This window comes from Bacillus sp. DNRA2 (assembly GCF_012843265.1).
Taxonomy (GTDB): Bacteria; Bacillota; Bacilli; order Bacillales; family Cytobacillaceae; genus Bacillus_BU.
This window is the reverse complement of record NZ_JABAIT010000024.1, coordinates 1-57,671: the sequence shown is the minus strand read 5'-3', so window position 1 is coordinate 57,671 and position 57,671 is coordinate 1. Positions and strand designations below refer to the sequence as shown.

The 57,671-nt window shown below is 40.8% G+C and carries 52 protein-coding genes, 21 tRNA genes, 1 riboswitch and 1 other annotated feature (1 of these 75 running past the window's edge); of the genes, 15 read left to right on the top strand and 58 right to left on the bottom strand.

Annotated elements, in window-relative coordinates; genetic code table 11:
- The 12 genes from leuS to HHO41_RS17910 all read right to left on the bottom strand — a co-directional run.
- Positions 1-1,278, bottom strand: partial view of a leucine--tRNA ligase gene (gene leuS / locus HHO41_RS17970; RefSeq protein ID WP_169101216.1) — the 5' portion only. Its footprint begins 1,137 nt before the window's first position; only the first 1,278 of its 2,415 coding nucleotides appear in the window; the start codon lies at positions 1,276-1,278; the stop codon falls past the left edge of the window.
- 82 nt (positions 1,279-1,360) lie between these two features.
- Positions 1,361-1,580 (bottom strand) — a binding site (T-box leader).
- Positions 1,581-1,724: 144 nt separating this feature from the next.
- Positions 1,725-2,915, bottom strand: a complete 1,191-nt coding sequence (locus tag HHO41_RS17965; RefSeq protein WP_169101205.1) for an MDR family MFS transporter — start codon at positions 2,913-2,915, stop codon at positions 1,725-1,727.
- Positions 2,916-3,151: 236 nt separating this feature from the next.
- Positions 3,152-4,597, bottom strand: coding sequence for an ammonia-forming cytochrome c nitrite reductase subunit c552 (locus tag HHO41_RS17960; protein ID WP_169101203.1), 1,446 nt, complete (start codon positions 4,595-4,597; stop codon positions 3,152-3,154).
- Positions 4,590-5,114 (bottom strand): cytochrome c3 family protein, encoded by a 525-nt coding sequence (locus tag HHO41_RS17955; RefSeq protein WP_169101201.1) that lies wholly within the window; start codon positions 5,112-5,114, stop codon positions 4,590-4,592. The genes HHO41_RS17960 and HHO41_RS17955 overlap by 8 nt, the downstream gene beginning before the upstream one ends.
- Positions 5,115-5,177: 63 nt before the next feature.
- Positions 5,178-5,681: a TlpA family protein disulfide reductase gene (locus HHO41_RS17950; RefSeq protein ID WP_169101199.1), complete on the bottom strand. Its 504-nt coding sequence runs from the start codon at positions 5,679-5,681 to the stop codon at positions 5,178-5,180.
- Between the two features lie 15 nt (positions 5,682-5,696).
- A complete protein-coding gene (locus HHO41_RS17945) occupies positions 5,697-6,044 on the bottom strand; it encodes a hypothetical protein (protein ID WP_169101197.1) in 348 nt (115 codons plus the stop codon).
- Complete coding sequence (locus HHO41_RS17940; protein ID WP_169101194.1) at positions 6,041-6,406, bottom strand: hypothetical protein; 366 nt, start codon at positions 6,404-6,406, stop codon at positions 6,041-6,043. The genes HHO41_RS17945 and HHO41_RS17940 overlap by 4 nt, the downstream gene beginning before the upstream one ends.
- A gap of 53 nt (positions 6,407-6,459) precedes the next feature.
- Complete coding sequence (locus HHO41_RS17935) at positions 6,460-6,930, bottom strand: cytochrome c-type biogenesis protein CcmH (RefSeq protein ID WP_169101192.1); 471 nt, start codon at positions 6,928-6,930, stop codon at positions 6,460-6,462.
- Between the two features lie 5 nt (positions 6,931-6,935).
- Positions 6,936-8,915, bottom strand: a complete 1,980-nt coding sequence (locus HHO41_RS17930) for a heme lyase CcmF/NrfE family subunit (RefSeq protein WP_169101190.1) — start codon at positions 8,913-8,915, stop codon at positions 6,936-6,938.
- Positions 8,916-9,019: 104 nt separating this feature from the next.
- Positions 9,020-9,997 (bottom strand): hypothetical protein, encoded by a 978-nt coding sequence (locus HHO41_RS17925; protein WP_169101188.1) that lies wholly within the window; start codon positions 9,995-9,997, stop codon positions 9,020-9,022.
- 452 nt (positions 9,998-10,449) lie between these two features.
- Entirely contained in the window at positions 10,450-10,629 is a 180-nt protein-coding gene (locus HHO41_RS17915) for a glycogen biosynthesis protein GlgD (protein WP_169101184.1), read from the bottom strand.
- A gap of 8 nt (positions 10,630-10,637) precedes the next feature.
- Complete coding sequence (locus HHO41_RS17910; protein WP_169101182.1) at positions 10,638-10,910, bottom strand: YtzC family protein; 273 nt, start codon at positions 10,908-10,910, stop codon at positions 10,638-10,640.
- A 363-nt stretch (positions 10,911-11,273) separates the two neighbouring features.
- Here HHO41_RS17910 and mnmL point away from each other — a divergent pair, with 363 nt between their 5' ends.
- Together mnmL and mnmM are read left to right on the top strand one after the other, a co-directional pair.
- Positions 11,274-12,221: a tRNA modification radical SAM protein MnmL/YtqA gene (gene mnmL / locus HHO41_RS17905; RefSeq protein ID WP_169101180.1), complete on the top strand. Its 948-nt coding sequence runs from the start codon at positions 11,274-11,276 to the stop codon at positions 12,219-12,221.
- 20 nt (positions 12,222-12,241) lie between these two features.
- A complete protein-coding gene (gene mnmM / locus HHO41_RS17900; protein WP_169101178.1) occupies positions 12,242-12,814 on the top strand; it encodes a tRNA 5-(aminomethyl)-2-thiouridylate-methyltransferase MnmM in 573 nt (190 codons plus the stop codon).
- A 54-nt stretch (positions 12,815-12,868) separates the two neighbouring features.
- On the opposite strand, the gene HHO41_RS17895 is transcribed toward mnmM, so the two are convergent.
- Together HHO41_RS17895 and HHO41_RS17890 are read right to left on the bottom strand one after the other, a co-directional pair.
- Positions 12,869-13,960, bottom strand: coding sequence for a tetraprenyl-beta-curcumene synthase family protein (locus tag HHO41_RS17895; protein ID WP_169101223.1), 1,092 nt, complete (start codon positions 13,958-13,960; stop codon positions 12,869-12,871).
- On the bottom strand, positions 13,935-14,783 hold the full coding sequence (locus HHO41_RS17890) for an alpha/beta hydrolase (RefSeq protein ID WP_169101176.1): 849 nt from the start codon (positions 14,781-14,783) through the stop codon (positions 13,935-13,937). Before HHO41_RS17890 ends, HHO41_RS17895 begins: the two co-directional genes overlap by 26 nt.
- A 145-nt stretch (positions 14,784-14,928) precedes the next feature.
- Between HHO41_RS17890 and HHO41_RS17885 the strand changes: the two genes are divergently transcribed.
- Positions 14,929-15,441, top strand: a complete 513-nt coding sequence (locus HHO41_RS17885) for a gamma carbonic anhydrase (protein ID WP_169101174.1) — start codon at positions 14,929-14,931, stop codon at positions 15,439-15,441.
- A gap of 458 nt (positions 15,442-15,899) precedes the next feature.
- On the opposite strand, the gene asnB is transcribed toward HHO41_RS17885, so the two are convergent.
- Together asnB and metK are read right to left on the bottom strand one after the other, a co-directional pair.
- A complete protein-coding gene (gene asnB, locus HHO41_RS17880; protein WP_169101172.1) occupies positions 15,900-17,795 on the bottom strand; it encodes an asparagine synthase (glutamine-hydrolyzing) in 1,896 nt (631 codons plus the stop codon).
- Between the two features lie 219 nt (positions 17,796-18,014).
- Positions 18,015-19,214 (bottom strand): methionine adenosyltransferase, encoded by a 1,200-nt coding sequence (gene metK, locus HHO41_RS17875; RefSeq protein WP_169101170.1) that lies wholly within the window; start codon positions 19,212-19,214, stop codon positions 18,015-18,017.
- 232 nt (positions 19,215-19,446) lie between these two features.
- A riboswitch (SAM riboswitch) is annotated at positions 19,447-19,582 on the bottom strand.
- A 323-nt stretch (positions 19,583-19,905) separates the two neighbouring features.
- Between metK and pckA the strand changes: the two genes are divergently transcribed.
- Positions 19,906-21,495, top strand: a complete 1,590-nt coding sequence (gene pckA, locus HHO41_RS17870) for a phosphoenolpyruvate carboxykinase (ATP) (RefSeq protein ID WP_169101168.1) — start codon at positions 19,906-19,908, stop codon at positions 21,493-21,495.
- Positions 21,496-21,823: 328 nt separating this feature from the next.
- On the opposite strand, the gene HHO41_RS17865 is transcribed toward pckA, so the two are convergent.
- The 5 genes from HHO41_RS17865 to HHO41_RS17845 form a co-directional block, all read right to left on the bottom strand.
- Positions 21,824-22,066 carry a hypothetical protein gene (locus HHO41_RS17865; RefSeq protein ID WP_169101166.1) on the bottom strand — a complete coding sequence of 81 codons (243 nt, stop codon included), beginning with the start codon at positions 22,064-22,066 and terminating at the stop codon, positions 21,824-21,826.
- A gap of 15 nt (positions 22,067-22,081) precedes the next feature.
- On the bottom strand, positions 22,082-25,789 hold the full coding sequence (locus HHO41_RS17860) for an RHS repeat-associated core domain-containing protein (protein ID WP_169101164.1): 3,708 nt from the start codon (positions 25,787-25,789) through the stop codon (positions 22,082-22,084).
- A 43-nt stretch (positions 25,790-25,832) separates the two neighbouring features.
- Positions 25,833-27,644: a DNRLRE domain-containing protein gene (locus tag HHO41_RS17855; RefSeq protein ID WP_169101162.1), complete on the bottom strand. Its 1,812-nt coding sequence runs from the start codon at positions 27,642-27,644 to the stop codon at positions 25,833-25,835.
- Between the two features lie 137 nt (positions 27,645-27,781).
- Positions 27,782-28,024: a DUF2584 domain-containing protein gene (locus HHO41_RS17850; protein ID WP_169101160.1), complete on the bottom strand. Its 243-nt coding sequence runs from the start codon at positions 28,022-28,024 to the stop codon at positions 27,782-27,784.
- Positions 28,025-28,063: 39 nt separating this feature from the next.
- The gene (locus tag HHO41_RS17845; protein ID WP_169101158.1) at positions 28,064-28,852 is read right to left on the bottom strand and encodes an alpha/beta hydrolase family protein; all 789 of its coding nucleotides are present in this window, start codon (positions 28,850-28,852) and stop codon (positions 28,064-28,066) included.
- Between the two features lie 445 nt (positions 28,853-29,297).
- Between HHO41_RS17845 and HHO41_RS17840 the strand changes: the two genes are divergently transcribed.
- The 3 genes from HHO41_RS17840 to HHO41_RS17830 are packed head-to-tail and all read left to right on the top strand — an operon-like array spanning position 29,298 to position 31,897.
- Positions 29,298-30,308 carry an ABC transporter substrate-binding protein gene (locus HHO41_RS17840; protein ID WP_169101156.1) on the top strand — a complete coding sequence of 337 codons (1,011 nt, stop codon included), beginning with the start codon at positions 29,298-29,300 and terminating at the stop codon, positions 30,306-30,308.
- 25 nt (positions 30,309-30,333) lie between these two features.
- Positions 30,334-31,110 (top strand): ABC transporter ATP-binding protein, encoded by a 777-nt coding sequence (locus tag HHO41_RS17835; RefSeq protein WP_169101154.1) that lies wholly within the window; start codon positions 30,334-30,336, stop codon positions 31,108-31,110.
- Entirely contained in the window at positions 31,091-31,897 is an 807-nt protein-coding gene (locus HHO41_RS17830; RefSeq protein WP_169101152.1) for an ABC transporter permease, read from the top strand. The genes HHO41_RS17835 and HHO41_RS17830 overlap by 20 nt, the downstream gene beginning before the upstream one ends.
- A 102-nt stretch (positions 31,898-31,999) precedes the next feature.
- Here the strand turns inward: HHO41_RS17830 and ytkD are convergent, their stop codons facing one another.
- Both ytkD and HHO41_RS17820 read right to left on the bottom strand, forming a co-directional pair.
- Positions 32,000-32,488 (bottom strand): RNA deprotection pyrophosphohydrolase, encoded by a 489-nt coding sequence (gene ytkD / locus HHO41_RS17825; RefSeq protein WP_169101150.1) that lies wholly within the window; start codon positions 32,486-32,488, stop codon positions 32,000-32,002.
- Positions 32,489-32,557: 69 nt separating this feature from the next.
- Entirely contained in the window at positions 32,558-32,890 is a 333-nt protein-coding gene (locus tag HHO41_RS17820) for a hydrolase (RefSeq protein WP_169101148.1), read from the bottom strand.
- Between the two features lie 247 nt (positions 32,891-33,137).
- On the opposite strand from HHO41_RS17820, the gene HHO41_RS17815 reads away from it, so the two are divergent.
- Positions 33,138-33,398 (top strand): DUF6154 family protein, encoded by a 261-nt coding sequence (locus HHO41_RS17815; RefSeq protein WP_169101146.1) that lies wholly within the window; start codon positions 33,138-33,140, stop codon positions 33,396-33,398.
- Positions 33,399-33,455: 57 nt separating this feature from the next.
- On the opposite strand, the gene HHO41_RS17810 is transcribed toward HHO41_RS17815, so the two are convergent.
- Positions 33,456-33,893 carry a Dps family protein gene (locus tag HHO41_RS17810; protein ID WP_169101143.1) on the bottom strand — a complete coding sequence of 146 codons (438 nt, stop codon included), beginning with the start codon at positions 33,891-33,893 and terminating at the stop codon, positions 33,456-33,458.
- 127 nt (positions 33,894-34,020) lie between these two features.
- Here HHO41_RS17810 and ytzI point away from each other — a divergent pair, with 127 nt between their 5' ends.
- Positions 34,021-34,185: a YtzI protein gene (gene ytzI, locus HHO41_RS17805; RefSeq protein WP_169101141.1), complete on the top strand. Its 165-nt coding sequence runs from the start codon at positions 34,021-34,023 to the stop codon at positions 34,183-34,185.
- Positions 34,186-34,462: 277 nt separating this feature from the next.
- Here ytzI and HHO41_RS17800 read toward each other — a convergent pair whose 3' ends face one another.
- Positions 34,463-34,936 carry an S-ribosylhomocysteine lyase gene (locus tag HHO41_RS17800; RefSeq protein WP_169101139.1) on the bottom strand — a complete coding sequence of 158 codons (474 nt, stop codon included), beginning with the start codon at positions 34,934-34,936 and terminating at the stop codon, positions 34,463-34,465.
- Positions 34,937-35,051: 115 nt separating this feature from the next.
- On the opposite strand from HHO41_RS17800, the gene yidD reads away from it, so the two are divergent.
- Positions 35,052-35,303: a membrane protein insertion efficiency factor YidD gene (yidD, locus tag HHO41_RS17795; RefSeq protein WP_169101137.1), complete on the top strand. Its 252-nt coding sequence runs from the start codon at positions 35,052-35,054 to the stop codon at positions 35,301-35,303.
- A 3-nt stretch (positions 35,304-35,306) separates the two neighbouring features.
- Here yidD and HHO41_RS17790 read toward each other — a convergent pair whose 3' ends face one another.
- Positions 35,307-35,876 (bottom strand): beta-class carbonic anhydrase, encoded by a 570-nt coding sequence (locus HHO41_RS17790; protein ID WP_169101135.1) that lies wholly within the window; start codon positions 35,874-35,876, stop codon positions 35,307-35,309.
- 245 nt (positions 35,877-36,121) lie between these two features.
- Here HHO41_RS17790 and HHO41_RS17785 point away from each other — a divergent pair, with 245 nt between their 5' ends.
- Positions 36,122-37,090, top strand: coding sequence for a metal ABC transporter solute-binding protein, Zn/Mn family (locus HHO41_RS17785; protein ID WP_169101133.1), 969 nt, complete (start codon positions 36,122-36,124; stop codon positions 37,088-37,090).
- A gap of 138 nt (positions 37,091-37,228) precedes the next feature.
- Positions 37,229-37,396: a DUF1540 domain-containing protein gene (locus HHO41_RS17780; protein ID WP_169101123.1), complete on the top strand. Its 168-nt coding sequence runs from the start codon at positions 37,229-37,231 to the stop codon at positions 37,394-37,396.
- A gap of 64 nt (positions 37,397-37,460) precedes the next feature.
- Here HHO41_RS17780 and menC read toward each other — a convergent pair whose 3' ends face one another.
- From menC to HHO41_RS17750, 6 genes are all read right to left on the bottom strand, one after another.
- Complete coding sequence (gene menC, locus HHO41_RS17775; RefSeq protein ID WP_169101121.1) at positions 37,461-38,573, bottom strand: o-succinylbenzoate synthase; 1,113 nt, start codon at positions 38,571-38,573, stop codon at positions 37,461-37,463.
- Complete coding sequence (locus HHO41_RS17770) at positions 38,570-40,081, bottom strand: o-succinylbenzoate--CoA ligase (protein ID WP_348981317.1); 1,512 nt, start codon at positions 40,079-40,081, stop codon at positions 38,570-38,572. The genes menC and HHO41_RS17770 overlap by 4 nt, the downstream gene beginning before the upstream one ends.
- Before the next feature lie 379 nt (positions 40,082-40,460).
- Positions 40,461-41,279: a 1,4-dihydroxy-2-naphthoyl-CoA synthase gene (gene menB, locus HHO41_RS17765; protein ID WP_169101119.1), complete on the bottom strand. Its 819-nt coding sequence runs from the start codon at positions 41,277-41,279 to the stop codon at positions 40,461-40,463.
- Positions 41,280-42,125: a 2-succinyl-6-hydroxy-2,4-cyclohexadiene-1-carboxylate synthase gene (menH, locus tag HHO41_RS17760; RefSeq protein WP_248278524.1), complete on the bottom strand. Its 846-nt coding sequence runs from the start codon at positions 42,123-42,125 to the stop codon at positions 41,280-41,282.
- A complete protein-coding gene (gene menD, locus HHO41_RS17755; RefSeq protein ID WP_169101117.1) occupies positions 42,101-43,855 on the bottom strand; it encodes a 2-succinyl-5-enolpyruvyl-6-hydroxy-3-cyclohexene-1-carboxylic-acid synthase in 1,755 nt (584 codons plus the stop codon). Before menD ends, menH begins: the two co-directional genes overlap by 25 nt.
- 2 nt (positions 43,856-43,857) lie before the next feature.
- Complete coding sequence (locus HHO41_RS17750) at positions 43,858-45,258, bottom strand: isochorismate synthase (RefSeq protein ID WP_169101217.1); 1,401 nt, start codon at positions 45,256-45,258, stop codon at positions 43,858-43,860.
- A 404-nt stretch (positions 45,259-45,662) separates the two neighbouring features.
- On the opposite strand from HHO41_RS17750, the gene HHO41_RS17745 reads away from it, so the two are divergent.
- Complete coding sequence (locus HHO41_RS17745) at positions 45,663-46,598, top strand: 1,4-dihydroxy-2-naphthoate polyprenyltransferase (protein ID WP_169101115.1); 936 nt, start codon at positions 45,663-45,665, stop codon at positions 46,596-46,598.
- 67 nt (positions 46,599-46,665) lie between these two features.
- On the opposite strand, the gene HHO41_RS17740 is transcribed toward HHO41_RS17745, so the two are convergent.
- From HHO41_RS17740 to glgB, 5 genes are read right to left on the bottom strand one after another with little or no spacing between them, the layout of a single operon-like run.
- Positions 46,666-49,062: a glycogen/starch/alpha-glucan phosphorylase gene (locus HHO41_RS17740; protein ID WP_169101113.1), complete on the bottom strand. Its 2,397-nt coding sequence runs from the start codon at positions 49,060-49,062 to the stop codon at positions 46,666-46,668.
- Positions 49,052-50,506 carry a glycogen synthase GlgA gene (glgA, locus tag HHO41_RS17735; RefSeq protein WP_169101111.1) on the bottom strand — a complete coding sequence of 485 codons (1,455 nt, stop codon included), beginning with the start codon at positions 50,504-50,506 and terminating at the stop codon, positions 49,052-49,054. Before glgA ends, HHO41_RS17740 begins: the two co-directional genes overlap by 11 nt.
- The gene (locus HHO41_RS17730) at positions 50,503-51,525 is read right to left on the bottom strand and encodes a GlgC family sugar phosphate nucleotidyltransferase (RefSeq protein ID WP_169101109.1); all 1,023 of its coding nucleotides are present in this window, start codon (positions 51,523-51,525) and stop codon (positions 50,503-50,505) included. Before HHO41_RS17730 ends, glgA begins: the two co-directional genes overlap by 4 nt.
- A 56-nt stretch (positions 51,526-51,581) precedes the next feature.
- On the bottom strand, positions 51,582-52,760 hold the full coding sequence (locus HHO41_RS17725; protein ID WP_169101107.1) for a glucose-1-phosphate adenylyltransferase: 1,179 nt from the start codon (positions 52,758-52,760) through the stop codon (positions 51,582-51,584).
- The gene (glgB, locus tag HHO41_RS17720) at positions 52,702-54,648 is read right to left on the bottom strand and encodes a 1,4-alpha-glucan branching protein GlgB (protein WP_169101105.1); all 1,947 of its coding nucleotides are present in this window, start codon (positions 54,646-54,648) and stop codon (positions 52,702-52,704) included. Before glgB ends, HHO41_RS17725 begins: the two co-directional genes overlap by 59 nt.
- Positions 54,649-54,858: 210 nt before the next feature.
- Between glgB and HHO41_RS17715 the strand changes: the two genes are divergently transcribed.
- Together HHO41_RS17715 and HHO41_RS17710 are read left to right on the top strand one after the other, a co-directional pair.
- Positions 54,859-55,050 (top strand): hypothetical protein, encoded by a 192-nt coding sequence (locus tag HHO41_RS17715; RefSeq protein ID WP_169101103.1) that lies wholly within the window; start codon positions 54,859-54,861, stop codon positions 55,048-55,050.
- Between the two features lie 120 nt (positions 55,051-55,170).
- Positions 55,171-55,314, top strand: a complete 144-nt coding sequence (locus HHO41_RS17710) for a hypothetical protein (protein WP_169101101.1) — start codon at positions 55,171-55,173, stop codon at positions 55,312-55,314.
- 431 nt (positions 55,315-55,745) lie between these two features.
- On the opposite strand, the gene HHO41_RS17705 is transcribed toward HHO41_RS17710, so the two are convergent.
- The 21 genes from HHO41_RS17705 to HHO41_RS17605 form a co-directional block, all read right to left on the bottom strand.
- A tRNA-Glu gene (locus HHO41_RS17705) sits at positions 55,746-55,817 on the bottom strand.
- A gap of 8 nt (positions 55,818-55,825) precedes the next feature.
- Positions 55,826-55,916 (bottom strand) — tRNA-Ser (locus HHO41_RS17700).
- Positions 55,917-55,923: 7 nt separating this feature from the next.
- Positions 55,924-55,998, bottom strand: a tRNA-Asn gene (locus HHO41_RS17695).
- A 23-nt stretch (positions 55,999-56,021) separates the two neighbouring features.
- Positions 56,022-56,095 (bottom strand) — tRNA-Ile (locus HHO41_RS17690).
- A gap of 5 nt (positions 56,096-56,100) precedes the next feature.
- Positions 56,101-56,174, bottom strand: a tRNA-Gly gene (locus HHO41_RS17685).
- Positions 56,175-56,185: 11 nt separating this feature from the next.
- A tRNA-His gene (locus HHO41_RS17680) sits at positions 56,186-56,261 on the bottom strand.
- Between the two features lie 33 nt (positions 56,262-56,294).
- Positions 56,295-56,367, bottom strand: a tRNA-Phe gene (locus tag HHO41_RS17675).
- A 5-nt stretch (positions 56,368-56,372) separates the two neighbouring features.
- Positions 56,373-56,449 (bottom strand) — tRNA-Asp (locus HHO41_RS17670).
- A 7-nt stretch (positions 56,450-56,456) separates the two neighbouring features.
- A tRNA-Met gene (locus HHO41_RS17665) sits at positions 56,457-56,530 on the bottom strand.
- A gap of 34 nt (positions 56,531-56,564) precedes the next feature.
- Positions 56,565-56,657 (bottom strand) — tRNA-Ser (locus HHO41_RS17660).
- A gap of 16 nt (positions 56,658-56,673) precedes the next feature.
- Positions 56,674-56,750, bottom strand: a tRNA-Ile gene (locus HHO41_RS17655).
- A 14-nt stretch (positions 56,751-56,764) separates the two neighbouring features.
- Positions 56,765-56,841, bottom strand: a tRNA-Met gene (locus HHO41_RS17650).
- 23 nt (positions 56,842-56,864) lie between these two features.
- Positions 56,865-56,940: transfer RNA gene (locus HHO41_RS17645), tRNA-Ala, on the bottom strand.
- A gap of 15 nt (positions 56,941-56,955) precedes the next feature.
- Positions 56,956-57,032 (bottom strand) — tRNA-Pro (locus HHO41_RS17640).
- Positions 57,033-57,047: 15 nt separating this feature from the next.
- A tRNA-Arg gene (locus HHO41_RS17635) sits at positions 57,048-57,124 on the bottom strand.
- A gap of 10 nt (positions 57,125-57,134) precedes the next feature.
- A tRNA-Leu gene (locus HHO41_RS17630) sits at positions 57,135-57,223 on the bottom strand.
- A gap of 8 nt (positions 57,224-57,231) precedes the next feature.
- Positions 57,232-57,306: transfer RNA gene (locus HHO41_RS17625), tRNA-Gly, on the bottom strand.
- A gap of 10 nt (positions 57,307-57,316) precedes the next feature.
- Positions 57,317-57,401, bottom strand: a tRNA-Leu gene (locus tag HHO41_RS17620).
- A 12-nt stretch (positions 57,402-57,413) separates the two neighbouring features.
- Positions 57,414-57,489 (bottom strand) — tRNA-Lys (locus HHO41_RS17615).
- Between the two features lie 7 nt (positions 57,490-57,496).
- Positions 57,497-57,572: transfer RNA gene (locus HHO41_RS17610), tRNA-Thr, on the bottom strand.
- Between the two features lies 1 nt (position 57,573).
- A tRNA-Val gene (locus tag HHO41_RS17605) sits at positions 57,574-57,649 on the bottom strand.
- Between the last annotated feature and the right edge of the window lie 22 nt (positions 57,650-57,671).

The window sequence follows — 57,671 nt, the reverse complement described above, 5'->3', positions numbered from 1 at the left end:
TGGTTCACCCCAATAACGCTGACGGCTGAATAACCAGTCACGTAAGCGGTAAGTTACCTTTTTCGTACCAATTTCTTTTTCCTCTAACCAGGCAATCATTGCGGTAATTCCGTCAACTTTGTTCATTCCATCCAAAAAGCCGGAATTAACGTGCGGACCATCAGCTGTGAACGCTTCTTTCGTTACATCACCACCAGCCAATACTTCAACAATTGGCAGTTCAAATACTTTTGCAAATTCATAGTCGCGCTCATCGTGTGCCGGAACGGCCATAATCGCACCGCTACCATAGCTCATTAACACATAATCAGCAATCCAGATTGGCATTTTCGCATCATTCACCGGGTTAACCGCATAAGCACCAGTAAACACGCCTGTTTTTTCTTTTGCTAAGTCAGTACGTTCCAAGTCGCTCTTGCTCTTAATTTTATCCAAATAAGCCTCAACGGCTTCACGTTGCTCAACTGTTGTGATTTCACTTACTAACGGATGCTCTGGAGCAAGGACGCAGTAAGTTGCCCCAAATAACGTATCCGGGCGAGTCGTAAACACAGTAAAGTTTTTCTCATGACCAGCAATACCAAAAGTTACTTCCGCACCTTCAGAACGACCGATCCAGTTGCGTTGCATTTCTTTAATGCTCTCTGGCCAATCTACTTCTTCAAGATCTTCTAAAAGGCGGTCGGCATAGGCAGTAATACGAAGCATCCATTGCTTCATTGGACGACGTTCAACTGGGTGACCACCGCGCTCACTCTTACCGTCAATGACCTCTTCATTTGCTAAAACGGTTCCTAGTGCTGGGCACCAGTTTACGGCAACCTCATCAATATAAGCTAAGCCACGCTTATATAATTGTAAGAAAATCCATTGTGTCCATTTATAATAGTTAGGGTCAGTCGTATTCACTTCACGATCCCAGTCATAGGAAAATCCTAGCGCCTTGATTTGGCGACGGAAATTATCAATATTTTGCTTAGTGAATTCTGCTGGGTCGTTACCTGTATCGAGCGCATATTGTTCAGCTGGTAAACCGAACGCATCCCAGCCCATTGGATGTAAGACGTTATAGCCTTGCATCCGCTTTAGTCTTGATAGGATGTCAGTGGCTGTATAGCCTTCTGGATGTCCAACGTGCAAGCCTGCTCCTGATGGATAAGGGAACATGTCTAGCGCGTAAAATTTGCGTTTGCCTTTTTCTTCACTTGTTCGGAACGTTTTGTTGTTTTCCCAATACGTTTGCCATTTTTTTTCAATCTCCTGATGATTGAAGCTCATCGGTCTTTCCTCCTAATTTCTATATGTATAGTTTTTTTATTTTTCTTACTGTATAAAATTACAAAAAAACCCCTCATCCCAAAACAGGGACGAGAGGTCTGATTATATCTCCCGCGGTACCACCCACATTAGTGTATACACACTCACTTCATACATCCTTAACGCGGAAAACGGCAGGCACTACTAGTCTTTCACACCTGCGACTCAAAGGCGAGTTCATGGAGGGCCTGGTTGACTTGCACCGAACGTCAACTCTCTAAAACAGGCTTACTGACATTACTACTCCTTGTCCATGTCGATTATCAAACTATAACGCTATTGTATAAAATTTCCCCTTTACATGCAAGTCACATCAAGCAAGCACTTTAAAAGGTACTACTTATAGTATGCTGGGCGTCACAATCGGTGCAGCTAACTTTCTTTATTTTTTCAAAATAACATCCTTATTACGATGCTTTCATTGAGATATTATTCTTGTTAGTTATTTTTCGATCAAAGCTGAAAGTGGTAATGAGCGATAGTAAAAATAACCCGATCATCACGATAAATAGTGTCTGCATATTGTAAAAATCAACGAGCATTCCGCCGATGATTGGTCCAAGCATTCTACCACCTGTTGCGGCGCTATTAGCGATTCCTTGATAAAATCCTTCCTTACCAACTGGTGCCAATTTATCGGCAATCGTCGGGACAGCAGGCCAAACGAGCATTTCACCAATTGTCATGATGACCATGCCGATAGCAAACCCGGCAAAGCTCTGAGCAAGTGAGGCTACTAAAAAGGCCACGGCAAAAATGATCGTGCCGATGACAATTTGCGACTTAACTGTTTTCGCAAAGCTTATCACCAGTCTGTTCAAAAATGGCTGCCCTAATACGATTAACGCGCCATTTATCGTCCAGAGATAGCTATATTCTCGTAAACTGATTCCTAATTCTTGGGTGTACGGTGCAACGGTTGCCTGCCATTGACTGTAGCCAATCCAACAAAGCATGTAACCTATGCATAGAATGAATAACGCAGTGAGCTGAGCGTTAACTTTGCGAACCTTAGAAGCGGTCTGTTCCTTTGCCACATTGACCGCCTCAGGACGATTGATGCCTTTATAGCCAAAGAATGCAATGATTAGAAAAATAGCATACAAAATGGCGTTGGCTATGAAAATCCACTGAAATGAAATCGCAGCGACGATTCCACCTAAGCTTGAGCCAATCGCTACCCCTAAATTCGAGGCCACATAGATGGCGTTAAAGGCGCGGCGACCACCTTCCTTCCAAACCGTTCCGGCCATCGCATACATTGACGGAAACACAATTCCCGTTCCTAGACCAATAATCGTTAAAAAAATGACATAAGCTGGCCAACCATTCCAGCATGACAATCCAATCAGGGCGAGCAAGGTTATCACAATTCCTAATAAGATTGATCGATATCCTCCGAATTTGTCAAACAGGCGGCCACCTAACAAATTGCCAATTACGCTAGCACCTGAATTAAGCATCAAAACAACTCCGGCAATCGTCAGCGATTTTCCTAAATGTTCATGAATGTAAATTGAATTCAACGGCCATAGAAATGAAGCGCCGGTCACATTGACCGCCATTCCAATGACCAATAGCCAAACTGCGCGAGGCATAGCAAATTTCTCCTTCATATGAAAAGCGCAAGCACAAAATATGCTTACGCTCGACCATTATATTTTTATATTAAAATAATATTATTCCTTTTCCAGCAGCTTGGCAATACATTTTCCCACCGTCATAATCTTCAGTTTACAAGTGATTTTCCCCATTGACATTGTGATAATAATTCGTCACAATTTAGACAAAGAAAACACCAGGTAACTGCCATTACCCAGTGTTTCTAATTTTATTATTTTTTTGGTGCAGCAGGTGCTGCTGGAGGCTGTTGAGCTGGGAAGTAAAGATTAATCGCATGATCTTTCTTCTTCATATTGTCTGTCTCACCGAAGACAGCCTCTTTTGCCTTTTCAATTTCTCCATCTAATTCCGCAAGGCTTACACCTTTTTTCACTAACTCTTCAGTTGCAATCTTAATTGCTTTATTTGACTCAGTAATAGATGTTTTTAATGAATCCATAGATCCTTGAGGATTGTGGAATCCTGCAGAGTTTTCAGCTGCAATGATATCCCAGAACCATTGACCTTTACGAACATGATTTTGAGCTTCTTTGATTTTGTCTGCGCTAACGCCAGAAATAATCATTTTGTTTACATAGTAATGTGCTTCTGTTGAAACATCTTGTGCTTCATGTAAAGCAGATACGTTTGTTTCTTGAATTTCTTCCACTGTTTTTCTTAATTCTTCTAGGTCGCGGTTAGTATGGCATGTTCCGCAAGAAGTATCCATCGTCTTAAGTGGTGAAGTCCAGTAGTGTGAGCTAATTTTCTTTTTGCCGTCAACACGCTCATATGGCATATGACAATCTGCGCAAGTTACACCAGCTTTACCATGTGGACCTGACATGTGTGTTTCAAACTCAGGATGCTGTGATTTTAATGTTGGTGTACCAGAAACGTTATGAATCCAGTCTTTTTCAAAGCCTTCTGCTTTTGCGGTAGTTTCATAGTATTCATACATATCTTCAGGTTTGAAACCGTCATCCCATGGATACGTTACTTCACTTGTTTTCGCGTCGAAGTAGTACTCTACGTGGCATTGACCACATACATAGTTACGCATGTCGTTCTTTGTAGCTTTTGACAAGTCATAACCTGCTGCATCCATTGCTTTAACAAAGCTTGGACGAGTAACACGTAAATCCATTGTTTCAGGGTCATGACAGTCTGAACATCCGATTGGTGAGTGACCCATGCTCTCAGCTTTAGGCCAAATTTCACTATTAAAGTTAGCTCCCCAATAGCTCTCGCCCATTTCTTCGATCATGTGTGGAACAGCTGTAGATTTACATGTTAAACATGAACCTACTGATTTATCAGTAATACGAGCGATTGCACGAATATCTTCGTTGGCATAAATGTGGCCACGCTCTTCATTATATTCAGTCGCAAATCCATATCCATTAAATAGGATTGGTAATAATGGTTCTTTATCCTCTTCAAACTTGCTTCGTTTTTCAGACCCACCGTATTTTGTATCTTCCATTTTTTCATTCTTTTTGTAGCTGTCGTATTGAAGCGGGAATAAATCCTTAAATGCTTCATTGCTAATTTCATCTTTTGATAAGCCCGTCTTCAACTCTTTGGCATTTTTTGTCTGTTCAGCGTCAGAGCAGCCGGCAATTAGCATCACAATAGCGACTAAGGCTAAATAAATCCAATGATGTTTCCTAGCCATTGTCCACAGAACCTCCCTTATTTTCTAATAACTCTCCCGATTTTGGTGCTTTGTAGAAATCTTCTGTTTTAAAGCCTTTTCCATGCGGTACAGATTGGTGACATTTTGTACAGCTTTCCTTTGCATCATGAGAAACATTATCTAAAGTGCTACTATGGCAGCTTACACAGTTGTGATTGATTGCTTCCTGTGAGCTTTTTGTTGGATGCAATACTTCAGGAATGTCTTTTTCACCTAATGAATTAAAATAGACATGTCCTAAACCTGATTTCGCTTTGAATGTATATTTGCTTACTAACGAATCGTGTGGTAAATGACAATCACCACATGCTAGTTCAGCATGAGTAGAATCAACGAAAGAATCGTGTACGTTGTTCATAATATGACAACTCTGACAAAAATCCGGAGAATCCGTATACGCAAGTGTTTTCACCGTTACCACCGACGCGATGATCCCAACAAACAAACCAATTACAAGCAGTAAGCGTTTATCTATTGCCAGCAACTTTTTCAACATGTTTTTCACCTCCCCAGCAAATTAAAAATATCTATTAAAACACTAAACGTGCTCTAACCACAGTTATTGAAGCTTCTTAATCAACTCGATTAATTTCTTTTTCGTTGTCGGTCCTGAGAACCGCTCAACTATGATTCCTTTTTCATCAATAATGATTGTTTCCGGTTGTCCTACAACATTGTAGCTTTTCGCCGCTTCTTCTTTTGTGTCAAGCAGATATGTTAGCTTCGAACCATTTCCGTCGATGTATTTATTTACGCGATTACTTGTTTCACCTTTTGCTAAGATGAGTAGCTTTGCATCTTGATATTCGTTTCCAAATGCCTCTAATTCTGGCGCTTCCTCAAGACACGGAGCGCACCAGGTTGTAAAGTAGTTTAGAACTACCATTTCTCCTTTAAAATCAGAAAGTTTAACTTTCTTGCCAGAAGTATCCTTTAAGGTGAAGTTCGGAGCCTTGTCACCAATTTCGGCATTAGTTGCTTTGCCATTCAAACCATTTAATAGAAGGCCAATGAACAGGCTAGCGACAAGTACTACCGTCAGTTGTATGATTTTTTTCTTCATTTATAAGACCACCTTTTAGGTGTAATAAAGTAAATCGAGATTAACCTTGTCCAAATGCTTTTTGTATTCAGTAAGCTTTGTTTCATATTTCGAATCGGTTAGCTCACCAGCAAGTTTTTGCTGTTCAAGCTCGGCGATTTTTCGTTCAATAACTTGCTTTCTAGTCATTAAATGCTGAAATTGTTCTTCTTCCTGATCCTTTATAGGTTCATCTGTTGGCTTCATTCTTTTTAGAAAAAATAATGCTATTCCTATTAAGGCTAAAATAATCAAGACCCAATGCGGATTCAGCGACTGTAAGCCTGGGGTTTGAAACCAGAATCTAACCAACCATTCTGGATGAAAGGGAGGTAACTGAGTCATCCGGCATTCCTGCCTTTCTTATTACGAATTTCCTGTAACTCGAGTAAAATATCTTCATCAATATAGGGTGCCGCATCGGTTTCAATGCGGATTTGCTGCTCTTCCATCTTTAAATACTCAGCAGCCATCATTTGATAGCGCTGTTTCAAATGTAAGAAGTCTGCCTCAGTTATTTTTTTCATTAAAAAATCCATTTCCAATTCATTTACCGCGGCATAGATTAATTCGATTGAGATTTCCTGCTCATGTCCTGCTAATGCTTGGCTGACAGCTCCCTCCCGTTTGAAAAAGGGGGCTGCCATGAAGTAGAAACAAATCATCGTAACCATTGAACCGACGAGCAAATATACGTAATCTGTCATGACGTCCCTCCTAGCGACTGTCGGCTTAGAATTAATACGAATGAGGTCAAATGTTAAAAGAACTTGCGTCGTTCTTCATCCATCGTTCGCTCAAAAATTTCGCGATCGGTATCGCTTTGCCATACTAAATCTTCTTCTTCTCGTTTTGCTGTTTTAAGAGTGAGTTTTCGTACCCAAACTGTCACGACTGTAATCCCGACAATAAGTGCGCCTATTGGCATAACCCAGGCTAATATTCCTGTAAAGTCACTGCCAGGTGTTCTTAGGGCTGCTTGACCATATTCATCTACATATGATTGAATAATTTCTTCTTCTGATTGACCCTTATTTAACATGTCGATTACTTCATCGTAGTAAACCTTTTTAACACTGCATGTTGACAGCTCATGATCGGCATGCCCTTGCATATCCAATTGATCAATCACTTGGTGAAATTCCTTAGAATTTACGGTAAAACCTGCCTGCGAAAGCGTTGGAATCGTTAGGACCAACCATAAAGTTGCAATCACGATTTTTTTCTTCAAGTGTGTCACGCTCCTTCCGCTTGCTTGATTGGTTTCAGGTTTAAGCGATGAAGGGTTGTTTTTCCTCCGATTAAGGCAACTGCAATTCCAAACACCATGATGATTCCGCCAATCCAAATCCAGCTTACAAATGGATTTACTTTTACTAAAAAGGTAGCTTTATCACGATCTTCCCAGGAACTTAATACTAGATACAGATCCTCTTTCCAATTTGTCTTAATTTCAACTTCAGTAGTAGGCTCGTCCCAATTTGCGTAAAAAATCTTCTCTGGTTTAATTTTCCCTAAAGATTTGCCTTGATATTGTAACGATAAATCAGCGTGTACAATATCATTTCCCCCATCGGAATTCTCGGAAAGACCGTTAAAAGTAAGCACATACTCACCGATTGTGAAGCTTTCTCCCTTTTTCACTGTTTTCATCACCTGATCAGAATAAGCATGGGATGAAATGACGCCGACGGCTAAGATTGCAATTCCAATATGGACTAAATACCCACCATAGCGACGCTGATTCCTTAGGGTCAACCGGAAAGTTGCCGTGAAAAGTCCTTCCTTTGTTGCTTTTCTTCGTGCCCGAACTCCACGATGGAATTCTTGAATGTGGGTACAAATCATAAACACACAAGCTGACAAACCGACAATCGCAAACACTCCATGAAACCCGTAGATGAAAAGTCCGATTGCAAATATAAGTGTAACCATTATCGGACCAAGCATATTTCTGAAAAATCGATTCAATGCTGCTTTTTGCCATGCTATCAGTGGACAAACCGCCATTAGAATGATTAACCCTAGAAGAATCGGCGCCATTACCTTATTAAAATAAGGTGCGCCAACATTAACCTTTGTACCCGTTAATGCCTCAGAAATTAGCGGGTACATCGTTCCCCATAACACGGCAAAGGCTGCAACGATTAAGATGAGATTATTGATTAAAAAGCTGCTTTCTTTTGAAAAATAGGACTGGAACGGGCTACTTTCCTTTTTAATTAGCTGATAACGGCTCATGACGATGTATAGAGAGAAAAGCGTCATAAACGATAAGAAGATAATAAAATAGGTGCCAAGGTCCGTATCGCTGAAAGCATGAACACTTGTTAAAATCCCGCTGCGTACCAAGAAAGTTCCAAATAGAGTGAGCAAATATGATATGACAATTAAGCTAATGTTCCATGTACGGAGCATGTTTTTCCTTTCCTGAATCATCACTGAATGCAGGAAGGCTGATGCGGTTAGCCACGGTAAGAATGATGCATTCTCAACTGGGTCCCAAGCCCAATAGCCACCCCAGCCAAGCTCTAAATAGGCCCACCAACCACCGATAATATTTCCTAAGGTTAAAAATAACCATGCAGTTAAAGTCCAGCGTCTCGTTAGTTTGATCCACTCAGCATCCATTCGCTTCATGATTAATGCAGCAATACCGTATGCAAATGGTACGGCAAGGCCGACATAGCCTAAATAAAGAGTTACCGGATGAAGAACCATTCCTGGATTTTGCAGCATCGGGTTTAAACCTTTGCCATCGGGTGAAATTTTATCAGACATATCAAACGGATTGACGCTAAAGATCAGAACGATAAAGAAGAAAAACAAGTTCAGTAACAAAATACTTGAAACATAAGGGATCATGTCGTTTTTCTTCTTTGTTAAGACAACCATTCCGGTATATACCGAAAGCAAGAAGGCCCATAGTAACAAAGATCCTGCATTACCTGCCCAAAAGGCTGATAGCTTATAAACCATTGGGAGCTCGAGATTAGTATAGGCTGCAACATATTTATATTGAAATTGGCTTGACCCAAGCATATAAAGGAGCAGAAATGCTGCGATACTTGCGACAAACGTTACCGATAAGATCCCAGCTTTTGCACTATCCATCCATTTTGGACTCTGCTTTTTTATCCCAATAATGTTGGCGATTAAAGCATATAAGGAAATAATCATTCCTAAATACAACGTAAGATTTCCTAATATATACATATTTGGCACCTGCCTGTCGTGTTAGAGTAAATGTCCTTTGTGAAATCTGGTTGACTGGACAGAACCAAAAGCATCAATTTTTATACTGCGTTATAAGTCTCAGGCTATTTGGCCAGCTTTTGCAGCAGCTCTTGATATTCTTCTTCTGTAATGCTACCTTCTAGAAGCATCCCTCTGAGACGCTTTTTCTTTTGTTCAAGGTCAGCTTGTCCTTTATCAACACGGTTTGGCTGCTTACTTTTCACAGTCTTCTGATTGTTTTTCTTTTTTAGGAAAAAGATTATTACAGCAGCTATAACGATACACACTCCAACAATCGCACCGATAATGACGCCAAGCGGCAGTGTTTCATTGTCCTTTTCAACACCTTTTGGTGTCATTTTGTTTCCCATTTCATTCATGATGTCCATGGTAGTTTTCGTTTCATTACGCTCGTATTTCAACTTATATTCCTTTACCTCACCCGGCTTCATTCCTTGGTACTGGTAAATAAACATGTTCATGCCATAACCGTTTTCCTGATGTGATTCTGCCGCAGGACTCAGGCTAAAGCTTTCGGTCTTTAATGGCTCTAGAAACAAGACTCGAACCAAGCCAATATCGGCGAAACTTTCAAATTTGTAGGTTAATGAGTGATCTTTTTTATCGACTTTAATATCATTTGTGTAATACTCAATGACGAATTTATAAAGCTCTCCAGGTTGAATCTCTTCTGAAGTTGTCCAAGAAATCGTGCCTTTACTTTTATCAATTTCATATTCGATTTCATTCGTATTGGTCTGTTCGCGGTTATAATCTGCTACATAACCGACTTTGAAATTTTTTGATTTCAAAGGAATCGGAATTTCTATTTGGCCTTTTTGCGCCTTGTCACTGTTATTAATTAATGTGCCGTGTAAGCCAACTAATAATGGCGCTTTGTCCTTTGCTTTATCTTCTGGATGGAAGGAATATTCCGGCATTACTTGAATCGCAAGCTCTTCCATCTTTAAAACTGGTTCATTTGTATCGGCAAAAGCAAAATTGGGGAGAAGAAGTATTAAACATGCTATGATACTCAAGGCTATCGTTTGTTTTCGCATTATTGTCTTCCTTTCATAACAGACATTGGTACTTATTTATGAAGATCATCAAGTTAGCTTGTTTTTGGTTTAAAAGTGTAACCATTCGCTGGTACTACCTTATTTAACGATTTTTCCGTCCTTCAATCTGTGACCTACTTCACACATTAATTCCACATTCGTTACCACTTTGTGAACACGTATTTACACTGTTTTCACAGTGTTTTCTATCGAAAGTATGGATTAAACATAATTGTTGATTTCCGCTGCAGGCACTTCGCTTTCCGCGGGGCTAGTTGGGAGCCTCCTCGGCGCATTTGCGCCTGTGGGGTCTCCCATACCAGCTACTCCCGCAGGAGTCTTCGTGCCTTCCGCTCCAATCAACTTGCGAAAATCAACACTAAACATTAACTCTGTCTATCAAAAGCAAAAAACAGCCCCATTTTAAAAGAGGCTGTCTTGATGATGATTGTCTATCTTGACTGCTTAGGTTCTGGATGGAATTTGGATTTGACGGGTTGACCGCCGGAGTTTTCGTATTTGCGTTTTGATTCCTTGACCGGGTCGTAGTCTGTGCCAAGTTCAAGGTCTTGATTATTTAAGCCATTGCGATTTTTTTGTTCGGGATTGTTTTGTTTAGAGCGTTTTTTCATATGTTTTCTCACTCCCCAAAATGATCGAGTAATGTCATTGAATTTTGCATCTGTTGAATTTGCAAACGCATCCGGTGTAGCTGTTCACGTTGCGAGCCATTGGCGCTTCGGGCTAGGTCTGCCAATTCATTATACGTCCCCTCAAGTTGTTGCATTGCATCTGTATAGGAATCATTTTGGTAGTGGTTTTGCTTACTGGCAATACTAAACTGGTCTTGGGCGTTTTTTATGACTTCTTCACATTTATGAATAAAATCATCCATTGATTGACGAGTCGCCATTATATTTCCTCCTTTATAAATCATCAACGAAGCAAAAGCTTCTTTATATATTTTGTTCACAAATCCTGTTCCTAACACGAAGGCAAGCCTTCAATTCCTTCCAATTGAAACAACCAGCTTGGATTCATATGGTCCTCATGATACAATTTCCTTTATTGAATGTATTCGCAAAGAAGTTGATTTCCGCTCCAGGCACTTCGCTTTCCGTGGGCGGTAGCGGGGAGCCTCCTCGGCGCTTAGCGCCTGCGGGGTCTCCCCTGCCCCGTACTCCCACAGGAGTCTTCGTGCCTTCCGCTCCAATCAACTAGCGAAAAATTAACACCTTCGCATTTATACATTTATCTACACAAAGGAGGAATCTGAATGATTCAGACTAACCCCTTTCCATATGCGCAAGACGCAAAACGTTACCATACATGGAATTATCACTTACGGCAAACTTTTGGACATAAAGTATTTAAGATTGCTTTAGACGGTGGCTTTGATTGTCCAAACCGTGACGGTACGGTAGCATTTGGGGGCTGCACTTTCTGCAGCGCTGCAGGTTCCGGGGATTTTGCCGGAAATCGGGCTGAGGACCTCGATGTTCAATTTGCAAAAATCAAAGAAAAAATGCATGAGAAATGGAAAGACGGAAAATATATGGCTTATTTCCAAGCCTTCACGAACACACATGCACCTGTTGAGGTTTTAAAGGAAAAGTTCGAAAAAGTATTGCAGCAAGATGGTGTTGTCGGACTATCGATTGCGACTAGACCTGATTGCTTACCTGATGATGTCGTTGAATACTTGGCTGATTTGAATAAACGAACATATTTATGGGTGGAGCTCGGACTACAAACTGTCCATGAACGAACGGCACTCTTAGTCAACAGAGCACATGATTTCCCAAGTTATGCGGAAGGTGTAAACAAGCTCCGTCAACATGGAATCCGAGTTTGCAGTCACATCATTAATGGACTTCCGCTTGAAACCCCGGAAATGATGATGGAAACGGCTCAAGCAGTAGCCAAGCTTGATGTTCAAGGTATCAAAATTCATCTTCTCCACCTTTTAAAAGGCACACCGATGGTTAAACAGTATGAAAAAGGAATGCTGGAATTTCTATCATTTGATGATTATGTAAGTTTAGTATGTGATCAATTAGAGATTTTACCCCCAGAAATGATTATCCATCGCATTACTGGAGACGGACCGATTGACTTAATGATTGGGCCGATGTGGAGTGTAAATAAATGGGAAGTGTTAAATGCGATTGATGCGGAGCTGTTGCGCCGTAACAGTTGGCAGGGGAAACACTACCGAGGTTAGATTAAAGGGAGTTAGGTGAAATGAAGCTAGAACGAATATTACCTTTTGCCCGTCAATTATTAGTACAGGCAGTTGGTGCTGGTGACATTGCCGTGGATGGAACACTAGGCAATGGCCATGACACGAAATTTTTAGCGGAGCTGGTTGGCGAAACCGGAATGGTGTTTGGCTTTGATATACAGGAAGAAGCTATTGCAGCGACAACGACACGATTGCAAGAAAGCGGCTTAAAGGAGCGGGCCACTCTGTACCATCAAGGTCATGAACATATCCTGTATTGTATTCCACCACACTACCATGGCCAAATTCGTGGAGCCATTTTTAATTTAGGCTACTTGCCTGGTGGGGATAAATCGATTGTAACGACAGCGACTACAACGATTGCTGCTGTAGAACAGTTGTTAGACTTGATGGCACCAGAGGGCATCATCGTCCTCGTCATCTATCATGGGCATGAAGAAGGCGCGCGAGAACGGGATGAATTGCTTCAGTACGTAAAACACCTCGATCAACAAAGAGCGCATGTTTTGCAATACCAATTTATTAACCAAGTGAACAATCCGCCGTTTATTATTGCGATTGAAAAAAGATAGTGAAAAGACAAAAGGGCTTATGACATCGGGAAACACCTCCGAGCATAAGCCTTTTTACATAAACGACCTTAATATAGCTACTGGCTTCCACTTTTCAACTCTTCGAAAAATCAATCCATTTACATAGAAGAAATAACTAACAGATCCCCCAGCCCTGATGATTTCCTTTGCCAATTTTTGAACACCTTTTTGCTTTTTGACCTTCTCATCAGATAAATACATACCCAGTAAGCCTCGATTTATCAGCTGATGAAAGCGCTGATGCGGGAGCTTTACAGTATGGCGATCTGCTTCTTTAAGGAAATGCTTTAAGCGATTGAACAAACTTTGATTATTTTCATAATAAAAACAAAAATTTAAATCGCCTTCCTTGCGATCTTCTTCTTGGTCAATAAAATAATCGAGTAAAATATGCAAACCCTGAATATAAGGGAAATAGCCATTGCGAATCTGTTCTGCATGCGAAACTTCAAAATCCTCACGAAGTGCATATGAAATTAAACAAAAAATCCCAAGCGTCGAACCTGTACAAGCGGAAAATTCATACCACTCCATTGTAGGTAATTGCTTCTGATAGAGCGTAAACCAATTTTTAAGTCGTGGAATCCGCTCGGTAACCTCAACATGCTTATGAATTTGCAAATCGCAGTAATAATCACATAATTCCATTAAGTATTGCTTAATATCATCGTAACACGCTAGCTCACGTAATACACTCTGACAAACTCCGACCAATTCCGTTAAGTAGCCACCATCATTCTGATCTGTACGATAGCGATAATAATTTTTCAGCTCAGGATTTAACGAGAGTGCATCCTTCATTGATTCATGTAATGCAGCAAAATCAATTGGATCAAGTGATGTACTCCGGTCGCAAAGATTATCCAAATAATCACTTATCGTCTGGTAAGCGACGATAAATCGGGTCGCTTTAGCACGATGGCCTGACGCCAATAGTGATAAAATCGCTCCACCTTGACAATGAAAGGTCTTTGCCTCAATACTTGCTAAAGCCTGCTTACGTAGCTCCGGATTTGGAATTTCGTCAGCTCTTCTCCTCCAATAGTTCAATTCCTGCTGAACCATCGGAAAGACTCTCCAGTACACTTTTGACATTAAGCTAATTGGCTGTGTTGGAATTTTCAACGCCCTCATCAAGGTCCTCCTTTACGATATAGCCAATTGCCTTTAACTGACTATTAACAAAATCCTTTGCATACTCAAATATATCCTCACGTTCAGGCTCATTAAAGATTTCATGATAGCATTTATTCCATTCCTTAAACCGCTTTTCAGAAAGCGGTGCCTGATTAAACCAGTCACGTACGCTCGCTTTATTGACGATTTTATCATCGCCTCCTTGCATAACAAGCATTGGTACATCTGGCAATTTGCTGATATTCATAAACACAAGCTTCATCGCTTGCGTGAGTTCACGGTACCAACGGACAGAAACCTTGGTGACGTATAAAGAATCATTTAAATCAGCATCACGAACATCTTGATTTCTCGTCGCGAGTTCAACTGTAATTCCGGAATTCATCCTTAATTCTGGATAAATAACATTCATAGCAATTCCCATGGCATTTAACCATTTTGGAGGATATTTGGCTAAACCAAAACATGGTGAGGATAGTATCACTCCAGCAAGTTTCACGTTTTCCTCCTGGAGCATCCGAACAGCAATTAAACCGCCCATACTATGACCGAGTAAGAAAACAGGCAATTCAAATTGATAGGCAGCTTGAATCCAATCCTTTACTTCAGTAATATAATCGTCAAACGAATTAATATGACCTCTTCGCGATCGAGTTGTCATCCCTTGACCAGGCAAGTCTCCCATAATGACATGAAATCCGGCGGAGCGCCACATTTGAATGAGCCAGCCATATCGGCGATGATGCTCCATTGCGCCATGAATCATGACAATGACTGCTTTTGCTTCTCCCTCTGCTTCCCATTTCCACATAGTATTATTTCCTCCGATTAGCAAAAAATTACCTATTCAAGCGATGTCAACCGACATTTTTTGAATATTCAAGAAAAAACCTTTGACAAACTGCCTACCACTTTGGCTAAATTTAATTTAAACAGTCGAAAAAGGAGAGAAATTTATGATTTATCCATTTAAGGGCGTCTTCCCTAAAATAGCTGATTCTGCTTTCATCGCAGATTATGTAACGATTACTGGTGATGTTGAAATTGGTGAAGAATCCAGTGTTTGGTACAATTCTGTCATTCGCGGTGATGTTGCACCAACGATTATTGGCAACAAGGTTAATATCCAAGACAATTCTGTTCTACACCAAAGTCCGAACAACCCTCTTATTTTAGAGGACGAGGTGACGGTTGGACACCAAGTCATCCTTCATAGCTGTGTTATTCGCAAAAAAGCACTCATCGGGATGGGGTCCATCGTTCTCGACGGGGCAGAAATTGGCGAAGGAGCCTTCATTGGTGCCGGAAGTCTTGTTCCTCAAGGTAAAAAAATCCCACCAAACACACTCGCCTTCGGAAGACCTGCGAAAGTCATTCGTGAACTTAATTCCGATGATATTGCCGATATGGAAAGAATCTCACGTGAATATGCTGAAAAAGCACAGTACTATAAATCAGTACAAAAATAAGAAAAGCGGAAGCGCCTTGCTCAGGGGCGACAGGCACAGGGCAAGCCCTGTAGGAAATCCTGATTTCCGGAAGGGATCGACTTGTGACCCCGAGCCCCTAGGCGCTGGAGCTAGACACCATTCTCATTTCTATTTTAGTGTGTATAGTTTCTCCAGTAGAAAATCGTGATATTCTCGTTTTAATTTTACTTATAATTATAGCTTTTGTTACTTGACTATACCAAGTTATTTATAAGAAAAGCGTAAGGCGCCCGCTTATCGGCGACAAGCACAAGGCGAGCCGGCCGGAAGGTTGCCTTTTACCTTCTGGACGGATTGACTTGTGACCTCGAGCCGACGGTGCCTGGAGCTAGACACTAAAATTTGTTCAAAACTTATACTTTCTTAAACAGTGAAAAAAGGGCTGACTCATGCGGAATTTGTTTTCCATCCGCAATAGTCAGCCCCTTTTTTATTAGTTATCTTTGCAATGCAGTTTGCTTTATTAAATCTTGCTCAAAATTGTACTTTTTTTCAATATAAACATCATGCCAAACCATAAACATTAACACCGTCCAGATTTTACGGCTATTATCAGCTTTATCCTGGCAATGTTCATCTAATAAATTCAATACATATTGTTTATTAATTAAATGATCAGTATTGCTTTCTTGAATCGTCTTTTTCGCCCAATCATTCATTTCATTTTTTAACCAATGGCGAATTGGCACCGGGAAACCAAGCTTTTTACGAGTTAACACGTGGTCTGGCACAACGCCCTCCACTGCTTTCCGTAAAATATACTTCGTAGTTCCGTTCGCCGTTTTTAAGCTAGTCGGAATTTTTGAAGCCACATCAAACACGGCTTTATCAAGGAACGGCACGCGTAGCTCTAACGAATGAGCCATCGTCATTTTATCCGCTTTTAATAAAATATCACCGCGCATCCATGTATGGATATCGATAAATTGCATTCGGTCAACTGGATCATAGCCTCTGCTTTCCGCATATAACGGCTTAGTAATATCACGATAATCGATTTCGCCATTGAAACCACGGAACAACTCACGCTTTTCTTCCTCAGTAAACATCTTCGCATTCCCAATGTAGCGCTCTTCCATTGGTGTTACACCACGTTCAATAAAGCTTTTACCCTTCATCCCCTCCGGCATCATCTGGGCGATTCCCTTTAACAGTGTTTTGCCGATAGCAGGGATTTTATTAAATACTTCAAGATCTTGTGGCTCACGATAAATATTATAGCCGCCAAACAGCTCATCTGCCCCCTCACCGGACAGGACAACTGTTACATGCTTACGCGCCTCACGTGCTACAAAATATAACGGTACGCAGGCCGGATCTGCCAGCGGATCATCTGTATGCCACATAATTTTCGGAAGCTCATTGATATATTCCTCTGGAGAAATGATATAGCTAATGTTTTCAACGCCAAGCTTTTCGGCTGTTTCCTTTGCCACATCAATTTCACTGAAACCATTTTGCTCAAAGCCGACTGAGAAAGTCTTAATCGCCGGATGAAATTCCTTAGCAATTGACGCAATAATGGATGAATCAATACCACCTGATAAGAACGAACCGACCGGCACGTCACTGCGCATATGAATTTTAACCGAATCATACATGACGTCACGGATTTCTTTAATAAAGTCATCCTCGGACTTATGAACTGGCTTAAATGAAGCGCGCCAGTACTGAGAAATTTTCATCGGTTCACCGATTTTTTTCGTAAAGTAATGACCAGGTTCTAGCTTATAAATGCCTTCGGTCATTGTGTATGGTTCCGGAACAAACTGATAAGTTAAATATTGCTGAATGCTTTCTTGATTTAATGTTTCTTTTTCAAGTGCCAACAGAATGCTTTTCTTTTCTGATGCAAAATAAGTCTGTTCTTTTGTTTCATAATAAAAGAACGGCTTAATTCCAAATGGGTCACGAGCCCCATAAAGTGTTTGCTCCTGTTTGTCCCAAATGACAAACGCAAACATCCCGCGAAGTCGCTCAACGGCCTTTTCCTTTAAATGGCTATATAAGGCGATAATGACTTCTGTGTCAGAGTGTGTAGCAAATTCTAAGCCTGCATTAATCAACTCTTCACGAAGCTCGACATAGTTGTAAACTTCTCCGTTAAAAATAATCCAGTAGCGTTCATTTTCATAAGTAAGCGGCTGATGACCGCATTCGATATCAATAATGCTTAAACGGCGAAAACCGAATTGGATATGCTCGTCATAAAAATAACCGTCATCGTCGGGACCGCGGTGCGTGATGATGTTATTCATGTTTTGAAAAAGCTGCTTTTGGTCATCCCGATAGTCTTGTGTTTTTTCGTGTACACAACCAATAAAACCACACATTATGTACGTTCACCTTCTCCGTTCTATTCGCATCCCCAGTTGTGTTGTTAGGTGATTTCCGCTACGGGCACTTCGCTCCAATCACCTAACAACAATTAGGGACTTCATTATAATTAGTTATGAACCATTAAATCCTGAATTCATACAGTATATCTTACCATAATCGAAGGAAATAAAAAACAGGAGTTACAGCCTAGTGTAACTCCCATTTGGATTTAATTATTGATTTGCTTGTTCTTTTAGCGTTTCTGCTTTATCAGTACGTTCCCATGGTAATTCAATATCCGTGCGGCCGAAATGACCGTATGCAGCAGTTTGCTTGTAAATCGGGCGACGAAGATCAAGCATTTTGATGATACCTGCTGGACGAAGATCAAAGTTTTTGCGAACAAGCTCAACTAAAACATCCTCACCAACAACACCTGTTCCAAATGTGTCAACGGAAATCGATACTGGCTGCGCTACACCAATCGCATATGCCAACTGAACTTCAACCTTCTCAGCTAGTCCAGCAGCAACGATGTTTTTCGCCACATAACGAGCAGCATAAGCAGCAGAGCGGTCAACTTTTGTTGGATCTTTACCGGAGAACGCGCCACCGCCGTGACGTGCATAGCCTCCGTAAGTATCCACGATAATTTTACGACCAGTTAAGCCGGCATCCCCTTGTGGTCCGCCAATAACGAATCTACCTGTAGGGTTAATAAAGTATTTTGTATTATCATCAATTAGTTCCTGAGGAACAACTGGATTAATTACATGTTCTTTTATGTTACGTTGGATTTGCTCCAACGTAATTTCTGGATGATGCTGAGTTGAAATAACAATTGTATCAATGCGAACTGGCTTGTCATTTTCATCGTACTCAACCGTTACTTGTGTTTTTCCGTCCGGACGAAGATACGGAAGAATATCCTCTTTTCGAACCTCTGTTAAACGACGGGCCAATTTGTGAGCTAATGAAATTGGTAAAGGCATAAGCTCTTTCGTTTCATTGCAAGCAAACCCAAACATAAGTCCTTGGTCACCGGCACCAATTGCTTCAATTTCATCATCAGTCATCAGACCTTCTCTTGCCTCAAGCGCTTGATTCACACCCATTGCAATATCAGCTGACTGCTCATCAATTGAAGTTAATACCGCACACGTTTCTGAATCAAAGCCGTACTTCGCCCGAGTATATCCAATACCTTTAATAGTTTGACGGACAAGCTTAGGAATGTCTACATAAGTAGAAGTTGTAATCTCACCTGCAACTAGAACTAAACCAGTCGTAACTGAAGTCTCTGCTGCAACACGTGCATTGGCATCCTTTGCTAAAATAGCGTCTAAAATCGCATCAGAAATTTGGTCGCAAATCTTATCGGGATGACCTTCTGTTACCGATTCAGAAGTAAACAAACGACGTTTTGTTGACATCTGATTTCCTCCTTATATATAGAAATAAAGCGAGGTTAGCTTAGAATTATGTATCGTTTCCTATATTAACCTCTTGATTGATACGGTACTCATTCCCTAAGTAGTATGAAATAAACATGGAGTTTTTATCCTAAACAGGAATAAAAACAACCCTCGCTCTTCCAAAAAGGTACAAATAAAAAACCTTTCCTGCAAAATGAGGAAAGGTTCGAGAATCCATTTGCGCCTTTCACTCTTATCGTTCAAGGAATGACCTTGCGTCAGGTTAGCACCTTTGCTAAGAAAAAATCTCATAAGTTAAGACTATTTCATCATAGCAGGTTGCTGGGTTTCATAGGGCCTGTCCCTCCACCAGCTCGGGATAAGAGAGTATCCGTTCAAGGTAGAATCATACCGAACGAGTCAAATGATGTCAATAACGTTTTTCAATTGTTCACCAATTAGTAAATAACTAGCAACAATTAAGTGATTTCTGCCTGTATCAATTTACATCATAATTAGTTCCAGCTTATCAAAATTAGAATATCATTATTAACAGATTAATTTAACTTTCAACCTTAATTAAGCGCTTAAACATATTTAATTTAATTTTAATTTATAAAAATATTCATAATAGTATAGATTAATCACTCGAATGTGTTATACTAATTACAACACTTAAAAATATTTGATAAAGGATGGTATTTATCAGATGAATTCTGTAAGTATTTCCAATGAACTTAATGAATTATTAAAAGGTAGCAACATCCGCAACCAACTTTCTGTACCACAATTAGTCGAAAAAGTATTAGAGCGCAAAGAAGGAATTCTTTCCTCAACTGGAGCAGTTCGCGCTACAACTGGAAAATATACCGGTCGTTCTCCTAAAGACAAGTATATCGTTGAAGAAGCAGCATCAAAGGAAAAAATCGATTGGGGTTCAGTAAACCAACCAATCTCAGCAGAAGCATTTTCAAATCTTTACAATAAGGTCATCAACTATTTGCAACAACAAAACGAAGTATTTGTGTTCCGCGGCTTTGCAGGCGCAGACAAAAAACATCGTTTACCAATCCAAGTTATCAATGAATATGCTTGGCACAACCTATTTTCACAACAATTATTCATTCGTCCTCAAGAAGGCGAGCTTGCAGATCACGAAAATCCATTCTCTGTTATTTGTGCACCAAACTTCAAAGCTGACCCAGCTGTTGACGGCACTAAATCAGAAACATTCATCATCATTTCGTTCGAGCGCAGAACAGTACTAATCGGCGGAACTGAGTATGCCGGAGAAATCAAAAAATCTATTTTCTCTGTCATGAACTACATGCTTCCTGAAGCTGAAATTATGCCAATGCACTGCTCTTCAAACGTTGGTGCAGAAGGTGATGTAGCTTTATTCTTCGGTCTATCCGGAACAGGTAAAACTACACTATCTGCTGATCCAAATCGCAAATTGATCGGTGATGACGAGCACGGCTGGTCAGCAAACGGTGTATTCAACATCGAAGGCGGCTGCTATGCGAAATGTGCTGATTTAACTCGTGAAAAAGAACCACAAATTTTCGATGCCATCCGTTTCGGTGCTGTGCTTGAAAACGTCATCCTTGATGAAGAAACTCGCATTGCCGATTACTGTGATACATCTTTAACTGAAAATACTCGTGCTGCTTATCAATTACAAGCAATCTCTAACATTGTGGACCCAAGCGTTGCTGGTCATCCAAACACAATTATCTTCTTAACTGCTGATGCATTTGGAGTATTACCTCCAATCTCTAAGTTAACGAAGGAACAAGCAATGTACCATTTCTTAAGTGGTTACACTTCTAAGCTTGCTGGTACAGAACGTGGCGTAACTAGCCCTGAAGCAACTTTCTCAACATGCTTCGGTTCACCATTCCTTCCACTTCCTGCAACTCGTTATGCGGAAATGTTAGGACAAAAAATCGATGAGCACCATGCCAATGTATTCTTAGTGAACACTGGCTGGACTGGCGGAGAGTATGGAGTAGGTTCACGTATGAAGCTTTCTTATACTCGTTCAATGGTTCAAGCTGCATTAAACGGTGAATTAAACCACATCGAAACAGAAAAAGATGAAATCTTTGGCTTAGATATTCCTTCACATGTACCAGGTGTACCTGATGAAGTACTTCAACCAAGCAAAACTTGGGCTGACAAAGCTGCCTATGTTGCAAAAGCAACTGAATTGGCTAGCAAGTTCCATGAGAACTTCAAAAAGTTCGGAGATGTTTCTGAAGATATCAGCGTAAAAGGTGCACCGCTTGCACGCTAAGCTGCTAAGTTCTCTTAATCTTTAAACTTTGCATGACCATGGGGATGGAATGCAATTTTATGGGGAAATTGTACGGAAATAAAGGGGATCAATACAAAAGGCTGCTTGGGTTTTAAACCCAGAGCAGCCTTTTTTTAATTCGTTGTAATTTTATGTGAGGCACATAGTTCAATTCCCAAACCGTCAAACCAGTCAGTACAGTTTCCATAGAAGTTATTGAAGTACAGCATTAAGGTTCGGCAATAGGTGTGATAAGTATGTGTAAAAAGTTTTTTTAACAAAAAATATTGTGGTAAATTTCAAAAAACAATCTCCTATAAAGAGGCCACTAAACAAATCCGTAATGCGATAGAATAACTAATATCAATATTATTAACCCCATAATTATTAGAATTATCTTTACAATAAAATAAGGAGAATTTACTAAAATTGTATAAAATATTTCTCCTATAATAGTTCCATTTCCTCCACCTTTAAAATTTTTCTTTTTCTCATGATAACTTCTATTATAAAATATTCCGGATAAAAGAATTGTAAAACCAATTATCCCTGATAATACCTCACCCAACATAAAATAATCCTCCGATTAAAAAATTTTCCCAATAAACCTCTGAAGGCCACTTAACCCACTCTTTTTATAAATCCCCCAAGCTCTACTCACAATGCCAGTCCCTTTTAGTGCTCCACCCTTAGTAAAATTCAAAGCAACATTTGTTAAAGTTAATTTTTTACCTTGTGATACAGTATTTAAAATACTAGCTTTAGTTTCATACAAGCCCATTCCAATTATTTTTGAAATTACATTTGCACCAGCCCGCTTCAATAAGTTATAGAAAGCTCCTCCAAATACTGAGGTGATACCTCCTACTAAAAAGGCGATGTAAAATCTATTCCAATCAAACCCTCTAAGATTGTTGTGTTTTGAATAATATGATATAAGTAATGGCACAGAGTTTAAAGCCCCACCAATCGCAAATGCAATTACTGGATTTTGCCCATCTCGATCCATAAATTTTACTGGATTATTTTTTGAATAGGCAAATAAATTTAATGCTATTGGTTCTTCATCTAATTCATGATATGGATCCCTTGAAATGAACCTCCCTATATTTGAATCGTAGTAACGCGCCATTAAATAATATAAATTTGTATTCTCATCATATCGATACCCGGCATAACGAAATGGGTTAGTTGAAGATAATGTACCAGATTGTGATATAATAATCCCCCACACATTATACGAATATGATGCAACAATATTCCCATCCTTATCCGTTAATGCAATTACATCACCGTGACCATTTAGGTGATAATAGTATGTTTGACCATTTTTTATCATTGTGATAGGTCGATTTTCTTGATCCCATGTATATTCCACATGAATTGTGCCGCTTTGATCGGTTTCATAAATCACGTTATCTCTTTGATCATAATAGAATGTGACAGTTCCACTTGTTGTGGTCATGGTTTTTCGTCTACCCATAAAATCGTAAGTAAATGCAGCGAGTGTGTTTCCTGTTGTTTTAACTTTGACTTCAATTAACCGATTATCGGGATTGTAGACGAATATTCTTTCACCATCATCCACCATATTCCCATTTAGATCATATTGTATGAATTGATTATTTACCGAAATTAATTGATTGACTTGATTGTAGATATAGGTGGTTTCTGTTGATGTGCCACTTGCTGTTACGGTTTTCTTTGTACGATTTCCGACAGAGTCATACTCATAGGAAATTGTAGTACCATCTAAAAATGTTTCTTGGGTTAGCTGATTAAGCTGATCATATTGGTAATTAATGGTTCCGGAATTTGTTTCAATCCTAATAATATTGCCATTTGGGGAATAGGTGTATTTATATCGATCCATTAAATCGTTAATTTTGTAGTTTGTTAGTTCAATGAGTTGGTTGGCACCATTGTATTCATAAGCTGCGTAAGTTCCGTTTACAAAATAGACAGATGATACTTGCCGGCTCTCATTGTAAATGTAGTTTGCCACGATTGCATTGTTTCTTAATATAGAGCGAATGAGATTTAATTTATTGTAGACGAAGTTGATTTGACTGCCGCCTTGAATCGATAATCCCGTAATATTGGAATTATCATCATAGCTATAATTCGTTGTTTTGCCGCTTTCAGTTTCAGAGATTAATCTATTATTTAAGTCATACGTTAAGGTGGAGATTGGTACGTTCAGTCTTGTGATTTTCGTTAGATTGTCATTTAGATCATATTCTAGATCGAACTGTTTAAGATTATTATAAGAAATGGAGGTTAAGCGATTATGATTGTCAAAGATATTAGATACTGAAGACATATCCGCATTAATTGTTTTGGTTCGATTTCCAAAGCGATCGTATTCAAAGCTTGTGATACGATTGAGAGCGTCCGTTACCTTTGTTAAGGAATTCAGTTGATTGTAATCATATTTCTGCTTATCCCCCTTTGCATTTGTGACTTCGGTTATATTCCCTTCCCCGTCATATTGATAGGTTGTCGTAAAACCTTTTGCATCAGTGACAGAAATGAGTTCATTAACTTCGTTATAGGAATAAATCGTAGTACTTCCATTTGCCTCAACTTGTTGTGTTCGATTCCCAAAGAAATCGAAGGAATAATTTATGGTATTTCCTAAAGGATCTTTAATGGTCGTAACATAATTATTTCTGGCATCATACACATATGACGTATGTGAGGCACCAAGTTCAAGCCGCAAACCGTCAAACCATGCTAATCCGGTTTGATTATAATATATTAAATAAACATCAATTGATTGGAACGATTTCGTTGGTTCAACCTCAACGGAGAGATGCTGCCATCCTTGCATTGTTTTACTAAACTCGTTTTTGAATTGCCAATCCACTGTTCCATCATTGTGATTGATTCCTAATTGTAACGCGAAGCTCCCTCCAACTGGATTTGCTCCTTCCTGATAGGACCATCCTGATAACGTTAGTTTTGTTAAAGCTGCTCCTGAAATTAATACCCGCTGAGCCAAATACTTATTTTTTCCTGATTCCCCTGTAAGTCTGATTGATTGAGTGCCTACATAGACCCTTGTATCATTACTTTCTGCTAGTTGATATCGCCCATCTGCTGTTGATAAATTGCCACTGGTGGACCAATGTAGTGGGATTTTCTCAGTTGGGCTGCTGTACCGTTCAAAGCTCGAATTTTCAATCAAGTTATAAGCACTGACCACATTTCCTTTTTCCAATTGGATTGCGTCATAGTAAGCAGTGCCCTGTCCTGCATCTAACGCAAACGAAATCCGGATTTTAACCGTCCCAGCCGGCACATTGGTAATGACCGTTTGCAGCCTGGTCCAATCATGGGTTCCAATTAACCCATATGAATTTCGTTGTCCTAACCAAATCATCGAGAGATCAAAATATTCTACTTTGATGTAGGCTCTTCCCGTTGTATTTGCAGTTTTTATATAGCCACTTACGACATACGGTTCACCACCAGCATAATCAAAAATCTGGTGCACTATCGCCCATCCAGTTGGATTAGAAATACTAACGGAGCGATTTCCGAATTTTGTAATCGTACTCCATGCAAATTGCGCCGTTTTTCCACTTTGAACTACCTGAGTCCAAAAGTCAGGCCAAGTTGTTCCGTATTCAAATCCAGAGTTTGGCAGAAGATTATCAGCAACTGACATCGGGTTTGTTTGGTACAAAAGGTTCCCTAAAGAGTTATATCGTTTAGAAACAGATTGAACATAAGGGTCGATGGATTCAGTATTATTATTTTTTACATCATAATCATGTTGCTCAATATTCTGATTATAATCCTGTTCACTAATTAAGTTATTTTGATTATCAAATGTATTATATGCCTTTTGGTTTTCAGGCAATTTTTCAAAGGTTAAATTGCCTTGATTATCGTATTCATAAACATATGGTTGATTCTTTGGGTCTTGTAGAAGAACTACTTCATTATTATTATTAAAGGAAAACTTAGTAATCTTCATATTTGCCGCATCTAATGGGTTTTCGGTAATTTGGACGACTCGACCAAAAGAATCATAACTGTAGTCTGTTCTTTGGTTATTATTTAACACTCTTGTGCTCGAATTATTTATAGAATCATAACTGAAAGTAGTGATGTGTTCTTGGACTGTACCTCCTACAGTAAAGGGACGGCTAACCCGATTAACTCTGCTGGAAGTATCGTAGGCGAAGTTGGTCGTTACATTCCTACCATCGGTTCTCGTTGAAAGTCTACCGAGCCCATCATACGAATATGCCTTCGTAATATTTTTGGCATTCGTATAACCCACTAAATAGCCATTCCCATCCTGGGTATAACGATAGGTACGGTTTTCAACTGTGATGGTGGAAATAAAGCCAGCAGTTCCATAGGTAATGCTTAACGTTCGATTTGAAGCATTCCGTTATAGTTTGCAAGGAACCCGAAGGATTGTAAGTAAATATTGTAACATTCATATTCAAATCGGTGATCGATTGAAGTTTTCCAGTAGCGTTAAATAAATACTTAGTTGATTTATCTGGAAGTGTTAGAATAAAACTTCCGTCTGTTTGTTTCACTAAATCAAGATAAACTCCACTTAAGGTAAGATACTCACCTTCTAACGACTCTCCAAAATAATGCTTAGTACCATCACTGTCAGAATAAACAATTGGGCCCGTTGCCGCAAACGTGAGACGGACATCCAGATTACTGGACCAGCCATATCCAAAAACACCTTTTTCGATTGTATTCCTGCTGTTGTAAGTTCGCTCAATTGAAAGTGGGATTCCACGTCCAGTAATGAACAAATCAGTTTCTGAAAGGCTTAGATTCCCATTACTTGGATTTATACCTTCCTCCGTTCGATGCCAATATTCTTCAAGACCAATTGGATCAACTGTATAAGTAAGGGTTATTCTTGGCTCATACGTTGCTGTGTTTTCTTTAGTCGTAAAGAATCCATAAGGTGCGGATGTTTCATCTCGATTTTTTAACATGATCCCGTAATTAGCTTGAGTTCCATTGTACCAATCTTGGATTAATTTCGTGATCTCCCATCTCCAAAAAGCATTAAAGGTACCCGGTGAAGCACTCGATTCTGAAGTTGGTAAAATGGCAGGCTGTGAGTTCCATGTTACAGAATCTCCCCAGGAAGAATTTATTCGATGCAAGTCTATAATAGCGTTCGTTATGTTCGTGTTGATTTGATACGCTTGAAAAGTTGCACTTGTAATTCGGCAATTACTTGGTAATGGTGGTAATGCGAATCGTACTAAGGAGCGAGTTATATTGTAGGATGGAGTTACACCAGTAAACATATAGGCTTGACTAGAATAGGAATTTTGGGGATATCGACTTGAAATAAAGGTATCACGAATCGATAAAGAGGATTGAATCGTTGGGTCAACTGTAATGGGATAACTCATATTAGGGTTGTTTAAAAAATTCAAATCTACTAATAGATCAATATACGTTCGATTCCCTTCTTTTCGAATTGCAAAATTTGCATCATTTGAATAGATTCCTTTCGAATCAACTAAATAAGGCTTTTCAATAATCCAAAGTAAATCATTATGCGGCGAAAGAATAGAAATGTTTCCATTTGTCTCTAACCTGGCAGTGACATTCGCCGGGCTTTTTAATTCAAAGGAAAATCGATTTTGACCTGTTGGTGCTTTTAAGATTAAAGCTTCTTTGATCTTATCGTTCGTAACGAGATAGACAATGTCCACTTGCGGAAGAATATCTGGATAGGTAATTTCATTTTCATTAATAACTGCTTTTACTTTTCTGGCTCCGATTAGGATTAAATCTATATTATAGCCCTCTTTTTGAACGGACATTAAGGTACTTGGATCAGATTCTTCAGTAAAAGTTGTCTTAAACTCATTCGCCATATTTTCAAATTTATTCGGATTAATTAAACTCTTTTGTAGTCTATTATCGATTCGTTTCCATTTTCTATCGATCATATCTTGAAAAAACATGGGCTGATTATAAATTTCTTCCGTAAAGCTTCCATCGGGATTAATAAACCGTGTTGAAAATCTTGTTCTTTTACGTGTTAGTTCCATTCGGGTTGAAGGTTTTTGCTTAGGGATATCACCTAAGTCAGGGTCGACATCGAATGTTTTAATTTTTCTCTGAGATTCACCGAGTAACATTCTTCCACCTCCGAAAAATATTATAACTATTCCTATTCGAAAAACAAGTAATTATTCCAATTTTTTCAAAGTGAGGTAAAATTAAAAAAGCTGCAAGTTTTCAAAAACAGGCAGCTTTTTCAATGATCATTATTAACTTAATTAGTCGAATGAAGTGAGACAAGAACATACGTAATTTTCGTTTGATTGTTCTCCCACTCTACCTTTTTAATGAGAGCAGTTCCGTTTGTTTCGCTATCCAATGTCCGTCTTACTTCCAGCGGAATATCAATTGGATAAAGTCTGTAGCCTTCTTTTACTAATGAGAAATTGTTTTCATCTAAACGTTGCTCCCGACCCTTGGTGACAATCAAAGTATTCAATTCTAGCGGCATTCCCATAACAATCTCTCCTTCTCATCGTCTTTTACCGTTATTTTATCATTTTTTACACTGCTGTTTCATCCAGTTACATAAATCTTTTACAACTTGGCGATTAACCTCAGGTGGAAAGTAGTGCGTGAATTCTTTGAAATACCAGGTCGTGACAGGTTTTTGTAATGTAATTAATCCCCGTTCAAGCCGCTTAGCATGCTCAACTGACACGTTTGTATCGTTCCAGCCATGGATGATGAGCACAGGCGGCTCCATTTTCTCCAGCTCATACAACGGCGTCCGATAGCGATAACGATCAGGGTATTTGTCAGGCGTTCCGCCAATTACCCGCTTTAGCATTTTCCGCAAATCCTCCCTCTCCCGGTAAGTGAGTTCCATATCACTTACACCGCCCCAGGTGACAAGTGACGCAGCTTCAGGAAATTGCAGCGCCGTTTGCAAGGCCATAATGCCACCCCGGGAAAATCCAAAAATATGGACATGTTTGACGCGTGGATGCGACGTGAGTAATTGAAAGCCTGCAAAAGCATCATGACGGTCTTCGCCGCCAAAATCCTCATTGCCTTCTCCACCTTGATTGCCGCGGTAAAATGGCGCAAACACAATAAAGCCTTCAGAGGCAAATTGGGCGATTCGAGCCGGTCTGACCTTGCCAACGTTTTTGATACCACCCCGCAAATATAAAAACCCGTCCAGTGGTTCTGTTCCAATTGGCTCAGCCAACATTCCTTTTATAGCCATGCCTTGAGATATGTAGGTGATAATTGTTAATTTGACATTAGGATTTGGCGATGGGTATCGCCATTTTGAAATGATTTTACCGTCTTCATACATGTTCGTTTGTATACCCCCTTTTTAGACATTTGATTTGTTATTTTGACCTTAAAGACTGTTTTGACTTTGCTGAACATTATGTATGGAAATTAGACGGACAAATTCCGCTTAAATTGGGAAATACCTCTATTTCCTTTAAAATAAGCGGAGCTTTTCCGCTTATGTTGTTAAAATCTTTGAATATTGTCCTGTTTTGAGAAGATAGTCGGAATATCTCCGCTTATTTCGGCGATTTAAGCACCCATTTTTTGCATTAGGCGGAAATTCTCCGTTTAATGATTTCTCATCCCTAAACACAGTCAAGTATTATTTAAAATATTCTACCTAACTTCCCTTACCACTATGATACAAAAACCTAGATAGGCAAACACACAATTTTTTATTTTTCATAGACTATCGTAAAGTTTTACCCGATGTTGATTTATACAGCTTAGGAGGGTCACCCATGAAAAGTAAGTTCAAAATAGGATTAGCTGTCTTTCTGATCTCTATACTGATGATTCCCATTGTCGCCTGCACCAACCAAAATAAAAGCGATGAACTTGTGAAGGTTAGGGTTGCTGAGGTTACCCGCTCCTTGTTCTATGCCCCGCAATATGTTGCGATAACAGAGGGCTTCTTTGAGGAAGAAGGCTTGAAGGTTGAATTAACGACGACCGCCGGTGGCGATAAGACGATGACTACTTTGTTATCAGATGGTGCCGATATTGCTCTTGTTGGCTCAGAAACGAGTATTTACGTGTATGCACAAGGCTCAAATGATCCGGTTATCAATTTTGCGCAACTCACCCAGACCGATGGAACCTTCCTCGTGGCTCGCAAACAAATTGATAACTTCACTTGGGATATGCTCATTGGCACAACTTTCTTAGGACAGCGCAAGGGTGGCATGCCGCAAATGGTCGGAGAATTTGTGCTGAAGAAATTTGGTATTGATCCTTTTAACGACCTCAACTTAATTCAGAACGTCGACTTTGCTAATATTGCCAGTGCATTTGCCTCCGGAACGGGAGATTTTGTACAGCTGTTTGAACCAACTGCCAGCGTATTTGAAAAAGAAGGCAAGGGTTACATTGTTGCCTCATTTGGTGAAGAATCAGGCCATGTTCCGTACACAACCTTTATGGCAAAAGAAAGCTACATCAATGAAAACAAGGAAACTGTTGAAAAATTCACTCGTGCGATTTACAAAGCGCAGCAATGGGTCGATACTCACTCAGCTAAGGAAATTGCCCAATCGATTCAAACGTTCTTCCCGGATATCGACACTGACATTCTCGAAACGGCAGTAGAACGTTATCAAAAACAAGGCTCATTTGCGACTGATCCAATCTTGGATGAGAAAGAATGGAATAACCTACAAAATATAATGGCCGAAGCTGGAGAGCTGCCGAAACCAGTCAATCACGACACGTTAGTAAACACGGCGATTGCTGAAAGCGTCACAAAGGAATAACAATCTTTGTTAGGAGGGCAGTCCGATGTCTTTTTTAAAAATAAAAAACGTACAACACACATATTTCACGAAAACCTCTGCTACCACCGCCCTCTCCGATGTATCACTTGAGGTTAAGGAGGGAGACTTTGTCTCCTTTCTTGGACCAAGTGGTTGTGGGAAAACGACCCTACTATCGATCATTGCAGGTTTAATTAAGCCTACATCTGGAGTGGTGACGATTGAGGATAAACCGATTCAAACCGATGGCAGTCAAATCGGCTATATGCTGCAACAGGATTACCTTTTCCCTTGGAAGACAATTGAGGAAAATATTTTGCTTGGGTTAAAGCTGACGAGGCGCCTCAACTTGGAAACGAAGCTTTATGCGTTTGGTCTCCTTGAGCAAATGGGATTAGCAGGCTTAGAAAATCAGCTTCCCAAGCAGCTTTCAGGAGGGATGCGGCAGCGTGTTGCTCTGGTCCGAACATTGGCTACCGAACCAAAGCTGTTAATGCTCGACGAACCATTTTCTGCATTAGATTACCAGACAAAGCTAAAGCTTGAAAATTTAGTTTCTGATGCGTTAACTACCTTTAACAAAACGGCCATACTCGTTACCCATGACATCGGTGAAGCGATTGCGATGAGTGATGTGATATATTTATTTTCAGCCCGTCCGGGAAGGATTCATAAAACCTTTATTGTGCCAGAAGAATTCCGTCATCTCGCTCCGTTTCAAGTTCGAAACCATCCATCCTTCTCAGAGCTTTTTCAAACTATATGGAAGGAGCTTGAGTCTCTTGAACCTGCAAAAGCCTGACATTCACCTCCTTCACCAAAACTATCTCCTAACACTGAAGCGCGAAAAACGCCGGATTCGCTTTTTCCAGGGTGTCATCTTTTTGGCCTTTTTCGCTATTTGGGAAATGGCTAGCCGAAAAACCTGGATCGACCCGTTAATCTTTAGTTCACCGTCAAAAGTTTATGGTTTATTTTTAGAAAAAATAGCTGATGGATCATTGCTAAATCATTTAAGTTTTACGTTAACTGAAACAGTGCTTGGCTTCATTCTCGGGACATTATTAGGCACGCTGCTCGCCTCAGTCCTCTGGTGGTCACCTGTTCTGTCAAAGATATTCGATCCATACTTAGTTATTCTTAATGCGATGCCAAAAGTGGCACTTGGTCCTATTTTAATTGTGGCGCTTGGGCCTGGACTTGGTTCGATTATCGCCATGGGAACGATTATTTCGGTCATTATCACGACGATTGTTGTGTATACGTCCTTTAAAGAAGTAGACCCCAATTATGTAAGAGTTCTGCAAACGTTAGGAGCCTCTCGCTTTCAAAGCTTTAAAGAAGCTATTCTGCCTGCCTCATTTCCAACGATTATCTCAACGCTTAAGGTGAACGTTGGCTTGTCATGGGTCGGTGTCATCGTTGGTGAATTTCTCGTATCGTCAAGAGGACTTGGCTACATGATTATTTATGGCTTCCAAGTGTTTAACTTTACGCTTGTCCTGTTATCACTACTTGTTATTGCCGTATTTGCGACGATTATGTATCAACTCGTAGCCCTGCTCGAGAAAAAGATAATTAAAGGTTGACTTAGAAAAGCGCAAGCGCCTTGAACAGGGGCGACAGGCACAAGACGAGCCCCTAGGCGCTTGCGCTAGACACTATTTGCTTGAGTCAACCTTTCTTTGTACTTAGCGGGTATGATGTACCTGTCCTTCAAGCTGTGCTAGGCGCTCTAGGCTTTTTTTTACGACATCATCCTTCATAATAAAGCTATATTTCGCCTGAAACCTAGCCTCAAGAAGATTGCCCGTTTCAAACACCGGGCCGTCAGTCTCTAAATAATCCTCTTTATCAACCAATTCCTTGACGATTCCATAAAAAATCGTTTTGACAAATTTGCTTTTGCCATTTGAAACTTGATATTCACCGAGTGGAAAACAGCCTTCCAACACCCCACCGGTTTCTTCAAAAACCTCGCGAAGAGCTGCTTGTTCAGGTGTTTCTCCCACTTCAATTTTCCCCCCTGGAAATTCCCAACCCCGAACTGAATGCGAGGTTAATAACCATTTATCACGATAACGGCAAATCACCAAGACATGTCCGCTTTTTTGTTCAAATACATTCTGGTTAAAGGCAAGCTGCACGGTACAGCCATGCTCATCTAAAAATTGCTCCAATTCCGCTCCCCCCGCTCTTGTCTCTCTTTCCCTATTTTACAATAGGTCAGCGCTACGGGGAAATTTTGCTTACTGCAAATTAGGAACAACACCAATCGAGCGAATATGCTGCTTCGCTTCCTCATCACCCAACTCATAAATCATTTTATAGATTTGTACAAGCGTTTCGTCATAAGCATCATTTTCCCGGTCATAATGGTATTGCACATACGGTACATGAGCTCTGATAAAGCTTTGCCATTCAGTTGAATAATTTTGATCAAAGTATTCGCGTAACTTCGTAATTTCATCGTCATCCGCTTCAATTTTAAAATCCCAAGGTGAATCAGTGGCTGTTTTCATAATTTGTCCACTGGCAAGAGCAATATAATAGGGTTTTTTGGTTTGATCCAATCGTGTCATCCCCTTTTATTCTGTTGCTCTTCGTTTCCCACAGTTTCGCCAGAATTATTCGTACTAAAGTCCTGTTTTTAGTATATTAAGGAAAATCTTTGACATTTTGAGCTACATAACTAACACTTCTGAATGATTTTGGGGTAAACTGAAAATATAAAAAATTCAGGAACGAATAAATCCTCTCGTAAGTGGGATTTAATAAGTAAGGCAAACATAAAATGATTAATACTATTGATGAAGTGGAGGTGTGACTATGAAGTTAGTGGATGAATTATTTGAATTATACCGTGACAAGCTTACTGGAGACGATGAAGATATCGACATGCTTGCCTTTGCTATTTTAGAGGAAATGAGCCGCGAAGACCTGCTGCATCTCATTCAGGAATTATCAACTCAAGAACTACATACCGTGATTGGCGTCTATCTGATTGAGAGTTTGCGTGAAAAATTTGCGCAGCAAGAATACGGCCAACACCGTCCACAAACAATCGTATCATCTCGAAATATTCATTAAATCATACATAAAGCTGGCCATAAGCGCCAGCTTCTTTATTTTTTATCAGGTTGTTTGTTATCCCAAAAATGCTTGAAGCATCCACATTGACTTGCGAAGGCTTGTTTGAATTCCAAGGAGAATATCTGCCGTTCCTTGATCGTTCGCATCCTCAGCCAACTGGATCACTCCATTTATTTCATTCACGATTGTATTAAAATCAGTATGGATTGTCTTTACCATCGCTGTTTCGTCCTCACCACCAGCAGATTCTTGAATAGAAGCCAAATCCAAGCACTGTTTGATTGTTCCGATTGGGGACCCGCCAACTGCTAAAATTCTTTCCGCTAATTCATCAATATACCCGGCTGCTTCATCATAAAACGCTTCAAACTTTTCATGGAGCGTAAAAAAATGCTGCCCTTTAATGTTCCAATGATAATTATGAAGTTTCACGTAAAGAACAGTCCAGTTAGCTATTTGTTTATTGACTTCATTAATGACATTTGTTGACATATTATCAACCTCCCGAGACCTATTTTGCCCGGATGCTGAAAATTAACTCAGGTCTTTTTTGGCATAGAAACTTTCTCAAAAATTAAAATTTTGTGATAAGATAGTAGGTGTAAGGGAGGGGAAGATTTTGACGGTTGTAATGATTATTTCGGTTATTATAGTATTCGCAGTAGTATTATTAGCGGTTTTAACAACGGGGAAAGCCTATAACTATAAACATACAATTGATGAACTACCACCGATTGATGAAAGCAGTAATGGTGATTCACAAAAACCAGGGACTGACCTTTAATTTAGGTGTTCTGTATTTATAAGATATACATGCATGATATGCGGAATTGCACAGCGGACATAGGATTCGCTATTTTAATCAAAAATGTTGTTTTCGGCTTTTAGCGGACATCAGATACCTTATTTGGCTTGAAGATTGCTAATATCTTTGATTTTTTGGTCAATAACGCACTATATGTCCGAAAAATTTTCAAAAATAGCTTTTTTATAAAAATAACGCACTATATGTCCGAAAAAACGCATGGCTCCACGATCGAGAGCCATGCGTTTTAATATTTCTATGCAAATACTTCTTTTAGATTGTTTTTATCGTGGTCGAGCCAGAAGCGCATTAGCTTTTTCGCGCCTTCTAAATCATGAAGCTTCGCTTGACCGCATTGTCTTTCGTTAGCAGCAGGAATTTCGGTAATTTCTACCGCTTCTTTCATTGTGTCCTCAAGCAAATCGATAATTTCTTCAACAGTTGGCTCTCCGCTAATAACTAAATAGTATCCAGTTTGGCAGCCCATAGGAGAAATATCGATAATATCGAAATGGTCATATTTGTCTGCATGCTTACGAATATTAAAAGCAAGTAAATGCTCCAACGTATGAATAGCATCCGGCTTCATTGCCTGCTTGTTTGGCTGACAAAAGCGAATATCAAATTTATTTACAACTCCGTCACTACCCACTTTATGAACACCACAGTGTCTCACATACGGAGCAACAACAGCATTATGGTCCAAATCAAAGCTTTCTACTGATGGCATGTTAACACTCCTTTATTAATGTTTTTTTGCATCCTGCAATCACAATTTTAGACGAATCAGGAAATTTATGCTACCGTTTATTTAAATTAAGTACTTATTTGAAAGGATGCCTAAAATGCTTACTAAGGTTTTTATGAAGTTGATTCGTTTTTATCAGGTCGTTATTTCGCCGTTAAAGCCGCCTACATGCCGCTTTTATCCAACATGTTCACATTACGGATTTGAAGCTATTAAACGATTTGGAGCTCTTCGTGGTGGATGGTTAACAATTAAGCGGATATCAAAATGCCACCCTTTACATCCCGGAGGCTTAGATTTTGTTCCGGAGGAATGGCCCTCAAAAAAGAAAAAGCATCAGCATGAATAATGATTATTCTTCCATTTCGTAGCCGTTTTCAATTAGATCCAGTTTCCCGGTGGTTGGGTCGATGACTAAACCATGAACGGAAACCTCAGTTGGTAACAGTGGATGGTTTCTGATAACATTCACACTATGTGTTACGCTGTCTCGCACATTATCAAAGCCCTTTAACCAGTTCTTAACATCAATGCCGGAATAAGCAAGTGTATTGATGGTTTCCTCTTTTACGCCACGTGCTATCATTTTTTCAATAATTGGGTCTGCCTTTAAGCCGGCCATCCCGCAATCATAGTGCCCAATGACTAAAACTTCCTCAGCCTGCAATTCATAAATTGCCACTAAAATGCTCCGCATTACACTTCCAAATGGATGCGTTAAGAGCGCTCCTGCATCCTTAACAATTTTAACATCACCATTCCCTAGGTTTAATGCCTTAGGTAGCAATTCAAGAAGTCTTGTGTCCATACATGTTAAAATTACCATATGCTTATTAGGAAATTTTGTTGTAAGGTAAGCCTCATACTTTTTTTCCGCAACAAATTGCTCGTTGTAATCTAGAATTTCATTTAGTAATTTCATCTCTATATTTCTCCCCTATACTTTGTCGTAATTTGTCCGTATGTATAGAATACTCATTTTTTACTAATGTGACAAATTTATTGTTGCAATTTTTGCATAAATTTTGTAAGATTACAAAAGACAAATCGTAATGATTACGAATTACGGCAGACAATTCATATTAATCTAGCAATTAAGAAAGATTGGTGCTGAGCTTATCGAAACATGAGAAGCATGTTTTTTTGTAAGGGGAAGGGTGATACAAGTTGAAGAAAACATTATTAATTTTTATTACATTGATCATGTCACTGAGCCTATTTTTAGTTGGCTGTAGCAATGATCAAGAAAATGGGGCGAAGAAACAGAAAGATAAGATTACAGTCTATACGACTGTTTATCCATTACAATTTTTTACGGAGCAAATTGGGGGAGAATTTGTAACGGTAGATACTATTTATCCACCTGGTGCTGATGAACATACATTTGATCCAACCCAAAAGGACATGATGAAGCTCGTTGATGCGGACGTGTTTTTCTATATTGGCTTAGGTTTAGAGGGATTTGTTAATAAAGCAAAAGAAACCTTAAAAAATGAAGATGTTAAAATGATTGCCACAACTGAGAATATTAAACTGGAAGATACGGCTACAACTCATGCAGCTGAGGCAACTTCCGAGGAAGACGTTCACGAAGATGAAGATGAACATGGTCACACTGTCGACCCTCATGTGTGGTTAGATCCTCTTTATGCAAAAGAACTGGCTCTTTCCATTAAAGATGCATTAGTTGCCCAAATGCCTGCACAAAAAGAAACGTTTGAGGAAAATTATCAAGCACTAACTGCGGATCTCGATGAGCTTGATGCTTCTTTTGCAAAAACGGTTGAATCAGCGAATAAGAAAGAAATTCTTGTTTCTCACGCAGCTTACGGCTACTGGGAAAAACGCTACGGGATTAAACAAATTAGCATCTCTGGCTTGACTACAACAAATGAGCCTTCCCAGAAAAAACTGGAAGAAATCATTAACACGGCAAAAGCACACAATATTAAGTATATGCTGTTTGAACAAAACGTATCCTCAAAATTAGCGAAGGTCGTTGAAAAGGAACTTGGTGCAAAACCACTAACCTTGCACAACCTATCAACACTAACCCAAAAAAACATCAACAACAAAGACAACTACTTAACCATCATGGAACAAAACATCAAAACACTTGAAAAAGCACTTCACTAATTTAAAGCGCTGGGGGACAGTCCCCCAGCGCTTTACTGTGTTAAAGTGTTTGGGAGGCTAACCGATTTTTGACAAGGATAGGAACTGACGTTTTTTCACATTATAGTCTTGTACCTTTATTACAAGGAGTGATTCAGGATGGCTCAAGACGTTTTATGTGATGTTAGCAATTGTCAGTTCTGGAAAGAAGGTAATCGCTGTGCCGCACAACAAATTTATGTTGTAAGCGAAAGCGGCGAAATGGCGAACAACAGCTCAGGAACGAATTGTAAAACGTTTATCCCGAATGATGAGCTTTCAATTTAACCTAGTTAACCCTAGGTTATTTTAGGTACACATAAATGGACCAGGCTCACTTGCCTGGTCCTAATTATAATCGCACTGTTTCCTTATGAAGTGTTGCCTTCATAAGGCTCTGTTCATTTATCGCAAAGCCTATACCAACTCCGGTAGGCATGCTAATGCGACCATGGTTAACGACAACCTCAGGCGTGATAATATCCTCATCCCAATATCGGCTCGAAGCAGAAATATCTCCTGCTATCGTAAAACCAGGGAGCGCTGCCAAAGCAATATTATGCGCTCTGGAAACACCAAACTCAATCATTCCGCCAACCCACACAGCAATCCCCTTTTCCACAGCCAAATCGTGAATGCGTTTAGAACTCTGCAATCCGCCTACGCGGCCGATTTTCAAATTAATCACCTGACAGCTTCCCATTTCAATCGCATTTCGGGCATCCTCAAAAGTGACGATGCTCTCATCCAAACAGATTGGCGTACGGATTTGCTGCTGCAGCATGGCATGCTCGATGATATCATCATGGGCCAGCGGCTGTTCGATCATTAACAAATCAAAAGAGTCTAAAGCCTTGAGCCGCTCAACATCCTTGTCCCTTAGTGAATAGGCAGAGTTGGCATCCGCCATCAGCGCTAAATCGGGGTAACGGTTTCGAATCGGTTCAATGATCTCAACATCATGCCCCGGACTAATTTTCAACTTTACTCTTTTGTAGCCCGATTCCAAGTACCCTTCAATTTGTCGATATGCCTCATCTAATGAACTCGTCGCAACCACAACTCCAGATGGAATGTCCGTTTGTGTTCCACCCAAAAGCTTAGATAGCGGCACCCCCTGTTGCTTAGCAAACAAATCCCAGTAAGCTGTCTCCAAACCAGCTTTCGCCATTTGATTACGCCTAAATTTATCCAATAATGGTGTAACCTGATTAGGATGGTTCACTGGGTTATTTTTTAAAAGAGGAATGAAAAAGTCCTTGATCATGTGGTATGCGGTCTTTACCGTTTCCTCGGTATACCATGGCGATGAAAAAGCAACGACCTCACCATACCCTTTCAAACCATCAGAATCAGTAAGCTCAACAATGATGGATTCTCGGTCAACCACCGTCTCCAGATGAGTTGAAAACGGATGTTTTAACGGCTTAGAGATTATGTACAATGTGAAGCTTTGAATATTCATACCTCATCATCTCCCCGCTCCAACTGCTCCCGAAGGCTTCGTCTCATTAATTTATTTGACGCATTGCGTGGCAGCGAATCCGTAAACATAATTTTCTTTGGAATTTTATAATTAGCTATTTTTTGCTGACAATAAGCTAATAGTTCCGCTTCCGTTACTGCCTTACCCGCTTCACGCACAACAAAGGCAACCGGGACCTGGCCCCACTTTTCATCATCCACTCCAACCACTCCAGCCTCAGCGATAGCCTCATGTGAAAGCAGCACCCCTTCAATTTCCGCAGGATAAATATTTTCCCCACCGGAAATAATCAAATCAGCGCGGCGGTCAAGCACATATAAGAAGCCCTCTTCATCGACATAGCCGATATCGCCAGTATGGAGCCAGCTATCACAAATTTTTTCAGCCGTTTCCGTTTCACGGTACAAATAGCCAGGAGTGACATTGGGTCCCTTCACAACAATTTCGCCTTCTTCGTTTGCTGACAATTCCAGGCCATCACGATTCACAATTTTCAACTGAGCCGGAAATAATGGCTTACCAGCAGAGCCCAACTTCCGGATACTGTCTACCGGGGAAAGTGTCACAATCTGCGAGGCCGTCTCAGTCATACCGTACGTTTGGAAAACAGGGATGCCGCTGTTTTTACAACTATCTAATAAAGATAAGGACGCCGGTCCACCCCCGAGTAACATACAGCGAAACTGCTCCGATAGACGCTCACTTCCTAACTCCTTCACAATTCGCGAAAGCGATGCCGCAACGACTGACATAATTGTTACCTGGTAAGTGCGAATATCATCAATAACCTTCCGTTCGTTAAAACCATCATGAAGCAAAATTGGCATCCCATAGACAACGCTACGGATCAAAATCGAATACCCACTAATATGAAATAGCGGCATATTGCAAAGCCAAATATCCTTATCGGTCAATCCGAGATTTAACACCGAACCAATCGCACTCCACCAATGATTCCCATACGTTTGGATAACTCCCTTTGGAAACCCGGTTGTCCCAGACGTATACATAATCGAACAAACCTCATCTAAAATGAATTCCTCACGCAAATCTGTTTCAATGTTAGGCTGCTCGAGTGAAAGCAATTGCTGCTTTGTCCAGATTTGATAGCTTGGTTGCTTGGCGTTTAGCAAATCTAGTGTAGTTGAGAACTGGTCCTCGCTTATTAAGCTGGTGCACTTCGAATCCTCAAGCTGCCAGGCAAGCTCCTCTCCGGTCAGCCGATTATTCAAAATAACAGCCGTTGCTCCAAGCATCTGCAATGCGTAAAAAATAATGACAGTATCATAATGATTCCTAAGTAATACGCCAACAAAATCACCATGCTTGATCGAGATTGCGGCCAATTTTTTAGACATATCTATTGCCCTATTGTATGTATCCTGAAATGTTAGTGTTTCATTTTCAAATATAAGGGCAGGTCTCTCCGGAGTAAGAAAAGCACGCTTTTTAAGCCAATTAGGAATTTGCTGTGGAAGTGACATCATTTTTCACCTTCTTTAATGTATAACTAATAATGTTCTTGGTTAATAACATTCTTGTGTTTGTTTTACCGTCTTGTCCTTAAGGCTTTCTTCTTGCGGACACTTTGACTCATTTTCTTTTGAGTTTTGTCCTCAAGACCCTCTCTTGCGGACACTTTGACTCATTTTCTTTTGAGTTTTGTCCTCAAGACCCTTTCTTGCGGACACTTTGACTCATTTTCTTTTGAGTTTTGTCCTCAAGACCCTCTCTTGCGGACACTTTGACTCATTTTCTAACCCGATTTGTCCTTATAGGAAGTTTCGCGCACGCACGCACCCAATTATCTAATTCCTTCAAAAAAACAGCTTGATGGCGTCCATCAAGCTGTCCTGTTTGTTCAAATCAAGGGAATCTTGGAAACTTACCGAAGTCTGGTTGGCGTTTTTCTTTGAACGCATCGCGGCCTTCTTTTGCTTCATCAGTTGTATAATAAAGCAACGTCGCGTCACCAGCGAATTGCTGAATACCAGCTAAACCATCAGTATCAGCATTAAATGCTGCTTTCAAGAAACGAAGCGCTGTAGGGCTCATTGAAAGCATTTCCTCACACCACTTAACCGTTTCTTCTTCAACTTGGGCAAGCGGAACCACTGTATTAACAAGCCCCATGTCCAATGCTTCCTGCGCATTGTACTGACGGCATAAGTACCAAATTTCGCGAGCCTTCTTATGACCAACGATACGAGCTAAATAGCCTGAGCCATAACCAGCGTCAAAGCTACCTACCTTCGGACCTGTTTGACCAAATTTAGCATTGTCAGCAGCAATTGTTAAATCACAAACGATATGTAATACATGACCGCCACCAATTGCATAACCTCTAACCATTGCTACAACTGGCTTAGGAATTACGCGGATTAAGCGCTGAAGGTCAAGTACGTTTAAACGTGGAATTTTGTCATCGCCAACATAGCCGCCATGTCCGCGAACCTTTTGGTCTCCACCAGAACAGAATGCATCATCACCTGCTCCTGTTAAAATAATGACGCCAACCTCGCTGTCATCACGAGCTTCTGCGAATGCATCGATTAATTCCATTACCGTTTTAGGACGGAACGCATTGCGTACTTCTGGACGGTTAATCGTAATTTTGGCAATGCCATTGTATGTTTCATATAGAATGTCTTCGTATTGTTTACGGGCTACCCATTCAACTGCCATTTACATTTCCTCCTTATTATGTAGTTTTAAAAACCCACTTACTATTGTACCAAATTTTTCTGGTTGTTCCACATGAATTGCATGTCCACACTGATCTACGACAACCCATTTGCTATTTTTCACCAAATCAACCATTTCACTCGCAATTTGGCAAAACTTTTTGTCAAGCTCACCAGTTATTAGCAAAACCTCACATGATAGCTGCCCTAGTGCCTCCCAACATGAACTTTGGGCGCCGGTTCCCATTCCGAGTAAGCTCCCGGATAAACCTGCCACAGAGTTTGCCAAGCGCTGTTTGCGAGTTTGCTCTCGCACCTCTCTAGGAATTAGCAATTGCGATGCAAACAGCGGGATTCTTTCCCAATAATTCACAAAGCTTTCGATACCCTCTGTTCGGATCATTTCAGCAAGTTTCGCATCATTTTCTCTCCTGAGAGCACGCTCTGCTTCAGTTTTTAATCCTGGCGAAGCACTTTCAAGCACTAGCTTTCGGACTCGTTCCGGGTGTGTGACCGCAAACGATAACGCCAAACGGCCGCCCATCGAGTAACCAAGAAAATCTACTTGATCAAATCCCAACTTCTCAAGCAGCGCAGCCAAATCGTGTACGGCAAAATCCATCCCATATCGCGAGAAATCCACAGGTGACTCTGTTTCACCGTGACCGATAATATCAATCATAATCACCTTGGAATGCTCTGACCATTGACCGCTTAACGAGCGCCAATTCTCTCCGGATCCTGTAAATCCATGCAAGACGACAAGCGGATAGCCTTCCCCAACAGTTTCAACATGGTACCTGAGTCCGTTTACCTCGAGGTTCATAACGCTTTGCCCTGTAGCCATTTTTCTATTTCCTGGGAAACATTTTTCCACAAATCTCGATGCTCTTTTAGATTGCTATCACGATTTGTTGTGATTTCATATACATGGAGACCAGCTCCTTCACGGTTGTCCACAAGCGCCCCGGCTAAATGATCCCAATCCTCGACATTCGCATATTCGCCACCATACATCTTCACAGCATGGCTAAAATCAAGATCGGCAGGTGTTCCGAACAATAATTCAAAATGCTTTGGATGATTGGACTGCGGTAAAAACGAGAAGATCCCGCCACCATTATTATTAATCACAATGACATTAAATGGTATTTTGTGCATTTTAGAAGCAATCAACCCATTCAAATCATGGAACAACGTTAAATCTCCAAGGATTAAATAGAAAGGCTGGTGCACAATCGCTGCCCCTAATGCCGTTGAGACAACTCCATCAATTCCATTCGCACCACGATTGGCCATGACACGAATGTTCTTTTCATTGTTATGGAAAAATGAATCCAAATCTCGAATTGGCATACTGTTGCCGACAAAGACAGTCGCGTTCTCTGGCAACATTTCAGCCAATCGATAAAACAACTTTGCTTCACTAAGCTTCGTTTCATCATTGACCCGAGCAAGATGTTGCTTGGTTATCTCATTTAGCCCTGTCCAATCTATCAAATAATCTGAGTCCTGGCGCCCTGCAACAATTGGCAAAACAGCCTTACACAGCAATGCTTCATCACAATAAATCATTTCAGAAGTAATCGCATTCGGGTCACGCCAGCCGCCACCACCGTCTATCACATAATGTGTCGCTTCACTGTTTTCTTTTAAGAAAATCGTCAACGCCTTCGAAACAGGCATTGCCCCAAAACGAATCACGATATTAGGTGTTAAGAAATCCTTCGCCATTGCATTTCGCAAAAATGTATCATATGTATCAATCATTACATTTTTATTATGTTGACCACTCCGCAATTGCGATAGTGGATCAGCTAAAATCGGAAATTGTAGCTTTTCACTAAGCGTAATTACTGCGTCAGCAAAATCAGGATGATCAATTGGTCCACAAACAATCACTCCTTTAGCGTCAGCAGACCATTCCTGTGCCAATCTCTCAAACTCAGACTGCGGCAGTGTTAATTCACCAGTGCGAATTTTAATAGAACCTTTCGGCCGTCTATATTTTTCAAATAACTCCGGATTATCCAAAAGCGGAATTAATGGTTCACGGAATGGAAAATTCAAATGGACCGGACCAGCTGGTGACATTTGTGTAGTGGCAATCGCCCTTGCACACACGGTTTCGGCGTAGCGGATGATTTCAGTTGTGGCCTCTGGTAGTGCCATTTCAACGAACCATTTCACATGGTTCCCGTATAAATGAATTTGATCAATTGCCTGTGGTGCCCCAACATCACGCAACTCATGAGGGCGATCAGCTGTTAGCACAAGCAATGGTACCCGTGAAATATTGGCTTCAACGACCGCCGGAAAGTAATTGGCAGCAGCAGTTCCGGAAGTACAAAGAAGCGCCACAGTTTTACGCGACGCTTTGGCAATTCCTAATGCAAAAAATCCTGCTGATCGTTCATCAATTTGAATATGTACGCGAAGGCCGGGATGCTCGGCCATCATCAACGCTAGTGGAGTCGAACGCGAACCAGGACTGACGACTACATCAGTCACGCCTGATTGAACGAGCTCTCCAACAAATGCTGCTAAATATGCAGTAAGTGATTCCTGGTGATTCATTTTCATTCTCCTCCAAGCGCAGTTAGCATCGGACGTAACTTAATGTTTGTCTCTAAATACTCACTTTCAGAATCTGAATCGGCTACAACGCCGCAGCCAGCAAATAAGGACGCTTCATTTCCTTGAATTAAACCAGAGCGAATTGCAACGGCAAATTCACCATTGCCACGGTAGTCAAGCCAGCCAATTGGACCAGCATAAAAACCACGATCAAGCAATTCAACCTCACGGATTTTCTCAACCGCTTCTTTCTTTGGTAAACCGCCTAGTGCCGGGGTCGGATGAAGACGTTCCACGATTTGAAGTAGCGAAGTCCCAGCATCGGTTTTCGCGATAACTGGTGTATATAAATGCTGAATATCGCGCATTTTCATCAATTGCGGCTGATCAGGTAAAATCACTTCCGTGCATACCTCACTCATCGCTTCTTTAATCATTTCAACCACATACTGGTGTTCAATCAGGTTTTTATGATCATTCAAAATATCAGTTCCTAATACGTTATCTTCTTCAAGCGTTTTGCCCCGTTTAATCGAGCCTGCTAAACAGGTTGTAAACACATCATTTCCGTTCTTTTTTAACAAGCGTTCTGGTGATGCACCAACAAAGCAATCGCCCTCGGATTCAAACGCAAAAATAAAGCTTTCGGACTGCTCACGGAACAAGTTCTCGAGCACCTTTTCAACCTGGACTGGCTCATTAAAGTGCAATCTTAGCTCGCGGGCAAGAACGACTTTTTTCAATGGGCCTTCCTTTAATTCATTTACAATTGCATCGACTGTTTTTTTCCAAGCTTCTGGCTGTACTTCCTCTGTACGCACAAGTTGACTTTCATCAAAAGAAAAAGAACGATTGTCCTTAAGCAATAACCGTTCCCGCTCTTGCCAAATTTGTTCCACCATGGATGGGTCATCATCTTGAGTACAAAGAATATTTGTTGTTAAGTATGCTTGTCCGTCAATAATCGAAAGCATATACTTTGGAATGTGAAATAGTGAATTTGAATAATTAGACCAAAGCGCGGTTTTTATTTTTAAAGGATCAAAGGAGAATCCACCAAACAATGTTGGACCAACTCCATTAACTGAAAATGGATTAAAGATAATCGAATGATCAATAAAGCGCTTCCACTCTGATTGAATATAATGAAAACGATGCTCGGTCTGATCTGTTTCAAATTGCTGACAAATCCCTAAACCAACTAAAAAGCTTTGGCTTGAAGCATCTTTCCAAAAAAAGCGCTCACCAAAGTATTTTTCACTACCAGAAAAGAAAAATGACAGGGGTTCGATAGGATCAATTTTTTGAACTTCACTAACTAATACAGGTAAAGTTAAAGTCTTGGCCTTTGAAATCGCTTCGAAGATCCGCGTCTTTAACTCCGAATGTAAGATTACCAAAATAATCCCCCCAATAACAGCAAAAAGCCTGTTATCCTTTCATTTTAAGCTCTTTATAAGATACCCCTTTTTAAAAAACGTGTCAATAATTGGCGTCACAGCGAATCCTAGTATTTTCCTTATTATTATATCGATTCACTTAAACTATACAATTTGTACACATGTTATCTAAATACTGTTGATTTCAGCGAAGTGCGTCTTTATCCAATCAACATTTTTTGTAGAAAAACATCCTTCCTCCCAATAATATCATCCTTTTATTATTGTTTTCCAATTTGATGATATGAATTGACACTTTAGTGGTGATTTTCTACACTAAGGATAAGTGCTCCTTTGACAGTCTTCGATTTTTTCAGTAAAATAATAAAGTTTGATTCTACATTTTTCGCGGGAGGAGCGTCTAATATATGCAACCACAAATGCAAAATACTAAATCATCATCGGTTGTTAAACGGACTAGATGGGGTGTTTGGTGGCAACTCACTCGACCACATACATTAACAGCAGCATTTGTGCCAGTTCTGCTCGGAACGGCGTTAGCAATGCCGCATACAGATATTCATATTGGACTTTTTGTAGCAATGCTACTAGCTTGCTTGCTTATCCAAGCTGCTACCAATATGTTTAATGAATACTATGATTTTAAACGAGGCTTAGATACCGCAGAATCAGTGGGCATTGGCGGGGCAATTGTTCGCGAAGGAATAGAAGCCAAAACTGTCCTATATATCGCACTAGCTTTATACGGAATTTCCTTATTACTTGGCGTATACATTTGTGCTGGCACTAGCTGGTGGTTAGCTTTGATTGGTTCTGTATCGATGCTAATGGGATACTTATACACAGGCGGACCGCTTCCGATTGCCTATACTCCACTAGGTGAACTATTTGCAGGCTTTTTCATGGGATGCTTAATTGTCCTCATTTCTTATTTTATTCAAACAGGTAATGTCTCAGAAACTGCCATTCTTGTATCCATTCCAATTACCATTTTAGTTGGTGCAATTCTAATGGCCAATAACATCCGCGATTTAGATGGAGATAAAGAATTTGGTCGTAAAACGTTAGCGATTTTATTAGGAAGAAAAGGGGCCATATTATTCCTAGCTGGAATGTTTATTATTTCTTATGCTTGGGTATTCGTCCTTATTTTCTTAAAAGTTGTATCACCATGGTTAGCAATCGTCGTGTTAAGCTCACCTAAGCCGTTAAAGGCAATCAGCGGCTTCTTTAAAAATAATATGCCGTTACAAATGATGCCGGCGATGAAGGCAACTGCACAAACGAACACAATCTTTGGATTCTTGCTATCAATTGGATTATTTATCTCGTATTTATTATAAGAAACGCAAAAGCGGCTCAGGACAATATCCCAGCCGCTTTTTTATCGTAACTACTTTTCAACCCACATTACCCTCGATTAATTTTCCAAATGTCATCGGCATATTCTTGAATCGTCCGGTCACTTGAGAAATACCCCGAGCCAGCAATATTAAGCAAGCTCATTTTATTCCATAAATCACGGTCCCTGAACTTTCTTTCCACTTCCTTATGCACGGAAACGTAGGAATCAAAGTCTCTTAACACAAAATATTGATCATTTTGAATCAGCAAGGAATCGTAGATTGGTTCAAACTCATCATCTACATCAGGGAAGAAGCCATTCGTCAGCTGGTCAATTACCTGACGAATCTTTTTGTCATGATGATAATATTCCATTGAATGGTAGCCGCCATTTTGATAGAAATGGAGCACTTCCTCGGCCGTTAATCCAAAAATAAAGATATTATCGTCTCCGACCTTTTCTTTAATCTCCACATTGGCGCCATCAAGTGTCCCTACTGTTACTGCACCATTCATCATCAACTTCATATTCCCGGTGCCCGAAGCTTCCTTACTGGCTGTAGAAATCTGTTCACTGACGTCAGCTGCAGGGAACAATTCCTCCGCAACAGAGACACGGTAATTTTCAAGGAAAACCACCTTTAGCATATCGTTCACTTCGTGGTCCCCGTTAATCCTGTCGGCAACGGTATTAATCAGCTTAATGATTTTCTTAGCATAATAGTAACCAGGTGAGGCCTTGGCACCGAAAATGAACGTGCGCGGATACATATTAAAGCTCGGGTCCTCTTTCAACCGATTATACAAATGCATGATGTGTAGCACATTCAACAGCTGTCGCTTATAGGCATGAAGCCGTTTCACGTGAACATCAAAAATCGAATGTGGATCGATGCTAATCCCTGTTTGCTCGAACACCCGCTCAGAAAAACGCTGCTTGTTCTCCTGCTTTACTTGGCGCAATTGATCCAGAAAACCACGATCATCTTGATATTCCTTCAATTTAGCCAAATGCTGCGGGGCATGCACCCAATCTGAGCCAATCGCACTCGTAATCAAGTTGGATAGCTTCGGATTTGATTTTAACAACCAACGGCGATGGGTAATGCCGTTCGTCTTATTATTAAACTTGTCCGGAAAAATTTGATAGAACAGATTCATTTCGCGATTTTTTAAAATATCGGTATGAATTTGCGCCACTCCATTGATGCTGAAGCTCCCCACTAAGGCTAAGTGGGCCATTTTCACTTCATCATGCGAAATAATCGTCATGTTATTGATGCGGTCCCAATCGCCCGGATAAAGCGCCCATAAATCCTCACAGAAGCGGCGATTGATTTCCTCAATAATCATATAAATCCGTGGCAAAAGCGGCTTAAACAAGCGGACTGGCCATTTTTCCAATGCCTCTGACAGCGTCGTATGGTTCGTGTATGAAATCGTTCTCGTCGTAATGTCCCACGCATCTTCCCAGCTCAGCTTTTCCTCATCAAGCAGAATTCGCATCATTTCTGGAATAGCCATCACCGGATGAGTATCATTGATATGTATCGCAATCCGATCGGGCAACTCCGTAAGCGGTCGATGCGTAGCCCGAAAGCCACGGATAATCGTCCGAACGCTAGCTGACACAAGTAAATACTGTTGCTTCAGCCTAAGAATCTTACCTTCATCATGAGTATCATCAGGATAGAGAAATTCCGAGATCGCTTCAGTTTCCCGCTTATACTTCATCACATCTCGGTAAAATGGATAAGGTGACGGCTCGGCACTCCAAAGACGAAGTGTATTGACCGTTTCCGTTTCATAACCGATTACCGGTAAATCATAAGGTACAGCAGTCACCACTTCAGCATTGATGTGGCGGAAACAAAGCCGATTATTCTCATCATTATAGGCCTCTATTTCACCCCAAAATGGCACTTCCACGGCTAAGTCATTCTTGCGTACCTCCCAAACTTGTCCGTATCGAAGCCATTGTTCAGGCAGTTCAACCTGGTAGCCATCGACAAACTTTTGTTCGAACAAGCCGTGACGATAGCGGATCCCACAGCCATGACCCGGAAGATTCAATGACGCTAACGAATCAAGAAAGCAGGCAGCCAAGCGGCCTAGCCCGCCATTTCCCAAGCCTGCATCAGACTCAATCTCTTCTAATTCAGTTAAATCAACGCCAAGCTCCTGCAAACCGCTTTCCACTAATTCTTCAATCCCTAAATTCATTAAATTATGGCGGAGCAAGCGGCCGAGCAAGAATTCAATTGAAAGATAATATACCTGCTTTTGATTACTGAGCCGGTACTTCTCCTTCGTATGAATCCAGTTTGAGCTGACATATTCGCGAATCATGTGCCCTAGCGTTAGAAAATGATCACTTTTTGAGCTTTCCTTAAACGGTTTACCACACATCATCTCAAGCCGCTTCAAAAAAGCATGCTGAAATTCCTGCTTATTAGAAAACATGGCTTTCACTCCTTGATATGAGTTCGGAATAAAGCCGATTGTATTGAAATGCTGATTGCGCCCAGCTAAAGTCCATTTCCATCGTCGTCTTCACTAATTTTCGCCAAACTGTTTTTTCATAATGATAGAATGTCAATGCGCGACGCAATGTGTACAGCATATCGTGAGCATTGAAGTTGGTGAACGTAAATCCATTCCCTTTATCCGACCATTCATCATATGCTTGTACCGTGTCATTTAGACCGCCCGTTTCCCGAACGACCGGGATGCTTCCGTAACGCATCGCAATCATTTGCCCAAGCCCACATGGTTCAAATTTTGACGGCATTAAAAACAAGTCAGAACCCGCATAGAGCTGATGGGCCCATTCTTCATTAAAGCCGATTGTCACCCGAACTTGATCAGGATAGCGATGTTCCATTTCCCGGAAGAACCATTCAAATTCCAAATCTCCAGTCCCTAGTACCACCATTTGAATTTGTTCCGCCATCATATCATGAAATACCCGCTTCACAAGATCAAGTCCCTTTTGTGATGTTAATCGGGTAATCATCGCCACTATCGGAATATCATCATTCTCTGGCAAACCGAGCGTTTTTTGGATATAGCGCTTATTCTCAAGCTTCTTATTAAGTGACTGAACATCATAGGTTTGATGAATCAATGAATCATTGGCTGGATTGTAAAACTCATCATCAATTCCGTTTAAGATTCCTTTTAAATCGGATTTCCGCTTGCGCAATAGTCCATCTAGCTTTTCACCAAAGTAGGCTGTTTGAATTTCATCAAGATATGTTGGACTTACAGTTGTGATCATGTCCGCCGACACGAGGCCGGCTTTCATGAAATTGATATTTCCAAAAAACTCTAAATGATCCTGATTAAAATATTTACTGTGAATTCCTAGCAAATCATCAAGTGTTTCTTTCGGGAAAACCCCTTGAAACATCAAATTATGAATCGTAAAAATCGTCCGAATGAATTCATAGCCTGGTTTTCGATAATATTCTACACGGTACAAGAATGGAATCATTCCTGTATGCCAGTCGTGGCAATGGATAATATCCGGGGAAAAATTCAAGTGGGCAATCGCGTCGAGGACTGCTCGATTAAAAAAGGCAAATCTTTCTCCATCATCGAAATATCCATATAAACCATCACGCTTAAAATAATACTCATTGTCTACAAAATAGTAGGTGACTCCATCAAGCTTAAGCTCCATAATTCCACAATATTGGTTTCGCCAACCAACTTTCACCGTAAAATCAGTTACCTTTTTCATTTTCTGCTTATATTTTTGCCCAATCATTCCATAGTTAGGAAGGATCACGCGTATATCAGTTCCTTGATTCACTAATTCCTTCGGCAAAGAACCAGCAACATCAGCCAATCCGCCCGATTTTATAAATGGAATACACTCAGAGACTGCAAACAAAATTTTCACGAATTCATCAGAGCTCCTTGAACCGTATCCTTGCGAAGAATTCGCGGCGAATCTAGTGAAACGCGAATCTTTCTTCCAGACTCAATCATTACATCTTTATCAAGAATGACATTTTCCAAAATGCAATCATCCTCAATCACACATTTTTGTAAAATGATACTGTTTTTGATGACGGTATTTTTCCCAATCTTTACGCCTCTAGCGATAATGCTATTTTCAATTTTTCCATCAATTTGGCAGCCGTTGGCAATCATTGAATTTTGAATGGAGGCATCTTTAGCATACAATGTTGGCGGTTCATCCATGACCTTTGTAAAGATCGGCTGATCCTTCTGGAAAAAGTTTTTCCAAATAGCTGGCTGTAAAAACTCTATGCTCGTTGCAAAATATTTTTTCACGGAATCAATCATCACCGCATAATCTTTAAACTGGTAATAACAAACCTTATAATTATGAGCCAATGAGTTCACCACATCGTTCATGGAAGTAAACCCAGTCTGGTTATGATTTTCCAACAGTTCAATTAACAATGATGTCTTCAATACATACATATCAAGCGATTTGCCATCATGACGAAGCTCTGTAATATCGCAGTCCGCTTCAATATGCGATTCCAAAATAGCGCGGAAATCAATATTGGCAACAGTAAAGCAATTGGCCACTAACGTATATTCCTGTGAGCAACGCTTGAAAAAGCTAAGATTAGCTGCAAATTGATCAAACGAGTTCCCTCCGTTCGGAACGTCTAACAGCTGTGGTGGAAATAAGAACAAGCCATCCCGCTTGCGATTTAAATCCCAATTTCTCCCGGACCCAAGATGATCCATGAGCGAGCGATATTGATATTTCGGGAAAAGTGCGACACTCTTAATCCCCGAATTCACCATGCTCGATAAAATAAAGTCGATTAAGCGGTAGCGGCCCGCAAACGGAACAGCTGCCAATGATCGATCGACGATTAGCTCCTCTAGCTCCCCTTTATAAGTTGCATCAATTACTCCCAATATTCTCTTCTTCAACGCTGAAAACCCCCTATATTTTTCTTCGCGAATAACTGTCTCTCCTATTTAACTAACTAACCAATCTTTTTATTCAGCGTTGTCTCTGATTGAATTTCTATGTCCGAAAGCATTTCCTCTGATACTAAAATAATTCCCTCTGGGTCCTCTGTTCCACGAATTACCGCACCATCCGGAATCGTAATTCCCTCAGGAATAATCGCCTTCTCAATGTAAACATTTCTACCAATGACCGCATCTGGCATGATCACTGATTCACGAACTACAGCACCGGCTTCAATCGTAACGCCTTGGAAAATAACAGAGCGTTCAACGTCACCCTCAACCGTGCAGCCTTCATTAATCATCGAGCCCAATACTGAAGCTTGCGGAGAAATGTATTGCGGTGGCTGGTTCGGATTGACAGAATAAATGCGCCAGGATGGATCAAATAGATTCAATTCACACTTTTCATCTAATAAATCCATATTAGCTTCCCATAGACTACGGACAGTACCTACATCCTTCCAGTAACCCTTGAACGGATAAGCAACCAACTTCTTCTCTTCGTCTAGTAATGTAGGAATGATATCCTTTCCAAAATCATGACTGGACTGCGGATTATCATTATCCTTAATTAAATACTCTTTTAAGACTTTCCAATTAAAGATGTAAACCCCCATGGATGCCAAATTACTCTTTGGATATGATGGCTTTTCTTCAAATTCAGTAATGCTCATATCATCTGTTGCGTTCATGATACCAAATCGGTTTGCTTCATCCCATGGAACTTCAATGACCGAAATGGTCACATCGGCGTCTTTCTCTTTATGGAAATCTAGCATGGCTTCGTAATTCATTTTATAAATATGGTCACCTGAAAGAATTAACACGTACTCAGGGTCATATTGGGTTAAATAATTAATATTTTGATAGATAGCACTTGCTGTACCGGAATACCATTTCACTTCGGACGTTTCTGCATATGGTGGCAGCACGGTTACGCCACCGTTTCTTCTATCTAAATCCCACGCACTTCCAATTCCAATATAAGAATTTAATAAAAGCGGCTGATATTGGGTCAAAACACCTACCGTATCAATCCCTGAATTTGTACAATTACTAAGAGCAAAATCAATAATTCGATACTTTCCTCCAAATGGTACTGCTGGCTTTGCAATATCCTTTGTTAAGGAATTAAGCCTGCTTCCCTTTCCTCCTGCCAACAGCATGGCGACGCACTTTTTCTTTGCCATTTTCCTCCAGCTCCTTTCTTTGTTTTACAGGGCGTAATACACTGATTCCAAACGGAGGAATCGTCATCTCAACCTGATATGGTCTTCCGTGGAATGGTTCATTTATTGCTTTTAATACTTTTTTATTAACATTATTAGCACCGCCGAACTCTTCAGCGTCACTATTAATAATTTCTCGATAGCTCCCTGCCTTTGGGACCCCAATTTTGTAATTTTCGTATGGATACTCACTGAAGTTGCACACCACAACTAAAAATTCATCGGGACTTGTGCCTTTACGTATGAACGAAAATACCGATTGATCATTATTATTTACATCAATCCATTCAAACCCCTCATACGTATGATCAAGCTCATAAAAAGGCTTAGAACGTTTATATAGTTTTAACAACTGTTTCCAATAGTCATTCATTTTAACATGCATCTCATAGTCAAATAAGTTCCAGTCTAGCTGTTCCTTATCCTTCCATTCTGAAAACTGACCAAATTCTGTTCCCATAAACAATAGCTTTTTTCCAGGATGGGCCATCATATAACCCAACAATAATCTTAATTGTGCGAACTTCCGCCAATAATCCCCAGGCATTTTATTCAGAAGAGATTTTTTTCCATGTACTACCTCATCATGTGAAAAAGGAAGTATGAAGTTTTCTGAAAAGGCATATAGAAATGAAAATGTAACCTTATTGTGCTTCGTAGAACGATACTCCGGCTCTGTCTCCATATAGCTCAACATGTCATTCATCCAGCCCATATTCCATTTATAGCTGAAGCCGAGCCCACCATGTTCAGCCGGTACCGTTACTTGGGGCCAATCCGTGGAATCTTCCGCAATCATCATTACTGTAGGATCCTGTTTGTTAACAATCTGATTTAAATGCTTAAGAAAATCGAGTCCAAAGGTGTTAACATGTTGACCATCCGAATTAGGCCAGAATATGATGTTCGATACCGCATCAACCCTAAATCCATCAATATGGTAATAATTCATCCAGAACAGCGCATTAGAAATTAAAAAGCTATGAACTTCTCTCTTTCCTAAATCAAAATTAGCAGTGCCCCACACATGATTTTCACGGTCGTGCATGGCCTTGTATTCATAGGCAAAATCCCCATCGAAGCAATACAGCCCATGTGCATCCTTACAAAAATGCCCTGGCACCCAATCGAGAATAACACCTATCCCATGCTGGTGACATTGATCGACAAAATACATAAAATCATGTGGAGTGCCATAGCGACTCGTTAATGAATAATACCCTACACCTTGATAACCCCAGGAGATATCGAGCGGGTGTTCAACGAGTGGTAAAAGCTCCACGTGGGTAAATCCCCCATCAATCACATAGGGAATTAACTCATCAGCCAATTCTTTATAGTTAAGAAAGCTTCCATCGTCCTTTTTCTTCCACGAACCTGCATGGACTTCATAAATCACCATTGGATCATTAGCCACATTTTTTCTAGCCTTTTTCCGCTTCCATGCCTGGTCGTGCCATTTGTAGCCCTCAAGGTTGTAAACAACTGATGCTGTACGTGGTCTCAATTCCGAATAGAAACTATATGGGTCAGCCTTCAGCAGTTTTCCCCCAGTTTGCGAAATTATTTCAAACTTATATAGACAGCCCTCCAGGTTTCCCTCGAGAACGAGCACCCAAACTCCCTCTTTATTTAACTTATGTAAGGAATACCCCATTCCATTCCAATTATTAAAATCGCCAACAAGATTTACCTCCTTGGCATGTGGCGCCCACAAACAAAATCTAGTGAACTGTCTACCATCTTCCTCAAAGATGTGCGCACCAAATAATTGATAGCTTTCATACAATGTCCCTGCATGATAAAGATATAATTCAAACTCAGTAGGTAATAATGTTTTCACTGTCATTTGACACCCCGCCACTTCTTATTTACTTGGCCTATCTAAAACTATACTCCCATACGCATTATTATCACAGCGATAATTTTCCAAATATTAAGACAGTATCTGTTGTTTTATGATACATAACGGGATGATTCACTCTCATTTGCTCTAATTCGACATATTTTATTTGTTTATTTGACAAAATAATCATGATTAAAAAGGAGGTCTATTAAAATGAAAGCGCAACCAGGAAAAAGGCTAGAGGACAAGGAAGAGAAGGTTCCTCTCTTTGATGCACCAGATGGAAAAATACTAGCGACAGGTGATATGTTTCGAGGTCCCTCTACAGGATTTACTTCGGATCTCGACTTAAATAATCCTGGTGAAAACTTACCACCCGAAGATATAGAACAGGAGTTGAGGTAGTTGCATTATGAAGTAATTTTGTTATTTTAAAATAGTTATTTTAAGGTTTTTGGTGGGGGATTTGGAATTGCGTTTATTATGTTTTGGATGGATAGGGTTTTAATTGAAGGGCATTATACTTTGGCGCTTTGGTTACCGTTTTGCTTGATTTTTGGGGGAGCGGGCACCATTCGGGGGCTATCGTTACCGGTTGGGCGATTTTTGCTGGGTGTTGGGCACCATTCGGGGGCTATCGTTACCGGTTGGGCGATTTTTGCTGGATAGTGGGCACGATTCGGGGGTTATCGTTACCGGTTGGGCGATTTTTGCTGGATAGCGGGCACGATTCGGGAGTTATCGTTACCGGTCGAGTGATTTTTGCTGGTTAGCGGACACGATTCGGGGGTTATCGTTACCGGTTGGGCGGTTTTTGCTGGGTGTTGGGCACGATTCGGGGGCTATCGTTACCGGTTGGGCGATTTTTGCTGGATGGCGGGCACGATTCGGGGAGTATCGTTACCGTTTTCGCGATTTTTGCTGGATGGTGGGCACGATTCGAAGGCTATCGTTACCAGTTGGGCGATATTTGCTGGATCACGGGCGCCCATTCACTCGATTCGATAATCCATCCCCTTTCTTTCCTCAAACTAGATTAGCAAACATCTAAAAATACAAAACAAAAAAGCTATTAACTAAAAAGTTAATAGCTTTTCCTATGACCCCTACGGGATTCGAACCCGTGTTACCGCCGTGAAAGGGCGGTGTCTTAACCGCTTGACCAAGGGGCCAACATATCTGGCGGAGAAGGAGGGATTTGAACCCTCGCGCCGGTTACCCGACCTACACCCTTAGCAGGGGCGCCTCTTCAGCCTCTTGAGTACTTCCCCAAATAAATGGCTCCGCAGGTAGGACTCGAACCTACGACCGATCGGTTAACAGCCGATTGCTCTACCACTGAGCTACTGCGGAACAATAAAAATTAAAATAGAAAATGGGCCTAAATGGACTCGAACCATCGACCTCACGCTTATCAGGCGTGCGCTCTAACCAGCTGAGCTATAGGCCCATAAATGGAGCGGGTGATGGGAATCGAACCCACAACAACAGCTTGGAAGGCTGTGGTTTTACCACTAAACTACACCCGCAAATATTTAAATGGGGCGACTGATGGGAATCGAACCCACGAATGCCTGAACCACAATCAGGTGCGTTAACCACTTCGCCACAATCGCCATAATGTAAATCATTATTAAATATGATAAAGGTGGCTCAGGACGGAATCGAACCGCCGACACATGGATTTTCAGTCCATTGCTCTACCGACTGAGCTACTGAGCCATAAATGGCGGTCCGGACGGGACTCGAACCCGCGACCTCCTGCGTGACAGGCAGGCATTCTAACCAACTGAACTACCGGACCATTATGATTGCGGGGGCAGGATTTGAACCTGCGACCTTCGGGTTATGAGCCCGACGAGCTACCGGGCTGCTCCACCCCGCGACGGTAAAAATAAATATTAACTTAAGGATAAAAATGGCGGAGGAAGAGGGATTCGAACCCCCGCGCGGTTTAACCCGCCTGTCGGTTTTCAAGACCGATCCCTTCAGCCGGACTTGGGTATTCCTCCGCGATAAAAATATTAATGGTGGACCTTGTAGGACTCGAACCTACGACCGGACGGTTATGAGCCGTCTGCTCTAACCAGCTGAGCTAAAGGTCCTAAGTTTTGTGTTTTGGTAGCGGCGGAGGGGATCGAACCCCCGACCTTACGGGTATGAACCGTACGCTCTAGCCAGCTGAGCTACACCGCCATAATGTTATAAGAAATTGGAAATGGTGGAGCCTAGCGGGATCGAACCGCTGACCTCCTGCGTGCAAAGCAGGCGCTCTCCCAGCTGAGCTAAGGCCCCATAAAGAAGTGTGAATGGTCGGGAAGACAGGATTCGAACCTGCGACCCCTTGGTCCCAAACCAAGTGCTCTACCAAGCTGAGCTACTTCCCGTTATTGAAATTAATATGGCGCGCCCGAAAGGAGTCGAACCCATAACCTTCTGATCCGTAGTCAGACGCTCTATCCAATTGAGCTACGGGCGCATATTAAAAATGGTGCCGAGGACCGGAATCGAACCGGTACGGTAGTCACCTACCGCAGGATTTTAAGTCCTGTGCGTCTGCCAGTTCCGCCACCCCGGCATAAAATCTGGAGCGGAAGACGGGATTCGAACCCGCGACCCCCACCTTGGCAAGGTGGTGTTCTACCACTGAACTACTTCCGCGAAAATTAAATGGTGCGGGTGAAGGGAGTCGAACCCCCACGCCTTGCGGCGCTAGATCCTAAGTCTAGTGCGTCTGCCAATTCCGCCACACCCGCGTATTTAATTAATGGTGAGCCATGAAGGACTCGAACCTTCGACCCTCTGATTAAAAGTCAGATGCTCTACCAACTGAGCTAATGGCTCGAAAAAATGGTGCCGGCTAGAGGACTTGAACCCCCAACCTACTGATTACAAGTCAGTTGCTCTACCAATTGAGCTAAACCGGCATGGTGGAGGATGACGGGCTCGAACCGCCGACCCTCTGCTTGTAAGGCAGATGCTCTCCCAGCTGAGCTAATCCTCCATTTTAAAACAGCCCGGCAGCG

Bases quoted from the DNA above. Each gene is read 5' to 3' on its own strand.
- HHO41_RS17965 (WP_169101205.1), bottom strand. From the start codon at position 2,915: ATGCCTCGCGCAGTTTGGCTATTGGTCATTGGAATGGCGGTCAATGTG.
- HHO41_RS17960 (WP_169101203.1), bottom strand. From the start codon at position 4,597: ATGGCTAGGAAACATCATTGGATTTATTTAGCCTTAGTCGCTATTGTG.
- HHO41_RS17955 (WP_169101201.1), bottom strand. From the start codon at position 5,114: ATGTTGAAAAAGTTGCTGGCAATAGATAAACGCTTACTGCTTGTAATT.
- HHO41_RS17950 (WP_169101199.1), bottom strand. From the start codon at position 5,681: ATGAAGAAAAAAATCATACAACTGACGGTAGTACTTGTCGCTAGCCTG.
- HHO41_RS17945 (WP_169101197.1), bottom strand. From the start codon at position 6,044: ATGACTCAGTTACCTCCCTTTCATCCAGAATGGTTGGTTAGATTCTGG.
- HHO41_RS17940 (WP_169101194.1), bottom strand. From the start codon at position 6,406: ATGACAGATTACGTATATTTGCTCGTCGGTTCAATGGTTACGATGATT.
- HHO41_RS17930 (WP_169101190.1), bottom strand. From the start codon at position 8,915: ATGTATATATTAGGAAATCTTACGTTGTATTTAGGAATGATTATTTCC.
- HHO41_RS17925 (WP_169101188.1), bottom strand. From the start codon at position 9,997: ATGCGAAAACAAACGATAGCCTTGAGTATCATAGCATGTTTAATACTT.
- HHO41_RS17915 (WP_169101184.1), bottom strand. From the start codon at position 10,629: ATGAAAAAACGCTCTAAACAAAACAATCCCGAACAAAAAAATCGCAAT.
- HHO41_RS17910 (WP_169101182.1), bottom strand. From the start codon at position 10,910: ATGGCGACTCGTCAATCAATGGATGATTTTATTCATAAATGTGAAGAA.
- mnmL (WP_169101180.1), top strand. From the start codon at position 11,274: ATGATTCAGACTAACCCCTTTCCATATGCGCAAGACGCAAAACGTTAC.
- mnmM (WP_169101178.1), top strand. From the start codon at position 12,242: ATGAAGCTAGAACGAATATTACCTTTTGCCCGTCAATTATTAGTACAG.
- HHO41_RS17890 (WP_169101176.1), bottom strand. From the start codon at position 14,783: ATGTGGAAATGGGAAGCAGAGGGAGAAGCAAAAGCAGTCATTGTCATG.
- HHO41_RS17885 (WP_169101174.1), top strand. From the start codon at position 14,929: ATGATTTATCCATTTAAGGGCGTCTTCCCTAAAATAGCTGATTCTGCT.
- asnB (WP_169101172.1), bottom strand. From the start codon at position 17,795: ATGTGTGGTTTTATTGGTTGTGTACACGAAAAAACACAAGACTATCGG.
- metK (WP_169101170.1), bottom strand. From the start codon at position 19,214: ATGTCAACAAAACGTCGTTTGTTTACTTCTGAATCGGTAACAGAAGGT.
- pckA (WP_169101168.1), top strand. From the start codon at position 19,906: ATGAATTCTGTAAGTATTTCCAATGAACTTAATGAATTATTAAAAGGT.
- HHO41_RS17865 (WP_169101166.1), bottom strand. From the start codon at position 22,066: ATGTTGGGTGAGGTATTATCAGGGATAATTGGTTTTACAATTCTTTTA.
- HHO41_RS17855 (WP_169101162.1), bottom strand. From the start codon at position 27,644: ATGTTACTCGGTGAATCTCAGAGAAAAATTAAAACATTCGATGTCGAC.
- HHO41_RS17850 (WP_169101160.1), bottom strand. From the start codon at position 28,024: ATGGGAATGCCGCTAGAATTGAATACTTTGATTGTCACCAAGGGTCGG.
- HHO41_RS17845 (WP_169101158.1), bottom strand. From the start codon at position 28,852: ATGTATGAAGACGGTAAAATCATTTCAAAATGGCGATACCCATCGCCA.
- HHO41_RS17840 (WP_169101156.1), top strand. From the start codon at position 29,298: ATGAAAAGTAAGTTCAAAATAGGATTAGCTGTCTTTCTGATCTCTATA.
- HHO41_RS17835 (WP_169101154.1), top strand. From the start codon at position 30,334: ATGTCTTTTTTAAAAATAAAAAACGTACAACACACATATTTCACGAAA.
- HHO41_RS17820 (WP_169101148.1), bottom strand. From the start codon at position 32,890: ATGACACGATTGGATCAAACCAAAAAACCCTATTATATTGCTCTTGCC.
- HHO41_RS17815 (WP_169101146.1), top strand. From the start codon at position 33,138: ATGAAGTTAGTGGATGAATTATTTGAATTATACCGTGACAAGCTTACT.
- HHO41_RS17810 (WP_169101143.1), bottom strand. From the start codon at position 33,893: ATGTCAACAAATGTCATTAATGAAGTCAATAAACAAATAGCTAACTGG.
- HHO41_RS17800 (WP_169101139.1), bottom strand. From the start codon at position 34,936: ATGCCATCAGTAGAAAGCTTTGATTTGGACCATAATGCTGTTGTTGCT.
- yidD (WP_169101137.1), top strand. From the start codon at position 35,052: ATGCTTACTAAGGTTTTTATGAAGTTGATTCGTTTTTATCAGGTCGTT.
- HHO41_RS17790 (WP_169101135.1), bottom strand. From the start codon at position 35,876: ATGAAATTACTAAATGAAATTCTAGATTACAACGAGCAATTTGTTGCG.
- HHO41_RS17780 (WP_169101123.1), top strand. From the start codon at position 37,229: ATGGCTCAAGACGTTTTATGTGATGTTAGCAATTGTCAGTTCTGGAAA.
- menC (WP_169101121.1), bottom strand. From the start codon at position 38,573: ATGAATATTCAAAGCTTCACATTGTACATAATCTCTAAGCCGTTAAAA.
- HHO41_RS17770 (WP_348981317.1), bottom strand. From the start codon at position 40,081: ATGATGTCACTTCCACAGCAAATTCCTAATTGGCTTAAAAAGCGTGCT.
- menB (WP_169101119.1), bottom strand. From the start codon at position 41,279: ATGGCAGTTGAATGGGTAGCCCGTAAACAATACGAAGACATTCTATAT.
- menH (WP_248278524.1), bottom strand. From the start codon at position 42,125: ATGGCTACAGGGCAAAGCGTTATGAACCTCGAGGTAAACGGACTCAGG.
- menD (WP_169101117.1), bottom strand. From the start codon at position 43,855: ATGAATCACCAGGAATCACTTACTGCATATTTAGCAGCATTTGTTGGA.
- HHO41_RS17745 (WP_169101115.1), top strand. From the start codon at position 45,663: ATGCAACCACAAATGCAAAATACTAAATCATCATCGGTTGTTAAACGG.
- HHO41_RS17740 (WP_169101113.1), bottom strand. From the start codon at position 49,062: ATGTTTTCTAATAAGCAGGAATTTCAGCATGCTTTTTTGAAGCGGCTT.
- HHO41_RS17725 (WP_169101107.1), bottom strand. From the start codon at position 52,760: ATGGCAAAGAAAAAGTGCGTCGCCATGCTGTTGGCAGGAGGAAAGGGA.
- glgB (WP_169101105.1), bottom strand. From the start codon at position 54,648: ATGACAGTGAAAACATTATTACCTACTGAGTTTGAATTATATCTTTAT.
- HHO41_RS17715 (WP_169101103.1), top strand. From the start codon at position 54,859: ATGAAAGCGCAACCAGGAAAAAGGCTAGAGGACAAGGAAGAGAAGGTT.